Source organism: Marinobacter sp. EN3 (genome assembly GCF_000475315.1).
Classification (GTDB): Bacteria; Pseudomonadota; Gammaproteobacteria; order Pseudomonadales; family Oleiphilaceae; genus Marinobacter; species Marinobacter nauticus.
The window spans coordinates 1-44,086 of sequence record NZ_AXCC01000002.1; the positions used below are offsets into that span (position 1 = coordinate 1).

Here is a 44,086-nt window from a genome sequence, read left to right on the forward strand (position 1 = left end):
TATTCAGACCTTCCTTAAGGCGGTTGGAATTTCCGGAACCCCAACATTCTACGTTAACGGAGACACCTTGAGCCGCCTGGGGCCTCAGGAACTGTACGACCTGGTGACATCCAAGGTAGGGTCACTGAAATAACAACAAAACAACCGGCAACGCTATGTCACTGCTTGACTACCTTTTACCCTACGATTTCTCGCCGCTGACCATACTCAGCTACATGCTCGTGATGGGATTCTATGGCGTCGGGCTAATTCGGATGCCGGAACAGGACCGGCCAGGCTCACTGCGGATCTTTGCGTTCACCCTGGGGGTACTGATCTGTTATGCGGTGATGCAGACCCGCTTCGATTACTACGCACAATACATGTTCTTCGTCCATCGGGGTCAGCACCTGATTCTTCATCATATCGGTCCGATCCTGATCGCCCTGTCCAACCCTTTACCGGTCATGCGGTTCTGGTTCGCAAAAATCAGCCCGGGCTGGAGGCATACATTGAGGCCTCTGGGCTGGGTCTATAACGTTCTGCAACAGCCTTTTATCGCCCTTTTCCTGTTTGTCGGGCTTATCTATTTCTGGCTGTGGCCATCAATCCATTTTGACGCCATGCTCAGCCGGGATCTGTATTGGGTCATGAACTGGAGCATGTTGCTGGATGGCCTGCTGTTCTGGTGGTTGATCTTTGATCCAAGACCGCCGGCGATCACCTCATCGCTGGGGTATGGCAGACGCATGTTGGTTCTGGCCGCCGCAGGTGTGCTTCAGATGTTTCTTGGGGCGTGGATCGTGTTTTCACGTGACATGGTCTATGACGTTTACGAAGTCTGTGGCAGGGCCTGGCCGCTGGATCCAGAAGTCGACCAGCTTCTGGGCGGCATGCTGACCTATATTCCTCCGGCCATGATGAGCATTCTTGGCATTCTTCTGATGCTCCGGCGAGCCATGCATCAGGACGGAAAATATACCAACCAATCCAAACAACTTGAGGAAACAGCGTCATGAGAACTCGCTTCTGGCGACAGCGCACCAACATCATATCGGCGACCTTAACGCTGATAGCATCCCTATTGCTGACTGGTTGCTTTGGCAATGACGAGGAAGACTGGAACGGTAAAAACATCAGTGGCTTGATGCCTGAGCTGGAATTCGACCTGATCAATAGCCAGGGCAAGTCTGTATCTGGCGATGATTACAGTGGCCGCGTGAGAATGCTGTTTTTCGGGTTCACCTCGTGCCCCGATGTTTGCCCGACCGCCCTGCAAAAACTCAATCAGGTAACCAGTGGCCTGGACCCCGAGCTTCAGGATGAAGTACTCACTTTGTTCGTGAGTGTCGATCCGAAACGTGACACGCCCGAGCGCCTCGCAAAATACGTGGATTTCTTCGGTGACAATATTGTAGGGCTCACTGGAAAAGAACCCCAGCTTCGTGAACTGGCAAAACGATATAGGACAACCTTCGGTTATGACGAACCTGACGCTGATGGAAATTATGCGGTGTCACACAGCAGCGCGATTTATGTATTTGATCGCGAAGGTAACCCTCGCCTTTTAATGCGGCCCGATTTGAGCGGGGAAGAAATTCGGCATGACCTCGCTGCTCTTATTCAGGAGGATGCCTGAGTTAACGAAGCTTGCCATTGGAAAGTAATGCTTAGCTGCTGCGGAATACGGCAGCAGCCCGTGACTCAAGATTTGATTGTCGGATGCTTATGTTCATCTTTTGCCGGGCTTCACATATCCAGTTTTTTTGGCCTTTGGAAAGCTGGGGGCAGGTCAATCGGGGTAAACATCGGCTTAGCCCATTATCGCTAACTCTATACCGGAATTAGTTGGCACCTGAAAGTTGCTCCATCAACCATGATGAATCAAAGGCCAATGACGAGCTTGGAACCTTCGGGGGGGGGAGAAGGAAGGCCTGACTCGAATGTTCGCTTTTGTTTAACAGCAGTCAATTCAACGAGCACTCGTTCTCGCAGCAATCATTATCATGGTGAGTGTATTCTCCCTGCTGTACCTCGCTATCAATGTCAGAGATGCGGCGCCTCCAGCTCAAGCAAAGCCAAATATGACGCCACTGTTGAAATGAAAGCGGGTGCAGGTCATATTCGGTTCGGTTTCGGCCGGGTGTGAATAGCGACACGCCCGCTAGCACATACCTTTTGCCTTCAACCAGCCCTCTCATAGAGTACAGTTTGCTACCATGAGGTCACCAACAAAGGTGACACTGAAAATAGATACCCGCACTTTTGATGACATAGCAATGGCCTGGATCAAATACCGCGATTGGGCCGAGAAGAATGCTATGTAGCGGAAGGATTTGGCAATCTAGGTGGAAGCTATGTGTCAATTGACGCACCAACTGACTGTTTCAAAAAGCAGCTATTCCGCCCCCAGATCCGAGAAGCATGAAACGGGACGCCCGATAGTCACGACAAAATCACGACAATTGCTCCGGAGACCTCATCATTACTGGGGTGAGAGTGCCGCCTCCGGGCACCATTAAGAATTCTGACAAAACCCGCCTTGTGCGGGTTTTGTTGTTTCTGGAGCATTGCAGTCCCTTTCTAGAACTCTCCTTTCTCATGCCGTTCCGCGACGTCTTTGAAAACATCCAGCAGGCCTTGCTCAAACAACCACGGATCACCCATTTTGAACATCTGGCACCAGTTGTCGTCGGGTCCCAAAGACGTATGCTCAAAGCGATTAAGGTTATCTAACGAGTAACCAGGAATCGACTTAGGGATACTACCGTACTGAGCCCCCCGGGTAACGCCCAAGATTTCCCCGCCAACCTTCTCCTCAATGGTAATCTCACCTCGAGGTACCGCATTCGGATGCCCTGGCTCCAGAAAGAAACGAGAAATAGTCGTTACAAACCAGCGAGCGACTTCAATAGGATACTCATATTGTTCGGTAATAAACCTGCCCGGTTTGCCTCCATACTGAATCCATTCCTTGCTGACTAACAACAAATATCCATCCGACACAAAGAAATCCCAGGGAATACTATTCCGATCTTTATCTTCGTGGTGAGCCACTTTTACATAGCCCTCCGGAGGACTGTCAGGGTCTATGATCGGCCACTCAGGCAACTTAGGATATGCCATTTTTAAGCTCCAAAATTAATCGGTTCAAGGTCCACCAGCTCGACCCACTGGGCACCGCTACCTTCCATGCCAGTCATTTGCCGGAATGTTTTGGGATTTTTGTGCAGACTAAATGCTTCAACGGTCCCGTAAATTGGTTTATTTGCAGTTGAACTGGTAGTTTTGGTTAGACCGTTGCCAGTGAAATGCTCATTGGCGCCCGTGTTGTCCTGAATACTAAAGCGAGCATCAAAAAGCGCTTTTTCATTTCCAACAACACCGTTATCAGCGAGGTACTGCTTTCGTAATTTTGCGCTAACCCACGCATCATCAGGCATGCCCCTGATCAGCGCCTCATACTCCCGCGAATATTCCGGCGTCATAACCTCCCTCGTCAAAGCAGGATTTTCAACTTTTCCCGGCAACTTATCCTCAACAAACTTCGTGAGATTTCCGTATGTGGGAACAATCGTCTCAGCATCCGCATACTTAACCGCATCTGCCTGATCAATGATCGCCAGCTTGTACTTGGCATCTGGCTTGTAGTTCACACCCATCGCTTCAGTGATCAATTTGGGATCTGTATCCAAGTGAGCTGTCTGATCAAAACTCGTGGACCAGATCTGCACACCGGCCGGACCTTCCTTACCCAAGGTTCCGTTGAGGGGGCCGTTTCGATGCACATGGGGCTCTTCTACCAAGCGGACAATGAACTTCTCGTCTGCAAACCCCTCTTGAGCGATTTGATGCAGTTGTTCCTGCGTGTACTTGGGCGACGGGGCCTTGCCATTGGCGATGATGGAATTTCGCGCATCAGCTAAAAGCTTCTTTGCCTCGTCAAAGGACCTGGGCAGCACTTTCCCTGGCCTAGTGCTTAGCTGGACGGGATCGGGGTCCACGCCCTTTGGACGAGGTGATGCTTCAGCCTCAAAACGTTTTTTCCTGTTCAGGTCGAAATCGCGCCAGATCTTGCGCAACCCCTGGAGTTTAAGGGCCTCGGCAAATCGCCCGAATGCCGGCCCGAGCCCGGCCAGAATCCGAGCATGGCGAATACGGCTGGATGCCTGCGCTGCATTACCCGCTCCCAATGTGGTTGCCGCCAGCAAACCAGCCAATACCAGTTCAAACGCTATCGCTCCGCCAATGTAGGCATACTCAGTGTGATGTTGAATGGCGGCATAATCGGTCACAAAGTCTTTCAGAGCAGCGCTTAGCTGAGCATCCGTCATAACCAGACTGGCCAACTCATAGGCTTTTGCAATGTCTTCCCGGCTGATGTCGGAGGGCGAGAACCCAATTGCTCGCACCCAACGCTCCCGACGCTTGTCGTCATACAGGCTGTTGAAGCTTTCGTACCAGCTATTGGCTCCGTTACCTTGATTTGCAGACCATGCCGATTTGAGCCCATCCATCAGCGCTTTGGTTGGATGCGCCAAATCACTAACGCCAACCACAAAATCAAACAGACCAATCCCTGCATCATAAGCGCCCTGAAACACAGCTCCGGTGTTCACCAGAGCCTTTTCATAGCGAGGCATCTGCTGGTAGACCGTTTCCCGGGCCTCGGTGTCCTTCCTTTCCTGCTCCAGCAGGCGTTGCAGACCGGCTATGATTGCCTTGCGTTCTTGCCGGACCATATCATCCGTAGCGCTTGAGCCCAGCCTGACAGTTGCAAACCGGCCATTCAGCCCTTCCACCGAAGCAGCACCTCGATGGTCCAGAACTCCAGTCACGCTCTCGAGGTCCGTACCCACCTCAAAAGGTAGGTTCGCTACACCGGTGCCATCGGGCCAACGATACTCAATGGTCAGGCTGTAGGGGCCTTGGCCTGGCAAGGGCTCCGCGACCGGCTCCGGTGTAAGCGGATAGTCTTGAGTGGCTGGCGCATGCAGGGAATCGGATCGGACAGCAGGCCCGCCAATGGCTCCAGAGGGCCAGCGGTCTCGCAAACGGTTTGCCAGGGGTGCCGGCAAATCCGAGCGAAGGTGCTCTGGACTTGCTGTGCGGTCGGTGAAAATGCCAAAGGCTGCGCTATCCAGGCGGCCCAGAACCAGTTGGCCGCTTTGCAAGGCATCCAGTATTGCCTGGCGCTCACTGCTGGATGATTGCTCAAGGGCGCGATAGCCCCCATCCGGAGGTGGCTCTATGTGAGCGCCCTGGTAACCGCGTGAAAAATAGTCCTGTGCGATGGACACCGCGTCGGAAGGGTGTAGTAACGACGGCAAAACCCTTTCGGTAAAGCCGTAACCACCGGTAACGTATAACTGGTAGGACACGATTCCATTTCCTTGTCCGCTTATCTATCCCTGTGCTCTCCTGAGCGCTATGGAAAATACCTCTTGCGACTAAAGAAATGCAAGCGCCATGCGTGATCAACTACACAAACCTTCTGCAACCTAACAATATGGGCTAACCTAAAGCCACAAAACCACGCAAAACCAGATGGTTGCAATCAAGAAGTAACGGCGGCGAGCGCATGGACAAGAAAAAGCTCACAGAGCGGGACATCTGCACCAAGTACATCAACCCTGCCCTGCAGAACGCAGGCTGGGACATGCACAGCCAAGTGCGAGAGGAAGTCTCGTTCACCGCTGGCCGCATCATCGTGCGGGGCCGGCTGCACACCCGAGGTAAGCGCCGCCGGGCGGATTACGTTCTCAGCTACAAAAAGAACATGCCCATTGCCATCATCGAAGCCAAAGACAACAACCACAGCCTGGGCGATGGCATGCAGCAGGCTCTGGCTTATAGCGATGCCCTGGACGCCCCGTTCGTTTTCAGCAGCAACGGCGACGGCTTCCTGTTCCACGACCGCACCGGGCTGTTCGGCAAAACTGAAACTACCCTGAGCCTGGACGAATTCCCTTCGCCGGAAACCCTCTGGGAGCTTTACTGCCAGTATAAAGGCATCCACCAGAACGCCAGGCAAACCGTCGAACAGCCCTACTACGATGACGGCAGCGGCCGAACGCCCCGCTATTATCAAACCGTCGCCATAAACCGCACCGTAGAGGCCGTGGCCCGCGGGCAGAACCGTGTTCTGCTGGTGATGGCCACTGGCACCGGCAAAACATTCACTGCCTTCCAGATTATCTGGCGGCTGTGGAAGTCCAAGCAGAAGAAACGCATCCTTTTCCTGGCCGACCGCAACATTCTGGTAGACCAGACCAAGAATAACGACTTCAAGCCTTTCGGCCAGGCCATGACCAAGGTCACCAACCGGACGGTAGACAAATCCTACGAGATTTACCTGTCGCTGTACCAAGCCGTCACCGGCAGTGAAGACGAACAGAACATCTACAAGCAGTTCTCCCCGGATTTCTTCGACCTCGTGGTTATCGACGAGTGTCACCGGGGCAGCGCCTCTGTGGACTCCGCCTGGCGCCAGATTCTGGAATACTTCTCCGCCGCCACCCACATCGGCCTGACCGCCACGCCCAAGGAAACCAGGGAAGTCTCCAACATCGATTACTTCGGTGAGCCGGTTTACACCTACTCACTGAAGCAGGGTATCGAAGATGGCTTCCTGGCCCCCTACAAAGTGGTTCGTATCGATTTGGACCGCGACCTGCAAGGCTGGCGCCCCAGCAAGGGCCAGACCGACAAACACGGTGAGCTGATCGAAGACCGCATCTACAACCAGAAAGACTTCGACCGGCAGTTGGTTCTGGAAAAGCGCACCGAAGTAGTGGCTCGGAAAGTGACCGAATTTCTCGAGCAGACCGACCCTTATCAGAAAACCATCGTCTTCTGCGAAGACATCGACCACGCCGAACGCATGCGTCAGGCCTTGGTAAACCTGAACCCCGAGCGGGTAAAAGAGAACCGCAAGTACGTCATGCGCATTACCGGTGACGAACAGGAAGGCAAGGCCGAACTGGACAACTTCATAAACCCGGAAGAGCGTTATCCCGTCATCGCCACCACCAGCAAACTGATGACAACCGGTGTAGACGCCCAAACCTGCAAACTCATCGTGCTGGACCAGCGCATCCAGTCCATGACCGAGTTCAAGCAAATCATCGGCCGTGGCACCCGCATCAACGACGACTACAACAAGCACTGGTTCACCATTCTGGACTTCAAGAAGGCCACCGAGCTGTTCGCAGACCCGGCGTTCGACGGCGACCCGGTGAAAGTCTATGAGCCCAAGGCCGGCGAATCAGTCGTACCAGACGACGAACAGGAAACGCTGGAACCCGATGCCACTGAACTGCCGTTAAGTGAGGAAGCCGAAGGTTACGAAATCGAGCCCGGCGAAACCTGGCAGCGCGACGACAGCCAACCGGCCTGGCCGTCCGACGACCTGGAAAAGACCAAGCGGGTGAAGTACGTGGTAGGCGATGTGGAAGTCAGCGTGATTGCCGAGCGCGTCCAATACCTGGGCCCGGACGGCAAGCTCATCACCGAAAGCCTGAAGGACTTCACCCGCAAGAAAGTGAAAGAACAGTACGCCACCCTCACCGACTTCCTCAAAGGCTGGAACCAGGCCGAGCGCAAACAGGCCATCATCGAAGAACTGGCTGAGCAAGGCGTCATCTGGGACGACCTCATCAAGGATGTCAGCAAGAAACTGGGCGCCGAGCCCGACCCCTTCGATGTCATCTGCCACATCGTTTACGACCAGCCGCCCCTTAGCCGAAAGGAAAGGGCCGAGCAGGTGCGCAAACAGAATTACTTCAGCAAATATGAGGGTGCCAGCAAACAGGTTCTCGACGCCCTGCTCGACAAGTACACCGACGACGGCATTGAGCCCATCGAAGATGTTAAAATCCTGACCCTCGCGCCGTTCAGCCAGATCGGCTCACTGATGGAACTGGTGGATGCCTTTGGCGGCAAGCCTGGCTACACAGAAGCCGTGCGAGATCTGGAAGACGAGCTGTACCGGCAAACACCCTGATCCGTTTTTTGTTTATCGCCATTCCGTTTACTCAGGAAATGAACACCTATGTCTATCAGCACCACCATCAAATCCATTCAGGACATCATGCGCAAAGACGTTGGCGTAGACGGCGACGCCCAGCGCATCGGCCAGTTGGTCTGGATGCTGTTCCTGAAAATTTTCGACGACCGGGAACAGGAATGGGAACTGATTTACGACGACTACAAATCGCCGATTCCGGAAAAGCTGCGCTGGCGAAACTGGGCCGCCGACCCGGAAGGTATGACCGGCGACGAGCTCAAGGATTTCATCGACAACACCCTGTTCCCCGGCCTGCAGAACCTGGAACCGGCCGGTGACGACTACCGGGGCGTGGTTATCCGCAACGTATTCGAGGATGCCTACAACTACATGAAGTCCGGCCAGCTCATGCGCCAGGTCATCAACAAGCTGCAGGATGGCATCAACTTCAACAAATCCGCCGAGCGCCACGAGCTGGGCGACATGTACGAACAAATCCTCAAAGACCTGCAGAGCGCCGGCAACGCCGGTGAATTCTACACCCCGCGGGCGGTGACCGAGTTCATGGTCAACCGGGTAGACCCGAAGCTGGACGAGAAAGTGATGGACCCGGCCTGCGGCACCGGCGGCTTTCTCACCTGCACCATCGAGCACAAGCGCAAGCACTACGTCAGCACCCCGCAGGACGAACAGACCCTGCAAAAGAGCATCCATGGCGTTGAGAAAAAGCCCCTGCCGCACCTGCTGGCCACCACCAACCTGATTTTGCACGGCATCGAAGTGCCGGATCAGATCAAGCACGACAACACCCTGGCCCGCCCGCTCATTAGCTGGGGCCCGAAAGAACGGGTAGACGTGATTGTGGCCAACCCGCCCTTCGGTGGCATGGAAGAAGACGGCATTGAAACCAACTTCCCCAGCGCCTTCCGCACCCGGGAAACCGCCGACCTGTTCATGACCCTGTTCATCCACCTGCTGCGGGACGGTGGCCGCGCCGCGGTGGTACTGCCAGATGGCTTCCTCTTTGGCGAAGGCATGAAAACCCGGCTCAAGGAAAAGCTGCTGGAAGAGTGCAATCTGCACACCATCGTGCGGCTGCCCAACGGCGTGTTTAACCCCTACACCGGCATCAAGACCAACCTGCTGTTCTTCACCAAGGGCAAGCCCACGGAAACCGTGTGGTACTACGAACACCCCTACCCGGAAGGCTACAAGAGCTACAGCAAAACCAAGCCCATGAAGTTCTCGGAGTTCCAGACCGAGATCGACTGGTGGGGCTCCGAGGCGGACGGCTTTGCCAACCGTGAGGAAACCGAGCAGGCCTGGAAGGTGTCCATCGACGACATCAAGGCCCGCAACTACAACCTGGACATCAAGAACCCCCACGAAGGGGAGCAAATCAGCCACGACCCGGACGAACTGCTGGCCAAATACGAACAGCAACAGGACGAAATTCAGGAAATCCGCCACCAGCTGCGGGACATACTGGCCGATTCGCTCTCTCACAACAGTGATGAAAGCGCCGACGGAGGTGCGGCGTGAGTGCGCGAGAGCTGATTACTGAACACCTGGATTTGTGGACCGGGGCGGTTACGAAGAAATCCAGTAGTGGCCGGGGGAGTAGTGGCAAGGTTGAGCTGACTGGGATTAAGAAGCTTCGGGAGTTGATTCTGGAGCTCGCCGTAAGGGGCTCGCTGGTTGACCAGGATCCAAGCGATGAGTCCGCTCAAGAACTGCTGGAGCGATGCCTGAGAGCCAAAGCCGATTCCGTGGAGCTAGGCAAACTTAAGAAGGCTCGAAAGCATGCCGCCATCACAAGTGACGACACCCCTTTCGGCCTACCCCAAGGCTGGGTCTGGAGCCGACTTGATGACCTGGTGCGAGTTATAAATGGCAGGGCCTACAAGAAGCACGAAATGCTCTCATCTGGAACCCCTCTGTTGCGAGTAGGCAACCTATTCACATCAAATGACTGGTACTACTCCGACTTGGAGCTAGAAGAAGACAAATACATTGATAGCGGCGACCTGATTTATGCGTGGTCTGCCTCTTTCGGCCCATTCATCTGGGATGGTGGGCGCGCTATCTACCACTATCACATCTGGAAGCTGGATTTATTCGATGGAGAGGCCGTCGATAAGCGGTTCCTTTATCTATACCTCAAGGCTATTACGGAGGAGATAAAGTCATCGGGCAGCGGTATCGCCATGGTTCACATGACGAAAGCAAAAATGGAGGAACTCATTGTTCCGGTTCCACCGCTGGAAGAACAACACCGCATCGTCCAAAAAGTCGATGAACTCATGGCCCTCTGCGACCGACTGGAACAGCAAACCAGCGACCAGCTCGAAGCCCACGAAACCCTCGTGGACACCCTGCTCGGCACCCTCACCCAATCCGAAAGCGCCACCGAACTGGCCGACAACTGGGCCCGCCTCGCCGCCCACTTCGACACCCTGTTCACAACCGAACAGAGCATCGACAAGCTCAAGCAGACCGTCATCGAGCTTTCAGTGCGGGGATTCCTCGTTTCGACGAATGATGATGGCGGAGAGCCGGCAGAAATACTCCTCAATAGACTGCGCAACGAAAAGCAGCGGCTTATTGCCATAAAGAAAGCCAAAGATAACGGTAAGATTCACCAGAAGGCACCGAAAGAGCCACCCTATGACATACCCAGCAGCTGGACTTGGGTTAGATTCAGAGAATTGATTTGGTGCTATCGGGGGCACAACCCCCCGAAATCTGAGTTCAAAACCGAGCCACAACCAGGCTACGTTAGATTCATCCAAATTACCGACTTCAAGACTGACGCAAACAAGGTTTTTGTGCCCCAGACTAGCCGGAACAAGATGGTACATAAGGGTGAAATCATCATGGCTGCTTACCGCCATATTGGAAAGCTGTCTCGAAATATGGAAGGGGCCTTCAACGTTGCGCTTTGCAAAATACTAGAATTCGAACCCATGGAGCGAGACTTTGTGGAGCTACTCATTAGAACTGACTTGGTTACGGGAGAATTACTCCGAGCGTCTGAGCGAGGCCACATTCCGTCGATGCACTCGGACCATCTTTTATCACTACTTGTTCCATTACCACCATTGGTACAACAACGAAAAATCGTAAAGAGAGTTGCTGAACTTGCGACGCTCTGCGACCGGCTCAAGGAACGGCTGAATCAGGCCAGCGAAACCCGCTGTCAGCTAGCCAAAACCATTGTTGAACAAGGACTTTCAGCATGACTACCGAATACAACGTCTACTGCGACGAATCCTGCCATCTGGAAAACGACGGCCAGAAGGCGATGGTGCTAGGGGCAGTCTGGTGCCCAAAAGACAAACGGCTGGAAATCGCCGAGCGAATTCGCGAAATCAAACAGAAGCACGGCCTCGAACGGGATTTTGAAATCAAATGGACCAAGGTGAGCCCATCAAAGCTGGCCTTCTATCAGGACATCGTTGATTACTTTTTCGACGATGACGACCTCCATTTCCGCGGCTTGGTCGTCCCGGACAAAAGTGTGCTCGACCATGAAAGGCACCAGCAGGACCACGACGAGTGGTACTACAAGATGTACTTCACCATGCTGAAAACCGTCTTTGACCCGGATTCGCGCTACTACGTCTACATTGACATCAAAGATACCCTGGGCCATGAGAAGGTCGAGAAACTTCAGGACATTCTATGCACCAACGCTTACGACTTCTCGCGCAGAATGATTGCAGACGTAAAAAGGGTCCACTCCCATGAAGTCGAACACCTGCAGATAGCGGACTTGCTGATAGGGGCCCTTTCCTACCTACACCGCGAATTATCCGGAAACAGTGCCAAAGAAGCTCTCATCGCAAGAATCAGGCAGCGCAGTGGTTATCGCCTGACACTCAACACCATGATGCGAGAGCTCAAGTTCAATCTTTTGATTTGGAACAGCAGGATTTGACCATGGATGGAGCACCCGAGTGGCTACCCGGACTGGAGCTATTTTCCGACTATAGCGGTGACTGGGAACAGTACCTTGGTGCGATTTACCAAATCTTCTGTCGGGATTTTGTGGACTCCAAGCCACTCTTCCGGGGACAGCGTTTGGCATTAAAACGGCACCCAGTAGTAGACGGGAAGGAAGCAACGTTCTGGCACATGACCAGCGAAGGCAGCGTGGAATCTGAAAGAACACCGGATTTCAGACGGTGTGAACGAATCCGCTGGCCGCGTCCTGTCATCGAAAACGAGAATGACCAGGCCTTGAAAGTGTGGTCAGAGAAACGAGGCAACGAAAACCGGATTCATCTGTGGTTTGAGGCGGAAGGCTATCTCGTCGTTTTAGCTGAGCGCGCAACCTACACACTCCCCTGGACGGCCTTCTACATCGAACGCCAACACCAACGGGACAAGTACACAAAACGCTGGAAACGAAACACAGGCAGGAAATAAGGCTGGCCGCGCCCTCGAAGAGGACGGGGCCGTAACTCCTTCCACACTTACGCCCTAGGGCTGGTAGATGAGCTGTGCTGAACTATAGTGCCACCTTAAGCTAATTTCAATGACCTTTAGGATACTTCGTATGTGAGTTCATAGCATTTATGTGGGGCAGGAGAACATAAGAACCCCCGCGTAAGCTCCTTTCAGAGCCAAGAGGCAGGGGCCGTGTTGAGATAGATACTAGGCACGAAGGGTGTATTACTCAAATTTGGCTTACCAGATCACAACCTATCGACTGCCTCATCGCTCACCGCCTTCGCGCCATCAAGGCCCTCCCGCTGGCCCCGCACTGCGCTCTTGAGCCATCAGATAATCCGCCACAGCCCGGTAAGCCGGCAGTGAAGTCGGATCATTCGCCGCATTGCCGGCAACCGGGTTCGAGGCAAAGCGGACGATGACCATATCGGCAGCGGGATCAATCCAGATCGTTTGGCCATGTACACCGCGCGCGGCGAATGCCCCGTGGTCATCGTGGCTGATCCACCACATGCCACGATAGCTCCAGCCATCGAGAAGCTCATATCCGGCTTTAGCAAACACCGCCCTGTCGCCACCATTGCGAATACTGGCAACCGCCTGAGCGGGGATAATCTGCTCGCCGGCCCACTTACCCTCGTTCAGCACGAGTAAACCGATTCGCGCCATATCACGCAACGTGGCGTTGAATCCGCCGCCAGCAAATGGAGTACCTATGGAATCGACCGTATAGAAAGCTTCACGCTCTGCCCCGATCTTTGACCAGATACGCTCGGAAAAGTAGTCGGCAACCGAAACCCCGGTCGTTCTTGCGATCAGCCAGCCCACCACATCTGAATTAATGGTTTTGTAGCCGAACGCTTCACCGTGCTCTCCGTCTTTTCTGACCGTTTTCAGGTAATCGAAGTAGCTTCGAGGCCCTTCACGTTGTTCGCTCACCAGATACGGACTCCCGGCCCTGGCATAGGTCCAGACTTCGGCATCAGGATCAGAATAGTCTTCCGAGTAGTCCAGCGCGGTGGTCATATCCAGAACCTGGCGAACCGTTGCGTCGCCGAATGCACTGCGCCCCAGTTCGGGAATGATGTCTCCCACCAAAACGGTTTCATCCAGCTTGCCTTCGGCCACCAGCACCTCGCCGAGAAGCCCCGTCAGGCTTTTGGTAACGGACATTGCGCCGTGCAGAGTGTGCTCATCAAGGCAGCCATCGTAACGCTCATAAACCACCCTGCCCTGGTGCAGAACCAGGATGCCGTCGGTGTAATTCGCGTCAAAGGCATCGCGCCAGGTCATTGAGGCCTTACCTCCCAGGGGCAAGAATTCGACCCCCTCTATGCCGGCATCCATGTCTACAGGAAGCTCACTGACACCTTCGCTGCCATTACGTACCACCGTCGTCGGCATCAGCTCCCGGAAATGACAGACCGTCCAGCGCAGCTTGGGGAAGGCAAAATAGTCCGGATCCGTGAAGCGAATCGTTTTGTCGGGCGCCGGAGGAAAACCCTGCATCAGTCCGAGAGCGTCTGGAGTGGAGTCCGGCGCAGACAGCGGTGTCGCTTCCTGGGCCACAGCAGTCCCGCCAAGCACCAGAGACAGCGCAAAGCCGAGATGTACAGCTGAGTTCATTGTCTTTTCCTTATTCAAAGCAGCCACTCAATTGGCAGTATCGACAACAGGAAAATCCCCGTGCGTTGCAAAAATCCTGTATTGGGTTCCTGCTCATGGCGAATGACATCGCCATCAACGTGCTCTATCCAATAAAGCTCACCGTTCTCGGTTAGTCGAACTTCGTAAGCCCGCAACGGGATGCTTTCTTCAAAGGCCTCGTGGATCTTTTCTGAAAGCGCCGGGCTCTCAATCACAAAGCCCAGCTCGGTGTTCAGGTTGATCGAGCGGGGATCGAAATTGAAGGAGCCAACGAACAGTCTCTCGCCGTCAACGGCAAAGGTCTTTGCATGCAGGCTGGAGCCCGAACTACCGAAGGGCCCGGCACTCTGGTTCCGTTCAACATCAGGCGAGAGCCGCCGCATCTCATACAGATGGATACCGGCCTCAAGCAGAGCCTTGCGACGTTTGGCATAACCCGCATGAACAGCGGCTACGTCGGTGGCATCAAGAGAATTGGTCAGTATGCTTACCTCAATACCTTTGTTCGCCAAAGCCGCAAACGCATCAACACCCGCCCGGGTTGGCACGAAGTACGGGGAAATCAATGCGACCCGGGATTCGGGTTCTCCAAGAATCTCGCCAAGCTTATACGCCAGCAGATCTTCCCTTTCAGATTTCCCAAGCCCTTTGGCGGGGCTATCACTGACCATTCGGGTTCTGGCCCAGTCGAACTCCAGTACCCCAGACAACAACTGACGCACAAAATCAGATTCGGAAACTGCCTTCACATAGTCTGTCGCCGCCTGGTCGTTCTCAAGCTTCAGCGCACGACGCTCCAGCTCGCGCAAATCCGCATCGGAAGCGGCGGGCAACAGCTGTTCAACGGGATACGCGGAGGCACTGGCCCAATAGCGATCAAAATCACTCGATACCTCAGGCACTACCGGGCCGATGGCCAGCACGTCCAGATCCGCAAAAAGAACGCCGGCGGTGGCACCAAAATACTCATCGCCGATATTCCGGCCACCGACAATGGTGGCCTGGTTATCCGCCGTGAATGACTTGTTGTGCATGCGCCGGTTAGCCCGCGAGAAGTCCGTCAGGTACCCCAACCATTTGGGATTACGGATCACAAACGGGTTAAAGAGTCGTACTTCAATGGAAGGATGACTTGCCAACGCAGCGAGTTCGGCGTCTAACCCGGAGGTGCCGTTATCATCCAGCAGCAACCGGACCCGCACTCCCCGCTCAGCCGCTGTATGCAGTTCTTCCAACAGCAGTGTTCCGGTTATATCGCCATGCCAGATGTAATACTGAACGTCCAGCGTTCGATCGGCGGCGCGCGCCAGCAGCACGCGGGCGGCGAAGGCATCCCGAGGGTTTGCCAAGGTATAGATGCCACTATTACCAGGATAGCTCTCCAGCTGCGGCACAATGGCCTGCCCTAGCCGGGTATCGGCGGCATCATCCATGTTCAGGGCGCTGGACTCCGATCGGTCAGCAATTGGCGATGCACAGGCCGACAACAAGACCGATAAAAAGAAGACCATCAGCAACGTTAACGTCCGTTGCTTTTGTTTCGTGAAACCAGAATCCGGAATAAGTTGTCTCAATGTGCCTGCCCCAATGCCGTCCCAACTTGCATCAGAAAAGATCAGTCCAGATCAATTAATGCAACAGGTAGCGTAGCGTCAAGGGCTCGAATTAGCCCATCTGAAGCGGGCCAGGTTGTTCTGGATGTCGATAACGCTGAACCCCTTATGCACCCGCCAACGGAGCCATTCGCCGCTCCACCGCACCGCGCTCTTCCTGCGCTCTTTTAAGCCGGGAATAGTTGGTCGGCGTTGGGTCCCGGTCGTAGCGTGTCTGCGCCTGATGTGCCAGGTCGCACTTCTCCAGCCACTGCTCAATCAGCTCTACTGTGCTCATGGTTCACCTCCGTTGTCGTTAGGTATGCGTTCACCATAAACGACCAACGGAGGTAGAATCCCGAAAGCTTTATGCTTGAATTGTGGCAAATAATGATCGGGAATCAGAGCGCTCAGTAACTTAACGCATGGGCTTCATTCCCTCGGCCCACTTGGCCAGCTCCGCCAGCATGGTCGAGGCCGACCCGGTATGATGCTCGGTCGCCTGGAACTTGCGATTCTCATCCAGAAGTTCCCAGGGCATCTGCACCATCACGCCCTCCACCATGGGCATCATTTTAACGGTGGTCACCAGTTGTTTTGCCATCTGTGCAGACCGTAGCCCGCCAGAGACACCGCCATAGCTGACAAAGGCACACGGCTTGTAATTCCATTCGTTGTAGACGTAATTGATCGCGTTCATGAATGAAGGCGGCGGGCAGAAATTGTACTCCGGCAGTACGAATACGTAGGCATCCGCGCCGGACACACTCTCCGACCAGTTTTTCGTGTGCTCGTGCTGATACTGCTGCTGACGCGGGTGATTGGGCTCGTCATAAACCGGCAGGTTAAAATCCGCCAGATCCACCAGCTCACTGTTAAAAGCACCCTGTTCGTTGGCAAAACCGTTGAACCACTCAGCGATGGCTGGGCCGACACGGCCGGGGCGAGTACTGCAGATGATTGTCTGTAACTTGAGGGACATGGCACGCTTCCTTTTGCTGAATAGACCGATCTGCCGCGCAAACCGTACGGCAAAACCGGTTCACGCCGTTATATACCATTGCTCAGTCTAGCCTCAGCGCCAGGCGATAGATAACACAAGCTTCTGCAGTAATTGTTCAGTTTTACTGACGATCCCGGAGCACCTTCCAGTCCAGAACATTTCCCTCGGAATCAAACTGAACATAGCCGGAATAGCCGTCGGATTCATGCCAGGTCTTAACGTAACCAACCACCTGGCCATCTTCGGCAACCATTTCAAAGGAGGTGTTCTTCTCGTGGGTAATGTGGTGATCATCACCGTCAGGAGCGACTTCTTGAAGTTTCAGGTTCGGGTTTCCGGGAAGTGCGATATCGAGCAGATGTGAGTTCATGGCAAAACCTCTTCGGGCATTCAGGCAGGGGACCGGTTTCGATCCGTCACGGCCAGTGTAGGCAGGATTTGTGTCGCTGCGTTGACACAACTCAAGACCTTTCCCATGTTCCGCAGACTGTCACAATCCACTTCTTTGAACCCTGGACAGGCTGGCTGTTAAGTTAGTTCCTCAAAAGGAAGCGGAGGCCACCACAATGGACTACATCAGCCCGATCAGCAGCGCCGTAATGGCCGTTGTCTGGATCGTCTATTTCCAGCTGTTTTTCCTGCAATACAAACGAAATAACCGCCCCTATCTGGTCATCCACCATGCCCAGAACGAGAACCCGGATGCACTGTGTTTGCTGGTGAATATGGGGCAGGAAACGGTTCACGTGCAGTGTGTACAGGTAGTGCTGCATACCCGAGCCGGAGACGAGAAAACCCTGACCGTTACCGAATACGAGCGCGTCGCACCGGATGACTCCAACGTACAGGATGCTCTCAGGCAAGGCCCGGTGCCGTCAGGTGGCTATCTTGTGCTGGGCTCGTTCCGGAATGTCATTCTCGGCAAGAAGAGCGAGGACGATGACAGCGACTATCTTTTCGAGGACATTACCGGGGTGGAAATCCGAGCAGCCGTGATTCATGGCCCCAGCCCCTACCCCGTAGGTGTGCGCCGAAGCTTCACTTTGCGCCACGATGGCAGACCAAAAATATTCCCGCACAACATTCACAGCGAGCAGCTAAACCGGCGCAAAGACCGCAACGAGGTGCGCCGCTGGCTTGAGGAAGAGCTTCAGCCCAAATGCAAAGGTCGTTCGGAATCGGACAGCTCCGACCAATCCACCAGCGAATAGGACGGGGAAGATGAGTCCCCGGCCGAGTTAGCGGTCTCCCGAGGTGAGCCGAGACAGGAAAGCGTCCAGGTCTCTCACCTCTTCAAGGCACAGGCTATGTTCCATTCCATAGCTTTGAAACTCCGGCTCGTACCCGAGATCCTGAAGTTTCCGAAGTGCCGCCTGGCCAAGTGATTCGGCCACGATAGGGTCGAAGCGACCATGGCCGATAAATATCGGTAACTTGCGGTTGGCTTCGCTCAGCTCAATGGTATCAGCCGTAGCGAAGTAAGTAGACAACGCAAACAGGCCGCCAAGACGCTCCGGATAGCTGAGGGCCAGCTCATAAGCCACCGCACCGCCCTGGGAGAAACCACCCAGAATGATGTTTTCACTGGCAACACCGCGCTCCCGCTCGGCCCGGATCAGCTCTGCAACCATGGCTGCGGACGCGCGAAGCTGTTCGGCATCAACCTTACGATCGACGTCCATGGCAAGAATGTCGTACCAGGCCGGCATCACCATTCCGCCATTGATGGTAACCGGCAGCTCCGGTGCATGGGGAAAGATGAAACGGACGGGCTGCTCCCGCGAGAACCGGAACTCTGGAACCACCGGCTCGAAGTCGTGACCGCTGGCGCCAAGGCCATGCAACCAGATAACGCTGGTTTGCGGGTTGTCGCCGGTGTCGATTTGCAGTGTTTCAAGGGGTGTCATCAAGGCTCCACTCGTGTCGAATAAGTGCCCAGACTCTACCACTTTTCAGGCTATCGAGACCAAAGATCCGTTTTGATACCCGACCACAGTTTGCGGAATTCTCCTGCCGCCAGTGAACCCGGGGCCAGCACTTCAAGTGGCTGCCCTTCTTCCCCCATACGCTCAACCGCACTTGCATAGGGGATGGCGGCAAGCGCAGGCAAGCCAAGCTTCTCTGCGTCCCGCGCCAACACATCCCGATGCAGATTCTTACGCCTATCCACCATTGAAAAGAACGGACGCAACTTCTTAACACCGAGTTTTTTATCCTTCACAAACTCTTTCAACTGATCCCAGCTATTCAGGGACAACCAGGTGGGTACCACCGGTACATACACCTTGTCAGCCACATCCAGCACCTGCTCGGTAAGTCGGGATAACGTGGGCGGGCAATCCAGAATTACCAGACTGGTGTCTTCCGACAAAGGTGCCAACAGGTCTTTCAACGCATTGCCATCGTGCTCCTGTTCGAGCTTGATGTCGAAATTTCGAAAGCTGGAATGGGCGGGGATAAAATCCAGGTTGGGATAAACGTCTTCGTGAATAAAGCGGGCAATAGGCGATTTCCCCTCCAGCAGTTTGGAGAGTTTGCGGCCCTTCACGGGCTCTGCTCCGGCAAGGTAGAAACTGGAGGCCCCCTGTGGGTCCAGATCCCAGAGCAGGGTCCTCAGATTGTCCCGGCTGGCCAGGTAAGCGGTATTGACCGCAGCGGCGGTCTTACCGACCCCGCCCTTGGGGCTGTAGAAGGCGATGATTCTCATCAGGTGCGGCTCCTGCCGTGTTCCATGTCAGTAAACACTACAGGATAACAGCGACCCAGCGGCCATTCATGAAGCTTTTATGACAACCAGCAAGCGTCGACTGGCACTAACTGTCCGGGATAGGAGGGTATGAAAGGCTTTCGTAAAACCACTTTCAAGCGGCTTTGCGAAAGCCCTCCGACCGAACCGTCTTGTCCCGGCTGCGCTTGTATTTGGTTTTGTCCTCAACCACACGCATCTGGTATTTTGGCGTTCTCAATTCACGTTGCACAGCACTATGCTGCGTGGCTTTCGCCCGTTTTCTGGCCATGTCACAGTCTCCTCTTCTGGCCGGTGTTTTGTGGCGGTTAGTATAACATCTTCGGATTCAGCAAGAGCGTAAGCAATGACACTCACTGTCTGGCTGACCTTTCTGGTCGCAGCCGTTTTTATCAGTATTTCGCCTGGCGCCGGCGCGGTGAATTCCATGAGCAGCGGGCTTCGCTACGGGGTGCGTAAATCTCTGCCCACCATTGCCGGTCAGCAATTCGGTTACGGCGCACAGATCGTGCTGGTAGGCGCCGGGCTGGGCGCAATCGTCGCCTCCTCCAATACTGCTTTGGCAGTGATCAAATGGATTGGCGTGGTTTACCTTATCTGGCTCGGCATCCAGAAATGGAGGGAGCCACCTATTGAAGCATCCCGGGCGGACCTCTCCGGATTCAGTCCAAGACAGCAGTTCTGGAACGGCGCTCTGGTAAACCTCACCAACCCGAAGGCCACCATCTTCCTGATTGCCCTGTTCCCCCAGTTTCTGGTGGCGGGCGCGCCCCATGGCCCTCAACTGGCCACCATGGGGGCCACGCTGATCTTTGTCGATATCCTGGTGATGGTAGGCTATGCCATTCTCGCCAGCCAGCTGTTCCGGTTCATGACCACCCCTGCGCGCCAACGGCAAATGAACCGGGTTTTTGGTGGCCTGTTCGTGACCGCAGCGGTGGCCCTGGCCAGTTTCAAGAGAGCCTGAATTGCCATTGGCTGATAGGTAGTTCTGTGTAATTGTGCGGCCACTGCGATTGCCGTCAAATACTCCGACATCAACCTGGGAGCCAACAACGTGCTGATTGCATCTCTCGCCATTCTTGCCGGCCTTGCCCTTCTGGTCTGGAGTGCCGACCGGTTTGTTGAAGGATCGGCCGCTACGGCTGGCCATTTCGGAATGCCACCTTTACTGATTGGCATGGTGGTGGTTGGCTTTGGCACCTCGGCACCGGAGATGGTGGTTTCCGCGCTGGCTGCCTATCAGGGCAACCCCGGCCTGGCGCTGGGTAATGCCTATGGTTCCAACATCACCAACATCGCCCTGATTCTCGGTATCACCGCCGTGATTGCCCCCATTGCCGTACACTCTCAGGTGATGCGCAAGGAACTGCCGATTCTGGCCCTGGTTACCCTGGCGGCGGCCTGGCTGCTGTTTGATGGCGAACTCAGCCGGCTGGATGCGGCCGGCCTGCTGGTGCTGTTTGCCCTGTTACTGGGCTGGAGCATCTGGTCTGGCATGAGAAAAACCGATGATGCCTTCGCCACCGAAATGGATGCCGAGCTTGCCGCTCATCCCATGCCCATTCGCAAGGCGATTCTCTGGCTGGTGGTGGGGCTGGTTCTGCTGATTATCAGCTCCCGCGTTCTGGTTTGGGGGGCGGTCGACCTAGCCACTCGCTTTGGCGTCAGTGACCTTGTGATCGGCCTGACCATTGTGGCTATTGGCACGTCCCTGCCGGAACTGGCCTCTTCAATCATTGCGGCCCGCAAGGGCGAGCATGATCTGGCATTGGGTAATATTCTGGGCTCTAACCTGTTCAACACCCTGGCCGTGGTCGGTATTGCCGGCTCCATTGCCCCCATGGCCGTGGCCAACGAGGTGTTGATGAGGGATATTCCGGTGATGGTAGGCCTTACCCTTGCCCTGTTTGTACTGGGTTACGGATTTCGCGGGCCAGGGCGTATCAATCGTGTGGAAGGTGCCGGGCTGCTGGCCGTCTTCGTGGGCTATACGGCCTACCTGCTAAGCACCACCTTTTAAGAGAGCAGTCCCGGGGTCAGCAACCATTCACTGACTCCCGGATACTGCTCCAGATCCAGGACAAACTCCTGACCACGTGCCGCGCACTTTAAGCGGCAGTATTCTCCGGAATCCTCCAGGCGCCAGCGTTCCGGATTGTGATGATAACTGAGGGGTAATTTACCAGGTTGAGGCATGAAGCCAGCCGGTAAGCGCCAGTCCGTGACCATTGAGGCTCCGGGTGCGGTCAGCCGGTGCTGATCTGACAAAGCCTCCACGGCTCCGGCGGCTGGCAAATCCTCACGCAAGCCTGGAATCTGAAGCCTGTCGCCGCTGACATAGAGACTGTTCTGTGCTGATCGCTCGCCATGCAGGTGCGGATGATAGCGCGCCCAATCCGGTACCGGCGACGCGTCGCCCAGAGGCCAGACGTCGGCCACCTGCAACCAGCCCCAGACAGCATGAAACGGTCGGCTACCGGGCACAAAGCGCCATCGTCTCCGATAACGTTCCACCGGCCGGAACTGCGCAAAAAAGAGAAAAAGATCACCAGGCCCAATGTCATGATTGGCCAGGTGCGCCTGGGCCGAACTGTGCTGGCCAAGCACCGGACGCCAGCCTGGCAGCCGGGGATAGGCACTTTCGATAACATCGGGATCCAGATGCGCACCACGTCTGGAAAACGCCCGCTGCCCCGTCAACTGCGACACCAGCGAACCAATGCTTTCGCCATGGTGCCGGATCTGGCTGTAGCGAATGGGCGACTGTTCGTCCGGAATGGGCAGCGCCAGGCAGCTGCCATCCGGGAAGACCGGATTGGGGCAGCCGCCAGCGGAACTGTCGAAGCCTTTTCTGCTGAGGATCAGTTTCATAGCTGAGCATTATTGACCAAAGCGACGCAAACAAAAAAGGCCCGTCGGCGTTTGCCGGCAGGCCTTAAGATTCTGCTGCGCGGAAGTTACCGCACCGCGTTCACCACTTCATCCACTTGCAGCCGTACGCTCTGCAAGCCGCCACCGGACAGGTACCAGAGGCCTGGGTTAAGCACCACGACTTCGGTAGACACACCAGCCTCGGCCAGCGAAGCTTTCAACGTCTCCGGCGCCAGCGGTTCATCACCTATCGCGGCACTGCGATCAACCACCAGCAGGTTATCCGGCGCCATTTGCGCCAGAACATCGGCTGTTACCGGATAGAAGGTACGCTCGCCACGCACCACGGGCTGCACACTGTCTGGCACAGCCGCAGGTGTCAACGCCAGTAGCTCGTAGACCAATGCTTCCTGCCGGAGTGAAAAGTTCCCGTTATTATGGGTCACCACGGTAACGGTACCTGCGTCGGCCAAGGTCGCCTTTTGCGCCTCAACGTGCTGCCAGAGCGCGTCCAGCTCTATGCCAGCCGCCTCTTCAAGGTCGTAGTAGCCAGCCAGGCTGAGCACCCGGTCATTCACCGCGGCCTGAAGATTATTCCCCTCCAGCGTGACATCACGTACTGGAGCCGCCTTCGCAAAGGACGTAAGGGCTTCCGCGCCCTGGCGCCCGGTCATCAGTACCAATCCTGGTTTCAGGTCAGTGGCCAATGCCAGGTCGGGGGTCTTCAGACCGCCTGCGTCCGGCAGCCTTGCACCCAGGTCCGCCAGATAATCCGGCAGGCTCTGGTGTGGAATGGCCACAACCTTTTCTTCCAGACCCAGCTCCAGCAAGGTGTCCAGTGCACCGTGATCGTAGCTGATCACCGTGGGGCCGGTTACTTCCGTCGTGGTCGCGCACCCGGTCAGGGTTATGCCGGCCAGAGCAAAAGCCATAATCCGTTTCATTGAAGTCATGGTTACTCTCCTCAGAAGTCGACCGCCAGGCCAAGGTTCAGGCGACGGCCATCCAGCACTACGCCATAGTCATCATTGGTGATTTCTTTATCAGCCAGGTTGTACAGACCCGCGGTCACCCGGGCAGAATCGGTCAGTTGGTAAAGCAAGCCGGCATCCATCAGCGTGTAACCCGGCGTACCATCTGACATGCTACGGCGGCCAAGGTAATCACTGGTTTCACCACGGTAGTTGGCCTGGAACCAAAGATTCAGCCGGTTATTCGCTTGCCAGTCCAGGTTGGCGTTAGCCATGTGCTCAGGAATTTTGTTCAGCGGTTCGCCTTTGTACTCGCCGGTCTTCTGTTCAGAGTCGGTGTAGGTGTAGCTGGAATTCAGAGTGACCGAGTCGGTCAGCCGGTAATCCAGCGTCAGTTCGACGCCTCGCATTTCGGCTTCGTCGATGTTGGCCCGGGTACTCAGGAACAGGTAGTCGTTGCCCTGAAAGCTGCAGGTCCAGGTGGCCGGGTCATCGCGATCCCCATTGGGAGACTCACAAAGCCGGTCTTCGGCAATCTTGTCTTTGAAATCGGTCTGGAACAGCATCACGCTGGCGTTCAGCCCCATGGCCCGGCTATCAAACACCATGCCCGCCTCGTAGCTGATACTGGATTCCGGATCCAGTTCCGGGTTGCCGATGATCAATGCCCGTGGATGCGGCGCAGGTGAGCCACCGCCGCCAGTGCCGCGGCCGAAGCCTTCGGTCACATCGGCCAGACCCGGCTGACGATATCCGGTAGACACCCCACCCTTGAGGGTCAGCTCTGGCGTCAGATCGTAAAGTGCGTAAACCCTTGGTGAAAACTCACCACCAAACAGCTCATCGTCGTTGTAGCGCAGCCCTGTGGTCACCGACAACTTCTCGGTAAGCCCCCACTCCACTTCCGAGTACACCGCAGCGATCCAGCGATCAACACTGCGTACGGCGCCTGGAATGTTGGATGTCAGCAAACCGTTGGTTTCGTCGGTCAGCTTTTCCTTCTTGTACTGGCCACCCACCGTCAGCACATGGTCGCCCCAGAACCGTGTAGCCTGGGTATCCAGCATCGATACTTTCTCTTTCTTGGTCTGATCCTGTACCCGCTCGGACAGGTCATGCTGGATAAAGCTGCGGGTCAACCAGTCGCCATAGTTGCCGGCATGAGACAGCACGTATACATCTTTGTCATAGATGTAGTTTGAGCCGGTTTCATCCTCTGCCACACTCTTGCCGGGTGTGCTGGTCTCTTCCAGACGGGAGCTGTCGTAACTCAGGGCAAATTCGTTGCGACTATCCGGAGTCAGAATCAGCTTGGCACCACCCTGCTTGCGCTTGCTTTCCGGGGTACTGCGTGCGGAGTCATCGGCACCGGCAAAATCGCTCTCATCATCCCCTCCCCAGGCAGCATTCACTTCCGCACTGAGCAGGTCCTCCACCAATGCGCCGCCGGCAAACAGGCTGGTCTGCCGGCTGTCGTTGCTGACATCGTTCAGAGATTTGGTGTACTCGGATGAGATAGTGCCCGCCCACTCACCACGGTTTTTGCGGGTGATGATGTTGATGACGCCGCCCATGGCTTCAGAACCGTACAGCGACGACATCGGGCCACGGATGACTTCAACCCGCTCGATCATGGAGATGGGCGGCAGAGCAATCTGCTTGCCACCGTCCTGGCCGTTGGTGTTTACCGAACGCCCCGCTGAGACCGGCCGGCCGTCGACCAGATAAAGCGTGTAACTGTCGTCCATCCCCCGAATGCTGATGTCCTGCGCACCACCGCCACCGGTTACGTACACTCCCGGGATGTTATTCACCGCATCGACAATACTCTTGTAGGACTTCTTCGCCAGCTCCTCGCCAGAGATCACCGAAATACTGGCCGGCGCATCCGAGATGTTCTGCTCAAAGCCAGCGGCAGTCACCACAATTTCACCCAGCTCAACGGGCACGGCCTGGGCCAGACTTGCGGTGCTGGCACTGGCCAGGGCAACCGCTGACGCCAGCAAAGGAAAACGACGGCGCATGAATAACTCCTTGTGTTGTGCAACGTTCACGATGTATCAGTTTTCGCATTTGCGAATCATTATCAGTGGCGTGAACATTAACACAACGCAAGGGTTCAGGTGTTGGAATGATGCGTTCCGCTTTTCGGAACAGCCTGTGTGGCAGTACCAACACCCCCAGTCCATTCCTCCGGGATACAGCTTCGTAGATGAGCAATAAAGGCCCGCACCCGACGGGGAAGAACACCATGAGGATAAAGCAAGGTCACTGGCAGGTCGGGTCCATACCACTCCGGTAGACAGGACTGAAAACTGCCGGGATGAGCCGTCAGCCGACGTTCCACCAGCCAGACCGGCATCAAGCCCAGGCCGCGGCCCGCGGCAATGGCGTCACCCTGCACATTGAACTGGTCCACGGTAAACCGACGGTCCGGTAGCGATAGCGGAAAATTGCCCTGGCGGGAGTGGTGCAATATTACCCCGGTGTCTGCCATACCCAGCAGATCCACCCAGGGATGATGGGCAAGCTCTCCCGGTGCAGCCGGCTTGCCGTGCTGCCGGAAATAGGCCGGGCTACCGAAAATACCCTGCTTGAGTACACCGAGCACCTCCTGGCGCAGCGCTGTCTCACCGGTCTCGCCCAGCCAGATACACACACCGTCCTCGACCGCTTCCGGCAGGTTCCTCTGGGTGTGAATCGCAACACGAAGGTCGTCATGGTCAGCCATAAAGGACTCAACCACCCCGGAAAACCAGCCACGCACAAAAGATTCGTGACAACGCAATTCCAGCTTGCCGGTTACCTCGGCTTTGAGTTCGTCCAGTGCCTCCCGCCCCTGCACCACCAACTCGAGAATGTCGTTGCAATAGCGGTAGAACACACGCCCGGCATCGTTCGGCACGATCTTCCGGGATTGTCTCAGCAACAGTGGCTGCCCCACATTCTCCTCCAGTTGTCGAATCCGGCGGCTGAGAGTGGACTTGGGTAGTCCCAGATCCCGGGTACTGGCGGTCAGGCTGCCGGTGCGCACTACCGACACGAAAGCTTCCAGCTCCTGCAAGTCATACATGATTTGGTTCCATTATTTGCAACTGACCGTTCCAATTTATCACTTTAAAACCTTAACGAGAACCATTATCATTATTTTCCATTAAAATTTGCAAGCTATCTAACACCCCGCTGCCGGAGCGCACTGACCATGACATGCCGCACTCTCACCCCCAGACAGACGCTTCTCCGATCCATTGCCGTACTGGCACTCTCCGCCATGGGCGCGGGTACCAGTCTCGCGGATACCCGGTCTGTGGAAACGGCCTATGGCCCGGTAACGGTCAACGGCCAGCCAGAGCGAGTAGTCACACTGTACGAGGGCGCCCTGGACACGACACTGGCCGTCGATGCCAACCCAGTGGGTGCTGTAATTACCCGTGGCGGTAGCGACGTTGCCGATTACATCAAGTCCCGGGCAGGTGATATCGCTATTGTGGGCGCACCGGCCGAAACCAATATTGAAGCGGTTATCTCCGTCCGGCCCGATCTGATTCTGGCTGCACCGCGCACCAATGAGCAGCAATACCAGTTGCTGTCGCGTATTGCGCCGGTGATCGTGTCAGATGTTCCCATGTTCCAGCCGGACAGCTGGGAACGGGAAACCCGCCTGTTCGCCAAAGCCCTGGGGAAAGAAGAGGCCGCTGAGCAGGTGATTGCCAAAGTCGAATCCCGCATTGGCGAAGTGGCCGCCCTTGTGGCGGCTCGCATCCCGGAAGCCCAGCGAGATGCCACCCTGGTTCGCTGGATGCCCCAGGGCCCCCTGGTAATGGCGGAAGGCCTGTTCTCGGCCTCGATTCTTCAGGCAGTAGGCTTCCGGATAGATGACAATGATCTGGTTGAAGAAGGCCGCCCCCACAGCGAACCACTGAGCCTGGAGAACCTGTCCAGCATGGATCAAAGCTGGGTATTCCTGGCGACACTGAATGAAGATGGCGACAAAGCACTGGAGGCAGCCCGCCAATCCCCGGCCTTTGCCCGCCTGGATGCGGTTGAACACGACCGGGTAATCACCGTCAGCGGGCAACTCTGGACCAGCGCTACCGGACCTCTGGCGGTACTGGCCATTCTTGATGACATCGAAGCCGCGGTCACTGCCATTCAGCCCTGAAGCGCCCAATGTCGAACGCTCTATCCCCGACTAGCGTGGTTGCGTCTCGCGCTTTTTTCCCGCCGCTTCTGGCTGCGGGATTTTTATTATTACTGGTGGTACTGGCCAGCCTGCTCTATGGCGCCGGCCCGGTGTCTGCCAGCGATGCCATGGCGGCGCTGATGGCCAATGGCACGGAGGAAGCCTGGTTTGTGGTCACCGAGCTTCGGCTGCCCCGCACCATCATTGCCCTGATCACCGGCCTCGCACTGGGCCTGGCCGGTGCCCTGCTCCAGTCCATGACCCGCAACCCACTGGCCGAGCCGGGCTTGCTGGGCGTCAGTGCTGGCAGTGGCTTTGCAGTAGCCCTGGCCATCCTCTTGGGCGCCACCACAGCCACTCTCACCACCCTGTCCGCCCAGCTTGGAGCGCTCGCCGGCTGTGCCCTGGTGATTGCCGCTACCAGGGTGCAGGGCCTGGGCAATGATCCTGTGCGTCTGGTATTGGCCGGGGCCACCATGACCGGTCTGCTGCTGGCATTGACCTCCATGTTGATGCTGATGGACCAGCGAGCCGCCGATGAGATTCGCTTCTGGATTACCGGCAGCGTGGCCGGCAAACCCTTGTCCATGCTTTGGGCAACGCTTCCCTCCATCACTCTCGCCCTGGTCCTGATTGCTATCGTGGCACGACCACTGGCAGCCATGGCCCTGGGCGAAAAAGCGGCCGTCGGGCTGGGACATCACCCGGGGCGAATCCGCTTCCTGATCACTTTCACGGTTGCTCTGCTGGTGGGCTCGGCAACGGCCCTCGCCGGGCCCCTGATCTTTGTCGGACTGGTGGTGCCGTTTATTGCCAGGGCCTTTTCCGGCCCCGATATCCGCAAGACCCTCTGGCTGTGTGTGCCTGTTGGCCCTGCCGTGGTACTGGGTGCCGACGTGCTTTCCCGGTTGATTGCCGCGCCCGCCGAAATGCCTCTGGGGGTGGTTACCGCGCTGATTGGCGCTCCGGTGCTGCTGGCCATTGTCCGGGCCGGCCGGATGCCTTCGCTATGACCGCAGGATTCGCCATGCCGGATAAACGCAACACGCTGGTTAATACCGCCCTGCTCGGGCTGTTAGTCCTGGCAACCATCATCTCGCTGGCCACCGGTACCGTGCAGGTTTCCCTGTTCGATACCCTCAGGGCATTAGCCGGCCACGCAGACCCGATGACCGATTTCGTGATCAACGAGCTTCGTCTGAGCAGGGTAATCGCGGGACTACTGAGTGGGGCAGCGCTGGCCATGGCCGGGTGCCTGATGCAGACCCTGGCCCGTAACCGTCTGGCGACACCGGGCATTATCGGCATCGATAACGCGGCTACCGCCTTTGCGGTCGCGTCGGTGGTGGGCGTGGGTTTATCGCTGGCACCATCAGCCATGGCATTGGCTGGAGCGGCAGCCGCCACGGCGATTGCCTTTGGTCTGGCGGGCGCCAATGGCACCCGGGGCTATCGCTTTATCGTCGCCGGCATCGGTATTGGCGCCATCGCGGGCGCAGTCACCCAGGTAATGCTCAGTCGGGTGGCGATTGATGCCGCCAATGCGGCCTATCCCTGGACGGTGGGCAGCCTGAATGCCCGTTCCGGCCAGAGTGTGCTGGTGCTCGGAATGGGCCTTGCGGCCGGCTACCTGATTCTGATGAGCCTCAGCCGAGCCCTCAATACCTTGCAGTTCACGGATGCGGTGGCCATTGCCCTGGGCACACGACTGAAAGCCACCCGCATAATCGGCCTGGGTTTGTCGGTGATGCTCACGGGCCTGGCAGTATCGGTCTGCGGGCCGGTTGGCCTGATTGCCCTGCTGGCGCCGGAGCTTGCCCGGGCCCTGTGCCGCCCGGGCAAGGTTCCGCTCACGGCTGCGGCCCTGGCGGGCGCCAGCTTCATGCTGATTGCCGACCTGTTAGGCCGCACGCTGTTTGCGCCGCTGGAAATTCCGGTAGGCATCATTACCGCCATCGTCGGCAGCCCTTACCTGCTCTGGATACTGCTGAGACCTTCGCCACGGAGCCTGACATGAGCCACCCCCAAACCGCGACCCTTGCCGCCGACGACATCACTCTGGCGCACCGTCAGTTTGTGGTAGCGGAGAATCTGAGCCTTCATCTGCCAACGGCCCAGGTCACCGCCATCGTGGGCCCCAACGGCTGCGGAAAATCCACCTTGCTGAATGGCCTGGCCCGGATTCATACGCCCAAGGGCGGCTCCGTGCTTCTGGACGGCAAGGATATCCATCGCCTGCCGTCCAAAGAAGTCGCCCGGAAACTGGCCCTGCTACCCCAGGACAACACCGCCCCGGAAGGTCTCACCGTTGCCGACCTGGTGCGCTTTGGCCGCCAGCCTCATCAGGGCTGGATGGCACAGTGGTCGAAAGAAGACCAACGGGCCTTCGATCAGGCGATACAGGCCGCCGATGTTGCCGGACTGGCTGACCGTGCACTGGACACCCTCTCTGGCGGGCAACGACAGCGGGCCTGGATTGCCATGGCGGTGGCCCAGCAAACGCCGCTGTTACTGCTGGACGAACCTACATCGGCCCTCGATCTGGGCCACCAGATTGAAGTGTTTGAGTTAATCCGGGCACTGAGCGGACAAGGCAAGACCATCGCCATGGTGGTGCACGACCTGGCCAGTGCCTGTCGCTATGCGGACCATATGGTGGCCATGAAAAACGGAACCATTATTGAGGAGGGCACTCCGGCGGAGATTGTCTCACCGGAGCTGGTGCAAGAACTCTACGGCGTCAGCTGCGATCTGATTCACGACCCGGCCACCGGTAGTCCGTTACTGGTCAATGTGCGCCGCAATCCCTGAGCGGTCTCAGGCCAGGGTTTCGGCCCTGGCCTTTTCCCGGGCAATCGCGGCTGGAGCTCCGGCCGCCAACACCACCGCGCCAGCCGAGCAGGCCAGCATGCTCAGCACAATAGGCAGAAGCGCATCACCTCCTAAAGCCGATGACAGCGCACTGATCCCTCCAGCCAGGGTGAATTGAGAGGCGCCCAGCATAGCGGCGGCGGTTCCGCCCAGATGCGGAAAGAACTCCAGCGCATTGGCCATGTTGTTAGGCACGATCCCGCCCTGACAGCCAATGGCGCCAATGATGAACAACGCCACCGCCCAGAACGGCCCGTCCAGAATGACCACGGTAACCAACCCGACCAGCATCAGGAACTGCAGCATAACCTGTACCCGCAACAGGATGACTGATGGGACGCGCCGCAACAGCGGCCGGTTGACCAGATTCAGCACCGCCATCAATCCGATATTGGCCGCGAACAGCATGGAGAAACTGGCGTTGGACAGGCCGAACCACTCCTGGTAGATAAACGACGAATGGGTAATGAACAGCAGCATGGTGCTGAAGCACATCACCTGAATCCCGATAAAGCGCATGGTTGTGCCGTGGCGAAGCACCAGCATGTAGTTGGTTACCAGAGTTTTCACCGGCGTCGAAGCCTGGGGCCTGGGTTTCAACCTGGGAAACAGGGCGATTTGCAGCACGACCGCCAGCAAGAGCGCGTAGCCGGCCAGAAATACGAAAATCCAGTGCCAATCGCCGAGCGCAAGCATCAACGCACCCAGTGAAGGTGCCGCAGCCGGGGCAATAAACATGATCAGGCCAATCAGGCCGAACAGGCGCGCCGCTTCCTGCCCGCCCACCTGGTCGCGGACAATCGCAGGCACCGAGACCGCACAGAAGGCACCGCCGATGCCCTGTACAATTCGCCAGCCCACCAACTCCGCCAGGGTATCGGCTCCGGCAATCATCATCGCGGCAATGGCGAAAATGGTCAGCCCGACAAACAGTATCAGCTTGCGGCCATAGCGATCCGACAAAGGCCCGCCCACCAGTTGTGCGAGACCAAGGGTGGCGACATAGGCACTCAGAGTCAGGCCCACATCCGCATGGGGAATACCAAAACCCTCAGCAATATCGGGGAACGCGGGCAAATACGCATCCAGAGCCAGAGGCCCCAGGGCGACGGTCATACCAAGTAATAACGCGAGCTGAAAATGAGACAAATGCTACCTCCGCTGACTAGATAGATAGCTAACAATATTCAGAAAAGGACCGCAATGCGCGGTTTCCGAAGCCAGCGCGGAAATCAGTTCTGGTCGAGCACGCACTCCCGGCTATAGAGCTGGCTGAGTTTGCGTCGTTTCTGGCGCAGGCCATTGCCTCGATCATTGCTGTAACCGGCTCGCAACTGGCCCTGAATCCGGTCCAACTGCTTCCGATATTTCTCGCACTGTTGCGCCTGCTTTTTTGCCTCTCTGGCCTGGGCATAGCGATCCTTGCTGCCGGGAGCCAGCAAGCGTTCCACTTCAGCCCGGCTTTGCCGCACCCGGTCGGCCTGGCGGATGTTTTCGCCCATGGGGACGGTCACCGGTGGTTTCACCGAAACACTGGAATGTCGCACCTGCCTGGGTGGCGTATCGGAAAAGTGTATGGACCCGTTAGCATCGGTCCAGCGGTAGATTTCAGCAGTGGCGGGCGCTGCCGCGGTAACGAGAAGCAGGCTCAGGGCCAGTTTCCTTGGCATGGGTTCACATCCTGTGAATAGTTTGAGGGAGAGCCCCGCCACCATCACAGCAGCGGGACAGGCGCTGGTAACTATACCGAAAGCCAGCGCCACTTTCAGGAACGGATCAGCGGTCCAGCAACTCGATCCAGTGGTTCACCGGTACGTCTGCTTTGCTCTCCAGGTGCAACTGGCAGCCAATGTTGGCCGTGACAATCCGTACCGGGTTATCCACCGTCAGCGCCTTGAGCTTGTTATCCAGCAGCTTCTGGCTCATCTCCGGCTGGGTAATGGAATAGGTACCCGCCGAGCCACAGCACAGGTGCTTGTCTTTGGTGGCCGCCAGGTCGATACCCGCCTTGGTGAGCACCTGCTCCACTACACCGTTCTGCTTCATGGCGTGTTGCAGCGTGCACGGACAATGGAAGGCTACCTTGCCGGCCCGGGCGCCGGCTTTCAAGGGCTCCAGGTCTTCTTTCAGCAGGAAAGCACCCAGGTCTGTACACAGTTCACTGACCTTTCGTGCCTTGTTGGCGTACACCGGATCATCTTTCAGCAGATGCCCGTAATCCTGGACCATGGCACCACAACCTGACGCGGTCATGATGATGGCCTCGGCTCCAGCTTCGATGGCAGGCCACCAGGCATCGATGTTGCTGCGCATTTGTTCCAGACCGCGCCCATGTTCGGACAGATGGTAGTTCACCGCGCCACAGCATCCGGCCTCGGGGGCTTCCACCATGGTCACGCCGAGCTTGTCCAGCACCCGGGCGGCGGCAGCGTTGGTATTGGGCGCAGCCGACGGCTGAACACAGCCGGCCAGGGCCAGAACCACACGGCTGTGGCTCGACGAGGGCCAGGGGCTTGCGTGCCGGCGGGGCGGCACCTTGGTGCGCAGCTTCTCCGGCAGGACCGGCCGGAAGGCCTGGCCCAGACGCAGCATCAACCCGAACAGCCGGCGATCCGGCAGGAAGCGGGTCAGCGCCCAGCGCAGCCATTTTTCCTGCGGCTTACGCGGCAGCTCTTTCTCCATCAAACCACGGCTGATATCCACCAGGCGGCCATATTTCACGCCGGAGGGACAGGTGGTTTCACAGCTTCGACACGTCAGGCAGCGGTCGAGATGTTCACGGGTTTTCTCGGTCACTTCGCCGCCTTCCAGGAACATCTTCATCAGATAGATGCGGCCACGGGGTCCGTCCCGCTCGTCGTTCAGTTCCTGGTAGGTTGGGCAGGTCGCGGTGCAGAAACCGCAATGCACACAGGCCCTGAGGATTTCCTCCGCTTCCTGACCTTCAGGATCATTGGCAAATTGTTGAACCAGATTCGTTTGCATAATTACAACCAGCTATAGAGACGGCCAGGATTGAAAATGCCGTCGGGATCGAACGAGTGTTTCACGCGGCGCTGGATGGTTTTCAACGCCTCGGGTTGGCTTTGCATCACTTCGGCAGTGCGATCACCACCCCGGAACAGGCTGACCTGACCACCGGCAGCACGAGCCAGTGGCTCCAGATCGCTGAGTGAGGCCTGGCCGCGATACCATCGCTGGGAGCCAACCCAGTCGATCATCCAGGGGCCGTCCAGCTTCGGCGTTCTGGCGGTGGAATCCAGGGAGAACCGCCAGAGAGGTGCTTCCGGATCGTCAAAGAAGCCGTGCTGCATGTCCTGAACCTCTCGCCAGAACTGGTCACCCTCAGCCATAACCTCGCCACCCCATTTCTCGGCGGTCGCCTCAACCGCTGATTTTGCACCGGCAAGGCGCAGGTACACCTTGCCATCTACCCAGCAAGCACCGGTGATGGGTTTGGGCTCACCGGCACGGCGGTTCATGTATTCCACCACCTCGTCCATGGCCATCTCCCGCACCAGGGTAACGGTGGCCGCCGGCTTCGGCATGACTTTCAGGCTGATCTCGGTGATCACCCCGAGTGTTCCCATGGCGCCGGCCTGCAGACGGGAAACGTCGTATCCCGCCACGTTTTTCATCACCTGGCCACCAAAACGCAGGTGTTCGCCCTTGCCGTTCAGCAGGCGAATACCCAGCACCTGATCCCTCACCGATCCCGCCCAGGGTCTGGCCGGGCCGGACAGGTTGCAGGCCATTGTGCCGCCGATGGTGGATGCGTCGCCAAAATGCGGCGGCTCAAAGTGCAGACACTGGCCCTGCTCCGCCAGCACCGCTTCAATTTCTTTCAGGGTGGTACCGGCACGTACCGTCAGCACCAGCTCTACCGGATGGTATTCCACCACACCAGTGTGCTCGGCCAGGCTCAGAGTGCTGGCATCAGCATCGCTCTGGCGCCCCATAAAGGACTTGCTGCCGCCGCCGACAATGTTGAGTTTCTGCCCGTTACTGCGGGCCTGGAGCACCTGCTCCTGTATCGTTTGGATCTGATCAGCCATGGGCAGTGTCCGCCTCTTCGTGCTTGTGTTGCTTGTGCTCGATGGAGCGGTATTCCTGACAGAATTTCAGGGTGGGCACCCCTTTGCCCGGGTTCAGAATTCCGGTGGGGTCGAAGGCCGCTTTCACATCGTGGAACTGCTGCAGCTCGTCATCATTGAACTGCACCGCCATCTGGCGAATTTTCTCCACGCCCACGCCATGCTCACCGGTGATACAGCCACCCACCTCAACACAGAGTTCCAGGATCTTGCTGCCGAACGCCTCGGTGCGCTCAAACTCGCCTGGCACGTTGGCATCAAACAGGATCAGCGGGTGCAGGTTGCCATCGCCCGCATGAAACACGTTCGCCACCCGCAGGCCGAACTCTTCTGACATCTTTTCCATTTCCAGCAATACCTTGGCCAGATAGCGACGCGGAATGGTGCCATCCATGCAGTAATAATCCGGCGAGATCCGCCCCACCGCCGGGAAGGCCGACTTGCGCCCTTTCCACAGCAGAGCCCGCTCTTCCTCGCTCTGTGAGGTGCGAATGGAGGTCGCGCCCAGCTTACGGAACAGCGCTTCGGCCTCTGCGATGTGTTCGTGCACTTCCTCTTCGGTGCCGTCCACTTCACACAGCAGCAGGGCCTTGGCATCCCGGGGATACCCGGCACCGCAGAAGTCATCGGCCGCGACAATGGCATGACCATCCATCATTTCCAGGCCGCCGGGGATGATGCCGTGGGAAATCACGCCACCCACCGCGTCGCCCGCTTTCTCGATGCTGTCGAAGCCCGCCATGATCACCTGTGCCACTTCCGGCCTGGGCAGCAGTTTCACCTTCACCTCGGTGACCACGCCCAGCAGTCCTTCAGAGCCGGTGAGCAGCGCCAGCAGATCCATACCGCAGCTGTCCAGACCATCACTGCCGACCGTTACCCGGTCACCCTCGGCGGTGATCATTTCCACACTGAGGATGTTGTGCACGGTCAGGCCGTACTTCAGGCAGTGCACGCCACCGGAGTTTTCGGCCACGTTGCCGCCAATGGTGCAGGCGATCTGAGAGGAAGGATCCGGCCCGTAATAAAGGCCGTACTGTGCAGCCTCTTCGCTGATCGCCAGGTTACGGACACCCGGCTGCAGGCGTGCGGTGCGACCAATCGGATCAATGTTCAGAATTTGGTTAAACTTGGCCAGCGAGAGCACTACCCCTTCCTTATGCGGCATGGCACCGGCACACAAACCGGTACCGGCACCACGGGCCACCACCGGCACACCGTTTTCGTGGCAAATGCGCATGACCCGCTGCACCTGTTCCACGGTTTCCGGGAGCACCACCAGCATGGGCATTTCCCGGTACATGGCCAGGCCATCGCACTCATAGGGTTTCAGGGTTTCGTCATCGGTGATGACGAAGTCCGGGTCAATAAAGGCCCGGAACTGCTCCGCCAGCCGGGACTTGCTGATACGGGATTGAGTATTCATAAGAGACACCGGTTACTGGCGTTTGCTTTCAAAATGGTCGATGCCAGCCTGGGCACAGTCCATGTCCTGTTGTGGCGTGCCCGAGCTGAGACCGATACCGCCGACCACTTCACCGTCTACCATCACCGGCAGGCCACCGCCTACCGTGCTCAGGCGACCGCCCACTTCAGTATGTATACCGAAGGCGAGGTTGCCCGGCACGTTGGCGGCATTGTAATCGTGGGTCGCTTTGCGCGCGGCCGCAGCGGTAAATGCCTTGTCCTGTGCGATGGTAACACTGGTCACTTTGCCCCCGTCCATACGCTCAAAGGCGATCAGCGTGCCGGACTCGTCCACCACTGCGATGCACATGGGCACACCGATTTCACGGGCCTTGGCCGCCGCACCCTCAATCAGGATGCGTGCATCAGACAGGTCGAGACGATGAATGGTCAACATAACGATTTACTCCTCTTGGTTAGCCATAAGCGAGATTGGGCAGCCAGGTAGTGATGGCCGGGAACACAATGCACAGGAATACGCCCAGGGCCTGGATGGCCAGGAACACCAGGGATGACTTGAAGATGGTGCCCATGGAAATTTCCGGCGGGCACACGCCGCGGATATAGAACAGCGCATAGCCGAAGGGCGGGCTCAGGAACGACATCTGCATATTCACCAGATACAACACCCCGAACCACAGCACCACGTCGTCACCAGACACGCCCGGCAGGCCGAACAGACCCGGGAACTCCAGGGCTTCCACAATGGGGATAAAGATAGGCACCGCCAGCAGCAGGATGCCGACCCAGTCCAGGAACATGCCCAGGACCACCAACAACACCATCAGCAGGAACAGGATGCCGTAGGCCGGCAGGCCGGTGCCCAGAATGGATTCGGTAATAAAGTCCTGACCACCCTGGAGAATGTAGAAACCTACAAACACCGAGGCACCAAACATGATCCATAGCACCATGGCGGAAGCCTTGGCGGTAGTGACCGAAGCATCCCGCAGAGTCGCGATGGTGAACACCTTGTGTTTCATCGCCACGAGAATGGCGCCAAAGGAGCCGATGCCGGCCGCCTCAACTGGTGTGGCAATGCCGCCAAAGAGCAGGCCAAGCACCAGGAACACCAGAATGAGAGGCGCAATCAGGTCTTTCAGAAGCAGCAGCTTGTCTTTCAGGCCGATGCGTTCCTCCTTGGGAATCGGAGGCCCGAGTTCGGGGTTCAGCTTCGCCCGGATCCAGACATAAAACACATACAGGCTGGATAGCAGAACGCCAGGAATCACCGACCCCAGATACAGTTCACCCACCGATTGCTGGGCAACCACGGCATAGAGGATCGCCAGAATCGAGGGCGGAATGAGAATACCCAGGGTACCGCCCGCCATGATGGAGCCGAGGGCGATCTTGTGGTCGTAACCCCGTTTGAGCATGGCCGGCAGGGCAATGATCCCCATGGTCACGACCGCCGCACCGATAACCCCGACCATCGCTGCTAGAATGGTAGAGGCCACAATAGTGGCAATGGCCAGGCCGCCGCCAACACCACCCATCCACTTGTAGACGACGTTGAACATCTCCTCGATCAGCCCGGCCCGTTCCAGCATCGCCGCCATGAAGATGAACAGCGGAATAGCGGCCAGATCCGAGTTGGTCATCATCGGGAAGATGCGGCTGGGGATGATGTTCAGCATCAGCGAGTCGCCCACCAGATAAATGAAGGCAACCCCAAGACCACCGGTAACAAACGCCAGTGGCAGACCCATCATCAAAGCCACCAACAGGGAGCCGAACATCAGGTAGGTGAGCGGTCCGATGTTCACATCGGCCAGGCTTCCGGCCAGCTTGAACAGGAATTTCTCATCGCTGAACGGGTCGTAGAACAGAATGTTGACGAACTCGACAAACATCACAAAGGCCAGCGCAGCGGTGGCCAGAATCATCAGCCAAGTGCCAAGCTTGCCTTTGAGGTTGCCCTGGCCCGGATTGTTCACTGTAGTGGTAGTCATGCGTGTTGCTCCCGGCCAAGCTTGACGAACAGGGCAATGTCCTTGATCAGTTTGGACAGGCCCGCCAAGGTAAGTAGAACAGCCCCCAGCAGCATCATGGCCTTGACCGGCCAGTACTGGATGCCCCAGGTCTCGACCGTACGTTCATCCATCGAATAGGAGTTCTGGAAAAAGGTCCAGGAGGTAATCACCAGCGCCAACGCAAACATGAAGAAGAACATGGAAGTGAAGATATCCATGCCAATCCGGCCCCGCACAGGCAACAGGTTATAGATCACATCGACCCTCACGTGGGCGCCATGCAGCAGGGCAAACGCGCCCGCCAGCAGGTACTGCATACCGAACAGCAGAAAGCTGGCCTCATGCACCCAGATGGTCGGCATATTGAAGATGTAGCGCATAACCACTTCAAAAAAGTAGAAAACAACGGCGTTTACGGTCCAGAAGGAAATAAACACGCCAGATTTTTCGCTGATCCAGTCGACGATCCGGGTAAACCAGTTCGCGTAATCCGACTCGATGGTTTTCGACATTTCGGCTTCGATCTGCTGAAGCTTCTCGTTTGCCAGGGCATTCTTGTCAATCGCCTGCACGCCACGGCTACTGGACCAACGGTCCCACGCCATCATCAGCAGCGGCATTACCGCCAGCCAACCCCAGTAGAACCAGTGCGGCAGCACAAAGCCAAAGTTGCTCAGATCAGACATACTGTCCTCACGTCAGTGACAACGCGGGGAAGGGAGAGAGCGCCCTGAACCAAGGCTTCCCTGCCCTTCCCCGCTTTTTTGATTGTTGTTGGTAGTGCCGGTTTACTTGCCAGCCGCCTTGAGGTCTTCCTCGGTGACGTAGCCCACGGTGTCGTTCATCATGTACTCGAGCTGCATATCGAAGATGGCCTTGGCATCCTCGTTCTTGTTCGCCCAGTTGTACCAGATGGGAATTGCCGCGCGACGAAACTCCTGCAGATCCTGCTGGCTCAGACGCGTGACGGTGTCACCATCCGCCTTGAACTTTTCCATCGCTTCGATGTTGCGCTTCTGGATGGTCAGGTAGTGCTTCTGGGAGTAATTGCGCACCTCTTCCTCAACCAGCTGCTGCAGCTTGGGATCCAGGGCGTTCCAGGCACGCAGGTTCACCGTCAGGTCCATCAGATCCACCGGCTGGTAAATAGACATCACCCCTGGAGGCCCGAACAGGATGTAATCGGTCACCTGGGAGAAGCCCAGCTCATAGTTCACTGCCGGGCCCACGTAGTCCGCCGCATCGATGGTGCCCTTTTCCAGAGCCGGGAAGATGTCGGAACCCGGCAGGCTGACAGTGGATACCCCGAACTGCTGGAATACTTCAGCCACCATGCCGCCAGGCACCCGGATCTTCATGCCCTTGAGATCCGCCAGGCTGTTTACCGGCTTCTTGGAATGAATGATGTTGGCGTCGTGCTGAATCGGGCCCACGTAGAACAGCCCGTACTTTTTGTAGATCTCCCGGGTTTTCTCCAGCATGCCCAGGGAATAGAACATGGTGTCCCACTGGTGAGGCTGATCCGGGCCGGCCGGGTAAGACGACAGGAACACCGAGGCCGGGATCTTGCCTGACCAATACAGGGTAAACGGGTTCATACCCTGCAGTACGCCATTACGTACCGCATCAAACAGCGCGTTGTTGTCGGCCGCGACCGCCTTTGCCGGGTACGGCCTGAAAATCAGTTCTCCGCCGGATTTTTCCTTGATGCTGTTGCACCATTCCTCGAACAGGTCATAGCCAACCGTGCCCGCATCCCACACCGACTGAATTTTCCAGGTAGTCGCGGCCTGGGCCTGACCGGCTCCCAGTGTCAGTGCGCCCGCCAGGGCCGCGCCAACTGCCAGTTTCTTGAGAAAACTCCGGCGTGGTGGGTTTGCGTCTGAATCACAATGCTTGTCGTTGTTATCATTGATGTTCATCGAAACATCTCCGTTCACTTTGTTGTTATGCAGAGGTAATCCAACACCAGCGAATGCCAGCATTAAAAAGATATTCGTAGGCAGGTGCGGTTTAGTCCAGAGAATTGCCAACTGGTCAGACCAGTTTTTGATGGCCGAAAAATGGACGAATTCGGCGCCATAAGCCATAGTTAGCGGTCTGGAGGGCAACACCCGAGAAGGACTTCCTGAACACTCGATCATTAGCAACTGGTCAGACCAGCAAGACCCGTCAGGTAGAAAACATGGGGATATCGCAGGAAATTTCCTTCAGGCTAGAACGGCTGATTCTGGACGGCGGCCTGGCACCGGGGCAGAAGATACCCTCGGAGCGCCAGCTGGCGACCCGGCTGGGTGTTTCCCGGGCCATCATTCGTGAAGCCCTGCATGAACTTCAGGGCCGGGGCGTGATCGAAACCCAGCATGGTCGGGGGTCCTTCGTTGCCAGCATTGTCCCGACCACGGACGATCTGGAAGACAACAGCCCGTTGATGCACCTGTTTGCCGGCCACCCCCGCACCCTTTATGACTTGCTGGAAGTACGCGAACAGCTGGAGGGCCAGGCGGCCGAGCTGGCGGCCCAGCGTGCAACCCGCGGCGATCGGCACCGGATTACCAAAGCCTACCGGGCTCTTGAGGAAACCGACCCACTCAGCAACGCCAAACCCGACCACGGTTTTCACCAGGCTATTATTGAAGCGTCTCATAACCCGGTACTGGTACACGTGCTCAATGGTCTGAAAAACATGATGCTGTTGACCGTGCATGCCTCCGTTGCCAACCTGAATCCCAGAGCAGAAATGCGTCAGTTGATCATGAAACACCACAAGCAGATCTACCAGGCCATTATGGCGGGTAAAGCCAGAACCGCCCGCAAGGTGGCCATGGCCCACGTCCGTTTTGTTCAGGACTCGCTGCGAAGCCTGGAAAACCAGGGCGCAGAGGTGATCCGGGTCTCCCTTGAGTCCAACAACTTTCACGAAAACCCAACAAAGCGGTATTGATTTCCACGGCAACAGTCCGTAAAACATGCGCCTTTGTATGACAGTCTCAGGAGCCAGCCATGGCGGAACCAGCGCCTCTTATTTGCAGGGACATCCACAAGACCTTTGACAAGCTGGAAGTACTCAAGGGCATCTCTCTGGAAACCCGCAAGGGTGATGTGGTTTCCCTGATTGGCAGTTCCGGTTCCGGCAAGAGTACCTTTCTGCGCTGCATCAACCTGCTGGAAACCCCCACCTCCGGCGACATTATTGTGCACGGCGACCCAATCCGGTTCACCGAGAACCGCAAGGGTGAGCGGGTGCCCGCCGATAACCGCCAGGTGGAACTGATCCGGGCTCGCCTCTCCATGGTCTTCCAGGGCTTCAATCTCTGGTCCCATATGACGGTGCTGGAGAACATTATCGAAGCGCCGGTTCACGTTCTGAAGATTCCGAAAAAAGAAGCGATTGAGCGCGCAGAGGCCTACCTGAACAAGGTCGGCATCTACGAACGCAAGGACTATTACCCGGCCCAGATGTCCGGCGGACAGCAGCAGCGGGCGGCCATTGCCCGGGCGCTGGCCATGGAACCCGAAGTGATGCTGTTTGATGAGCCAACCTCGGCCCTGGACCCGGAGCTGGTGGGCGAGGTCCTGAAAGTTATGCAGAGTCTGGCCGAGGAAGGCCGAACCATGATCGTGGTCACCCACGAGATGGCGTTTGCAAGGGATGTGTCGAGCCAGGTCCTGTTTTTGCATCAGGGCGTGATTGAGGAGCAGGGAACCCCGGACAAGGTTTTTGACAACCCGGATTCCGAGCGTATGAAGCAATTTCTTGCTCCCAAGTTCTGAACACCAGTGCTATCTTGAATCGGTGTTGGACGAGGAGTTGAAGAAAAGCTCCCGAAACTTCCATAAAAAATAAAGCCTTTGTGGCGAATTACTGGAGAAGTGACACATGAAAAAACTGATTGTTGCAGCAAGTTGCGCCCTGGCCCTGGTTGCCGGTACGGCCCAGGCTCAGGAAAGAAACCTGCGCATTGCTTTTGATGTGCCCTACGAGCCATTCGAGTACAAAGACGAAAACGGTGAGCTGACCGGTTTTGAAGTAGAGCTGGCGGACGCCATGTGTGAAGAGATGAACGCCAACTGCGAATTCGTCATTCAGGCATGGGACGGTATGATTCCGGGCCTGCTGGCTCGTAAATTTGATCTGATCATGTCGTCCATGTCGATCACACCGGAGCGTGCCGAGCGCGTGCTCTTCTCCGAACCGTACTACAACACCCCGGGCGGCTGGTTCGGCCCCAACGATTTCAGCACCGACGTCACTGATATGGATGCCATGAAAGGCAAGACTGTCGGTGTTCAGCGCGGTACCACCATGGACACCTACGTGACCGAAAACATGGGTGGCATTGTTGAAATCAAGCGCTACACCACCGCTGATGACATGGTACTGGACCTTGAAGGTCAGCGTCTGGATGTGGTCTTTGTCGACTACCCGGTGGGTGAGCAGACCGTTCTGTCCAAAGACGGCTTCAAGGAAGTGGGCGAGCCTGTGAAACTGGGTGAAGGTGTGGGCGTTGCCATGCGCAAGCGTGATGCCGACCTGGCCGATGAAGTAAACGCCGCCCTGCGCACGTTGAAGGAAGATGGCACCTACGACACCATCATGAAGAAGTACTTCAACTACGATATCAAGATGTAATGACCAGGGGGCGGCGCCACGGCGCCCCCGCTGACCGGATACTCCCATGTTTGATCTGAAAGGCTATGGCCCGGCCCTCGCAGAAGGAGCGGTCATCACCATTGAGTTGGCCTTCCTGTCTCTGGCCCTGGCCCTGACGCTTGGCCTGGTTGGTGCCAGTGCAAAACTCTCCGGCAGTCGTGTTGCCGCCGGCATCGCAACCGCCTATACCACGCTGATTCGCGGGGTTCCGGATCTGGTGATGATGCTGTTGTTCTATTACGGCGGCCAGGTAGCGGTGAACATGTTTTCGGATTATCTGTGGGAAACCCGCGGTATCGACTTTTTCTTCCAGTTTGATCCTTTCATTTCCGGCGTGGTGACCATCGGTCTGATTTTCGGTGCCTACATGACCGAGACCTTTCGCGGTGCCTTTCTGGCGGTGGACGTCGGTCAGATTGAAGCGGCCAAGGCTTATGGCTTTTCCCGATGGCATACCTTCCGGCGGGTGATGATCCCGCAGATGCTGCGCCATGCCCTGCCCGGCATCGGCAATAACTGGCAGGTGTTGCTCAAGACCACGGCGCTGGTGTCCATCATCGGCCTGACCGATATGGTGCGGGTGGCGGAGGAAGCCGCCAAGGCGGAGCGCATGCCGTTCCACTTCTTCGTACCGGTGGCTGCCGTGTATCTGGCACTGACAGCGGGGTCAGAACTGTTTATCAAGTGGCTTGATCGTCGAGCCAATGTCGGCGTGGTTCAGGGGAATTAAACGATGCCTGATTTCATTGCCGAGTGGTTGAACAAGAACGAAATTTTCACGGCCATGACGCTGATGGAGTACTGGGACGGTCTGGTGACGACCGTGCACCTGGTGTTTCTGTCGCTGGTCATCGGCCTGGTGGTGGCGGTGCCGCTGGCGATTCTGCGTACGGTGCGGAATCCGCTGGTGTCCGGGCCAATCTGGATCTACACCTATCTGTTCCGGGGCACGCCGCTGCTGATCCAGCTGTACATTATCTATTACGGGGTGGCGCAGATTCCGGGGATTCAGGAAACCTTCTGGTGGGAGATCTTCCGGGAACCGCTCTACCCTGCCCTGCTGGCTTTCACGCTGAATACGGCAGCCTATACCACGGAGATTATCCGGGGGGCGATTATGTCGACGCCCCATGGTGAAATCGAAGCGGCCAAGGCCTATGGCATGAACTGGTTTCTGCGGATGCGCCGGATCATTTTGCCAAGCGCGGCGCGTCGGGCGGTTCAGGCCTATTCCAATGAGGTGATTTTCATGCTGCACGCCAGTGCGATTGCCAGTGTGGTCACCATTGTTGATCTGACGGGGGCGGCGAGGAACATTTATTCGCGGTTTTATGCGCCGTTTGATGCGTTTATTTTCGTGGCGCTTTGCTATATGGCGCTGACGTTTATTCTGGTGTTTGCTTTCCGCAAGCTGGAAAACCATCTTTTGCGGCATCAGCGGCCGGTGAATGGCTAACTTTTGCTCCCATCGCCGGGAGCATGGCCATCTGGCTGGATAGGCTTTCCGGGAACCGCTACAAGCACATCCCTGTGCGCTTCTCTCCGGCCATCCATGGCCTCCGAAAT

General features: G+C 56.9%; 42 protein-coding genes. 19 read left to right on the forward strand and 23 right to left on the reverse strand.

From position 1 onward, the window contains the following. The first annotated feature begins 155 nt into the window (after nt 1-155). Together Q675_RS23195 and Q675_RS23200 are read left to right on the forward strand one after the other, a co-directional pair. Nucleotides 156-998: a cytochrome c oxidase assembly protein gene (locus Q675_RS23195; protein WP_023010648.1), complete on the forward strand. Its 843-nt coding sequence runs from the start codon at nt 156-158 to the stop codon at nt 996-998. After that, nucleotides 995-1,618, forward strand: coding sequence for an SCO family protein (locus tag Q675_RS23200; protein ID WP_023010649.1), 624 nt, complete (start codon nt 995-997; stop codon nt 1,616-1,618). Before Q675_RS23195 ends, Q675_RS23200 begins: the two co-directional genes overlap by 4 nt. Before the next feature lie 944 nt (nt 1,619-2,562). Here Q675_RS23200 and Q675_RS23205 read toward each other — a convergent pair. Both Q675_RS23205 and Q675_RS23210 read right to left on the reverse strand, forming a co-directional pair. Then, nucleotides 2,563-3,105 (reverse strand): hypothetical protein, encoded by a 543-nt coding sequence (locus tag Q675_RS23205; RefSeq protein WP_022990787.1) that lies wholly within the window; start codon nt 3,103-3,105, stop codon nt 2,563-2,565. Between the two features lie 2 nt (nt 3,106-3,107). Continuing rightward, nucleotides 3,108-5,360, reverse strand: coding sequence for a hypothetical protein (locus Q675_RS23210; RefSeq protein ID WP_022990786.1), 2,253 nt, complete (start codon nt 5,358-5,360; stop codon nt 3,108-3,110). A gap of 200 nt (nt 5,361-5,560) precedes the next feature. Between Q675_RS23210 and hsdR the strand changes: the two genes are divergently transcribed. From hsdR to Q675_RS23235, 5 genes are read left to right on the forward strand one after another with little or no spacing between them, the layout of a single operon-like run. After that, nucleotides 5,561-7,984 carry an EcoAI/FtnUII family type I restriction enzme subunit R gene (gene hsdR / locus Q675_RS23215; protein WP_023010650.1) on the forward strand — a complete coding sequence of 808 codons (2,424 nt, stop codon included), beginning with the start codon at nt 5,561-5,563 and terminating at the stop codon, nt 7,982-7,984. A gap of 48 nt (nt 7,985-8,032) precedes the next feature. Further along, nucleotides 8,033-9,529, forward strand: a complete 1,497-nt coding sequence (locus Q675_RS23220; protein ID WP_023010651.1) for a type I restriction-modification system subunit M — start codon at nt 8,033-8,035, stop codon at nt 9,527-9,529. Continuing rightward, on the forward strand, nt 9,526-11,229 hold the full coding sequence (locus tag Q675_RS38200) for a restriction endonuclease subunit S (protein ID WP_023010652.1): 1,704 nt from the start codon (nt 9,526-9,528) through the stop codon (nt 11,227-11,229). The genes Q675_RS23220 and Q675_RS38200 overlap by 4 nt, the downstream gene beginning before the upstream one ends. After that, nucleotides 11,226-11,927 (forward strand): DUF3800 domain-containing protein, encoded by a 702-nt coding sequence (locus tag Q675_RS23230; protein WP_023010653.1) that lies wholly within the window; start codon nt 11,226-11,228, stop codon nt 11,925-11,927. Before Q675_RS38200 ends, Q675_RS23230 begins: the two co-directional genes overlap by 4 nt. A 2-nt stretch (nt 11,928-11,929) precedes the next feature. Then, entirely contained in the window at nt 11,930-12,418 is a 489-nt protein-coding gene (locus Q675_RS23235; RefSeq protein ID WP_023010654.1) for a hypothetical protein, read from the forward strand. Between the two features lie 312 nt (nt 12,419-12,730). Here the strand turns inward: Q675_RS23235 and Q675_RS23240 are convergent, their stop codons facing one another. The 5 genes from Q675_RS23240 to Q675_RS23255 form a co-directional block, all read right to left on the reverse strand. After that, on the reverse strand, nt 12,731-14,068 hold the full coding sequence (locus Q675_RS23240) for a serine hydrolase domain-containing protein (RefSeq protein WP_023010655.1): 1,338 nt from the start codon (nt 14,066-14,068) through the stop codon (nt 12,731-12,733). Nucleotides 14,069-14,082: 14 nt separating this feature from the next. After that, the gene (locus Q675_RS23245; protein ID WP_031211046.1) at nt 14,083-15,600 is read right to left on the reverse strand and encodes a phospholipase D family protein; all 1,518 of its coding nucleotides are present in this window, start codon (nt 15,598-15,600) and stop codon (nt 14,083-14,085) included. A 208-nt stretch (nt 15,601-15,808) separates the two neighbouring features. Next, nucleotides 15,809-15,979: a hypothetical protein gene (locus tag Q675_RS38205; RefSeq protein WP_022990778.1), complete on the reverse strand. Its 171-nt coding sequence runs from the start codon at nt 15,977-15,979 to the stop codon at nt 15,809-15,811. A gap of 120 nt (nt 15,980-16,099) precedes the next feature. Next, nucleotides 16,100-16,663 carry an NADPH-dependent FMN reductase gene (locus Q675_RS23250; RefSeq protein WP_022990777.1) on the reverse strand — a complete coding sequence of 188 codons (564 nt, stop codon included), beginning with the start codon at nt 16,661-16,663 and terminating at the stop codon, nt 16,100-16,102. Nucleotides 16,664-16,805: 142 nt separating this feature from the next. Next, entirely contained in the window at nt 16,806-17,054 is a 249-nt protein-coding gene (locus Q675_RS23255) for a hypothetical protein (RefSeq protein WP_022990776.1), read from the reverse strand. 196 nt (nt 17,055-17,250) lie between these two features. Here Q675_RS23255 and Q675_RS23260 point away from each other — a divergent pair, with 196 nt between their 5' ends. Further along, complete coding sequence (locus Q675_RS23260; protein WP_022990775.1) at nt 17,251-17,895, forward strand: hypothetical protein; 645 nt, start codon at nt 17,251-17,253, stop codon at nt 17,893-17,895. Nucleotides 17,896-17,922: 27 nt separating this feature from the next. Here the strand turns inward: Q675_RS23260 and Q675_RS23265 are convergent, their stop codons facing one another. The 3 genes from Q675_RS23265 to Q675_RS38285 all read right to left on the reverse strand — a co-directional run bounded on the left by Q675_RS23265 (nt 17,923) and on the right by Q675_RS38285 (nt 19,701). Continuing rightward, entirely contained in the window at nt 17,923-18,591 is a 669-nt protein-coding gene (locus Q675_RS23265; protein WP_023010657.1) for an alpha/beta hydrolase, read from the reverse strand. Nucleotides 18,592-18,641: 50 nt separating this feature from the next. Beyond that, complete coding sequence (locus Q675_RS23270; RefSeq protein ID WP_023010658.1) at nt 18,642-19,391, reverse strand: ParA family protein; 750 nt, start codon at nt 19,389-19,391, stop codon at nt 18,642-18,644. A 154-nt stretch (nt 19,392-19,545) separates the two neighbouring features. After that, nucleotides 19,546-19,701: a hypothetical protein gene (locus tag Q675_RS38285; RefSeq protein ID WP_022990772.1), complete on the reverse strand. Its 156-nt coding sequence runs from the start codon at nt 19,699-19,701 to the stop codon at nt 19,546-19,548. A gap of 75 nt (nt 19,702-19,776) precedes the next feature. Here Q675_RS38285 and rhtB point away from each other — a divergent pair, with 75 nt between their 5' ends. Together rhtB and Q675_RS23280 are read left to right on the forward strand one after the other, a co-directional pair. Beyond that, nucleotides 19,777-20,397, forward strand: a complete 621-nt coding sequence (gene rhtB, locus Q675_RS23275) for a homoserine/homoserine lactone efflux protein (RefSeq protein WP_011786702.1) — start codon at nt 19,777-19,779, stop codon at nt 20,395-20,397. Between the two features lie 90 nt (nt 20,398-20,487). Beyond that, nucleotides 20,488-21,453 carry a calcium/sodium antiporter gene (locus Q675_RS23280; RefSeq protein WP_023010659.1) on the forward strand — a complete coding sequence of 322 codons (966 nt, stop codon included), beginning with the start codon at nt 20,488-20,490 and terminating at the stop codon, nt 21,451-21,453. On the opposite strand, the gene Q675_RS23285 is transcribed toward Q675_RS23280, so the two are convergent. The 4 genes from Q675_RS23285 to Q675_RS23300 all read right to left on the reverse strand — a co-directional run bounded on the left by Q675_RS23285 (nt 21,450) and on the right by Q675_RS23300 (nt 26,348). Next, nucleotides 21,450-22,304 (reverse strand): hypothetical protein, encoded by an 855-nt coding sequence (locus Q675_RS23285; RefSeq protein WP_023010660.1) that lies wholly within the window; start codon nt 22,302-22,304, stop codon nt 21,450-21,452. The two genes, Q675_RS23280 and Q675_RS23285, sit on opposite strands and share 4 nt — an antisense overlap. Nucleotides 22,305-22,390: 86 nt before the next feature. Then, complete coding sequence (locus Q675_RS23290; protein ID WP_023010661.1) at nt 22,391-23,257, reverse strand: ABC transporter substrate-binding protein; 867 nt, start codon at nt 23,255-23,257, stop codon at nt 22,391-22,393. An 11-nt stretch (nt 23,258-23,268) separates the two neighbouring features. Beyond that, nucleotides 23,269-25,299 (reverse strand): TonB-dependent receptor domain-containing protein, encoded by a 2,031-nt coding sequence (locus tag Q675_RS23295; RefSeq protein ID WP_023010662.1) that lies wholly within the window; start codon nt 25,297-25,299, stop codon nt 23,269-23,271. Between the two features lie 95 nt (nt 25,300-25,394). Then, complete coding sequence (locus Q675_RS23300; RefSeq protein ID WP_022990767.1) at nt 25,395-26,348, reverse strand: LysR family transcriptional regulator; 954 nt, start codon at nt 26,346-26,348, stop codon at nt 25,395-25,397. 129 nt (nt 26,349-26,477) lie between these two features. Between Q675_RS23300 and Q675_RS23305 the strand changes: the two genes are divergently transcribed. From Q675_RS23305 to Q675_RS23320, 4 genes are read left to right on the forward strand one after another with little or no spacing between them, the layout of a single operon-like run. Continuing rightward, complete coding sequence (locus tag Q675_RS23305) at nt 26,478-27,437, forward strand: iron-siderophore ABC transporter substrate-binding protein (RefSeq protein ID WP_022990766.1); 960 nt, start codon at nt 26,478-26,480, stop codon at nt 27,435-27,437. Nucleotides 27,438-27,445: 8 nt separating this feature from the next. Then, nucleotides 27,446-28,471 carry a FecCD family ABC transporter permease gene (locus Q675_RS23310; RefSeq protein ID WP_031211049.1) on the forward strand — a complete coding sequence of 342 codons (1,026 nt, stop codon included), beginning with the start codon at nt 27,446-27,448 and terminating at the stop codon, nt 28,469-28,471. Then, nucleotides 28,468-29,475, forward strand: a complete 1,008-nt coding sequence (locus Q675_RS23315) for a FecCD family ABC transporter permease (RefSeq protein WP_022990764.1) — start codon at nt 28,468-28,470, stop codon at nt 29,473-29,475. The genes Q675_RS23310 and Q675_RS23315 overlap by 4 nt, the downstream gene beginning before the upstream one ends. Next, the gene (locus Q675_RS23320; protein WP_022990763.1) at nt 29,472-30,269 is read left to right on the forward strand and encodes an ABC transporter ATP-binding protein; all 798 of its coding nucleotides are present in this window, start codon (nt 29,472-29,474) and stop codon (nt 30,267-30,269) included. Before Q675_RS23315 ends, Q675_RS23320 begins: the two co-directional genes overlap by 4 nt. 6 nt (nt 30,270-30,275) lie before the next feature. Here the strand turns inward: Q675_RS23320 and Q675_RS23325 are convergent, their stop codons facing one another. From Q675_RS23325 to dctP, 9 genes are all read right to left on the reverse strand, one after another. Next, a complete protein-coding gene (locus Q675_RS23325) occupies nt 30,276-31,478 on the reverse strand; it encodes a multidrug effflux MFS transporter (RefSeq protein WP_023010664.1) in 1,203 nt (400 codons plus the stop codon). 83 nt (nt 31,479-31,561) lie between these two features. Continuing rightward, nucleotides 31,562-31,999 (reverse strand): DUF4124 domain-containing protein, encoded by a 438-nt coding sequence (locus Q675_RS23330; protein WP_023008666.1) that lies wholly within the window; start codon nt 31,997-31,999, stop codon nt 31,562-31,564. Between the two features lie 106 nt (nt 32,000-32,105). After that, complete coding sequence (gene glcF, locus Q675_RS23335) at nt 32,106-33,314, reverse strand: glycolate oxidase subunit GlcF (RefSeq protein WP_023010665.1); 1,209 nt, start codon at nt 33,312-33,314, stop codon at nt 32,106-32,108. 2 nt (nt 33,315-33,316) lie between these two features. After that, nucleotides 33,317-34,384: a glycolate oxidase subunit GlcE gene (glcE, locus tag Q675_RS23340; RefSeq protein WP_014422551.1), complete on the reverse strand. Its 1,068-nt coding sequence runs from the start codon at nt 34,382-34,384 to the stop codon at nt 33,317-33,319. After that, a complete protein-coding gene (locus Q675_RS23345; protein ID WP_023010666.1) occupies nt 34,377-35,849 on the reverse strand; it encodes an FAD-linked oxidase C-terminal domain-containing protein in 1,473 nt (490 codons plus the stop codon). Before Q675_RS23345 ends, glcE begins: the two co-directional genes overlap by 8 nt. 12 nt (nt 35,850-35,861) lie before the next feature. Beyond that, a complete protein-coding gene (locus Q675_RS23350; protein ID WP_014422553.1) occupies nt 35,862-36,287 on the reverse strand; it encodes a GlcG/HbpS family heme-binding protein in 426 nt (141 codons plus the stop codon). 19 nt (nt 36,288-36,306) lie between these two features. Continuing rightward, nucleotides 36,307-37,845, reverse strand: a complete 1,539-nt coding sequence (locus tag Q675_RS23355) for a TRAP transporter large permease (RefSeq protein ID WP_014422554.1) — start codon at nt 37,843-37,845, stop codon at nt 36,307-36,309. Then, nucleotides 37,842-38,552, reverse strand: a complete 711-nt coding sequence (locus Q675_RS23360; RefSeq protein ID WP_023010667.1) for a TRAP transporter small permease subunit — start codon at nt 38,550-38,552, stop codon at nt 37,842-37,844. Before Q675_RS23360 ends, Q675_RS23355 begins: the two co-directional genes overlap by 4 nt. A gap of 102 nt (nt 38,553-38,654) precedes the next feature. Continuing rightward, a complete protein-coding gene (gene dctP, locus Q675_RS23365) occupies nt 38,655-39,788 on the reverse strand; it encodes a TRAP transporter substrate-binding protein DctP (protein ID WP_031211052.1) in 1,134 nt (377 codons plus the stop codon). 263 nt (nt 39,789-40,051) lie between these two features. On the opposite strand from dctP, the gene Q675_RS23370 reads away from it, so the two are divergent. The 5 genes from Q675_RS23370 (at nt 40,052) to Q675_RS23390 (ending at nt 43,976) form a co-directional block, all read left to right on the forward strand. Further along, complete coding sequence (locus Q675_RS23370) at nt 40,052-40,810, forward strand: FCD domain-containing protein (RefSeq protein WP_023010669.1); 759 nt, start codon at nt 40,052-40,054, stop codon at nt 40,808-40,810. Between the two features lie 59 nt (nt 40,811-40,869). Beyond that, nucleotides 40,870-41,640 (forward strand): ABC transporter ATP-binding protein, encoded by a 771-nt coding sequence (locus Q675_RS23375; protein ID WP_022990754.1) that lies wholly within the window; start codon nt 40,870-40,872, stop codon nt 41,638-41,640. 106 nt (nt 41,641-41,746) lie between these two features. Beyond that, complete coding sequence (locus Q675_RS23380; RefSeq protein WP_023008671.1) at nt 41,747-42,499, forward strand: transporter substrate-binding domain-containing protein; 753 nt, start codon at nt 41,747-41,749, stop codon at nt 42,497-42,499. A 46-nt stretch (nt 42,500-42,545) separates the two neighbouring features. Beyond that, nucleotides 42,546-43,250, forward strand: a complete 705-nt coding sequence (locus tag Q675_RS23385) for an ABC transporter permease (RefSeq protein WP_023008672.1) — start codon at nt 42,546-42,548, stop codon at nt 43,248-43,250. Between the two features lie 3 nt (nt 43,251-43,253). After that, nucleotides 43,254-43,976: an ABC transporter permease gene (locus Q675_RS23390; RefSeq protein ID WP_022990753.1), complete on the forward strand. Its 723-nt coding sequence runs from the start codon at nt 43,254-43,256 to the stop codon at nt 43,974-43,976. The last annotated feature ends 110 nt before the right edge of the window (nt 43,977-44,086 follow it).

Bases quoted from the DNA above. Each gene is read 5' to 3' on its own strand.
- Q675_RS23195 (WP_023010648.1), top strand. From the start codon at position 156: ATGTCACTGCTTGACTACCTTTTACCCTACGATTTCTCGCCGCTGACC.
- Q675_RS23200 (WP_023010649.1), top strand. From the start codon at position 995: ATGAGAACTCGCTTCTGGCGACAGCGCACCAACATCATATCGGCGACC.
- Q675_RS23205 (WP_022990787.1), bottom strand. From the start codon at position 3,105: ATGGCATATCCTAAGTTGCCTGAGTGGCCGATCATAGACCCTGACAGT.
- hsdR (WP_023010650.1), top strand. From the start codon at position 5,561: ATGGACAAGAAAAAGCTCACAGAGCGGGACATCTGCACCAAGTACATC.
- Q675_RS23220 (WP_023010651.1), top strand. From the start codon at position 8,033: ATGTCTATCAGCACCACCATCAAATCCATTCAGGACATCATGCGCAAA.
- Q675_RS23230 (WP_023010653.1), top strand. From the start codon at position 11,226: ATGACTACCGAATACAACGTCTACTGCGACGAATCCTGCCATCTGGAA.
- Q675_RS23235 (WP_023010654.1), top strand. From the start codon at position 11,930: ATGGATGGAGCACCCGAGTGGCTACCCGGACTGGAGCTATTTTCCGAC.
- Q675_RS23240 (WP_023010655.1), bottom strand. From the start codon at position 14,068: ATGAACTCAGCTGTACATCTCGGCTTTGCGCTGTCTCTGGTGCTTGGC.
- Q675_RS23245 (WP_031211046.1), bottom strand. From the start codon at position 15,600: ATGGTCTTCTTTTTATCGGTCTTGTTGTCGGCCTGTGCATCGCCAATT.
- Q675_RS38205 (WP_022990778.1), bottom strand. From the start codon at position 15,979: ATGAGCACAGTAGAGCTGATTGAGCAGTGGCTGGAGAAGTGCGACCTG.
- Q675_RS23250 (WP_022990777.1), bottom strand. From the start codon at position 16,663: ATGTCCCTCAAGTTACAGACAATCATCTGCAGTACTCGCCCCGGCCGT.
- Q675_RS23255 (WP_022990776.1), bottom strand. From the start codon at position 17,054: ATGAACTCACATCTGCTCGATATCGCACTTCCCGGAAACCCGAACCTG.
- Q675_RS23260 (WP_022990775.1), top strand. From the start codon at position 17,251: ATGGACTACATCAGCCCGATCAGCAGCGCCGTAATGGCCGTTGTCTGG.
- Q675_RS23265 (WP_023010657.1), bottom strand. From the start codon at position 18,591: ATGACACCCCTTGAAACACTGCAAATCGACACCGGCGACAACCCGCAA.
- Q675_RS23270 (WP_023010658.1), bottom strand. From the start codon at position 19,391: ATGAGAATCATCGCCTTCTACAGCCCCAAGGGCGGGGTCGGTAAGACC.
- Q675_RS38285 (WP_022990772.1), bottom strand. From the start codon at position 19,701: ATGGCCAGAAAACGGGCGAAAGCCACGCAGCATAGTGCTGTGCAACGT.
- rhtB (WP_011786702.1), top strand. From the start codon at position 19,777: ATGACACTCACTGTCTGGCTGACCTTTCTGGTCGCAGCCGTTTTTATC.
- Q675_RS23285 (WP_023010660.1), bottom strand. From the start codon at position 22,304: ATGAAACTGATCCTCAGCAGAAAAGGCTTCGACAGTTCCGCTGGCGGC.
- Q675_RS23290 (WP_023010661.1), bottom strand. From the start codon at position 23,257: ATGACTTCAATGAAACGGATTATGGCTTTTGCTCTGGCCGGCATAACC.
- Q675_RS23295 (WP_023010662.1), bottom strand. From the start codon at position 25,299: ATGCGCCGTCGTTTTCCTTTGCTGGCGTCAGCGGTTGCCCTGGCCAGT.
- Q675_RS23300 (WP_022990767.1), bottom strand. From the start codon at position 26,348: ATGTATGACTTGCAGGAGCTGGAAGCTTTCGTGTCGGTAGTGCGCACC.
- Q675_RS23305 (WP_022990766.1), top strand. From the start codon at position 26,478: ATGACATGCCGCACTCTCACCCCCAGACAGACGCTTCTCCGATCCATT.
- Q675_RS23310 (WP_031211049.1), top strand. From the start codon at position 27,446: ATGTCGAACGCTCTATCCCCGACTAGCGTGGTTGCGTCTCGCGCTTTT.
- Q675_RS23315 (WP_022990764.1), top strand. From the start codon at position 28,468: ATGACCGCAGGATTCGCCATGCCGGATAAACGCAACACGCTGGTTAAT.
- Q675_RS23320 (WP_022990763.1), top strand. From the start codon at position 29,472: ATGAGCCACCCCCAAACCGCGACCCTTGCCGCCGACGACATCACTCTG.
- Q675_RS23330 (WP_023008666.1), bottom strand. From the start codon at position 31,999: ATGCCAAGGAAACTGGCCCTGAGCCTGCTTCTCGTTACCGCGGCAGCG.
- glcF (WP_023010665.1), bottom strand. From the start codon at position 33,314: ATGCAAACGAATCTGGTTCAACAATTTGCCAATGATCCTGAAGGTCAG.
- glcE (WP_014422551.1), bottom strand. From the start codon at position 34,384: ATGGCTGATCAGATCCAAACGATACAGGAGCAGGTGCTCCAGGCCCGC.
- Q675_RS23345 (WP_023010666.1), bottom strand. From the start codon at position 35,849: ATGAATACTCAATCCCGTATCAGCAAGTCCCGGCTGGCGGAGCAGTTC.
- Q675_RS23350 (WP_014422553.1), bottom strand. From the start codon at position 36,287: ATGTTGACCATTCATCGTCTCGACCTGTCTGATGCACGCATCCTGATT.
- Q675_RS23355 (WP_014422554.1), bottom strand. From the start codon at position 37,845: ATGACTACCACTACAGTGAACAATCCGGGCCAGGGCAACCTCAAAGGC.
- Q675_RS23360 (WP_023010667.1), bottom strand. From the start codon at position 38,552: ATGTCTGATCTGAGCAACTTTGGCTTTGTGCTGCCGCACTGGTTCTAC.
- dctP (WP_031211052.1), bottom strand. From the start codon at position 39,788: ATGAACATCAATGATAACAACGACAAGCATTGTGATTCAGACGCAAAC.
- Q675_RS23370 (WP_023010669.1), top strand. From the start codon at position 40,052: ATGGGGATATCGCAGGAAATTTCCTTCAGGCTAGAACGGCTGATTCTG.
- Q675_RS23375 (WP_022990754.1), top strand. From the start codon at position 40,870: ATGGCGGAACCAGCGCCTCTTATTTGCAGGGACATCCACAAGACCTTT.
- Q675_RS23380 (WP_023008671.1), top strand. From the start codon at position 41,747: ATGAAAAAACTGATTGTTGCAGCAAGTTGCGCCCTGGCCCTGGTTGCC.
- Q675_RS23385 (WP_023008672.1), top strand. From the start codon at position 42,546: ATGTTTGATCTGAAAGGCTATGGCCCGGCCCTCGCAGAAGGAGCGGTC.
- Q675_RS23390 (WP_022990753.1), top strand. From the start codon at position 43,254: ATGCCTGATTTCATTGCCGAGTGGTTGAACAAGAACGAAATTTTCACG.